The sequence below is a fragment of the Streptomyces sp. NPDC048484 genome (assembly GCF_040651415.1).
Lineage (GTDB): Bacteria > Actinomycetota > Actinomycetes > Streptomycetales > Streptomycetaceae > Streptomyces.
Window position 1 is genome coordinate 57,672 of sequence record NZ_JBEZJY010000018.1, and the last position, 57,671, is coordinate 115,342.

Genomic DNA, 57,671 nt, shown 5'->3' on the forward strand with positions numbered 1-57,671 from the left:
AGGTGACCAGCTTGACCGGGGCGTCGAGTTCGAACTCCGCCCAGCCGGTGCGTGCGAAGGTCAGCCACTTGGTGCCGGGTTCGACATCGGTGAGGTTCTCCTTCACCTCGCCGCCGCCGGTGTTCTCGGCACTCGCGCGGACGTCCGTGACGTGGTCCGTCACATTGCCGGGGATACCGGTGGTGTAGCCGCCGTCGACGCCCGACGAGCGTTTCGTACCGTCGGGCGAGCTGTCGACCGTGTTGAGCCAGTCGGGTGCGGGTTCACCCGTCTCGAAGGAGGAGCCGAACTCCCGCTCCGCGGCGGCCGCTTCACCTGGACGGGCTACGGCGGCACCCTGTGAGGCCACCACCAGTGCGAAAGCGGCCGCTCCGAGGACCGCCGTGGAACCCCACCCGGGCCGTGCTCCGAGCCGAGGTCTGTGCAGAGAATCTTGCCGAGATCTGTGGTGCATGCGCCAGCACCCTCCCTGTCACGTGCGCCTGGACAACGTTGTCAAACTTGCTGCGCAAGGTCCAGTAGGGAGTCAAGTGGTCAGCGCTGTCAAGGGTGTTGGATGCGGCGTACGGGGGGCGTGTCGGCAGCCGGCCCGACGGCCGGCCCGACGGGCCCGCACGGGTCCGTCGGTCGGCTGCCTGTTCGGGCGCTGATCGTTCCCTGATCGCCGGCTGTGCGGCGGGTCTGCGGGCAGCTCATATGTCCGTGAGGTCTCACTTAGGGAAAGACTGTCGGCCAACTGTGCATTCGATCTTGCTCCGCTGGCGGGAAGTGGACTATACCTGTCGGCGTCTGCCCAGTCGTTCGACCGGTCGTGGGCAGGCAGCTGACGGAGACGAGGTGGCGCGGCGATCAGCGACGTGCTGTGCATTCCCGCGGTTTCCGTTGTTCCAGGCACGATCCAGCTCTACTGACGTCCCTCGCGAAAGCGCCGGGCACACCGTCCGACCTGCTTTTTCTACCGGGGGACCGGGGGTTGTCCCCGGGTAATGCAGTACCAACCGCGGTGCCGGGGAGGGTCCGGTTCACCGCCTGAGTCCTGAATGAAGGCGAGGACTTGAGCATGGGATCCACTTCCGCCCACAACGACCGCGAGGGTGTCGGCCGCCGCGACCTGATCAAGCGGTCCGCCGCGCTCGGTCTGATTTCCGTACCCACGATGAGTTTCCTGTCCGCGTGTGCCAGCGGCGACAGCGGCGACGACGAAAAGGTCGACAAGGGCAAGAAGACCAAGAAGAATCCGCTCGCGGTCAACGAGAGCGCACCGCTGGAGATCGTGATCTTCGACGGCGGTTTCGGCACGAAGTACGCCGAGGACGCCAAGGCGGTCTACGAGGAGAACTTCCCCAAGGCGAAGGTCAAGTTCTCCTCGACCCAGAAGATCCAGTCGGTCCTGCAGCCGCGCTTCAACCAGGGCACCCCGCCGGACCTGATCGACAACTCGGGCGCCGAGCAGATGGACATGGGCGTCCTCGCCAGCAAGAAGCAGCTCGCGGACCTCACCCCGCTGCTCGACGCGCCGTCCTTCGACGACCCGGCCAAGAAGGTCCGCGACACCCTGCGCCCCGGCATCGTCGAGATGGGCCAGCTCGACGGCGACCCGGTCTGGATCATGTACTACGCGTACACGATCTACGGCGTGTGGTACTCGCAGAAGGCGCTGGACTCGCTCGACGCCACGTACCCGGAGACCTGGGACGACATGCTCGCGGTCTGCGCCAAGGCGAAGAAGAAGAACATGGCGGGCTGGACGTACGCGGGCAAGTACCCGTACTACCTCCCCTTCTCGCTCTACCCGATGATCGGCAAGGTCGGCGGCCGTGAGGTGCTCGACGCCATCGACAACCTGGAGCCGAACGCCTGGAAGCACCCCGCGGTCAAGGCCTGCTTCGAGGCGTACTACGAGCTCTACAAGAAGGGCTACATCCTCAAGGGCACCCCGGGCCTGGACCACATCCAGTCCCAGACGGCCTGGACCGAGGGCAAGGCGCTCTTCATCCCGAACGGCTCCTGGGTGGAGAACGAGGCGGCGAAGACCATGCCGAAGGACTTCAACCTCGCGGTGTCCGCGCCCAGCGGCATCGACAGCTCGGACAAGATGCCCTTCGGCACCATCTGGGCCTCCGGCGGCGAGCCGTTCATCGTCCCCGCCAAGGCCAAGAACACCGACGGCGGCATGGAGCAGCTGCGCATCATGCTCGGCGAGGCCTCGTCGAAGAACTTCACCTCGTCCGTCAAGTCGCTGTCCGCGTTCAACGGCGGCACCGACGGTATCGAGCTGACACCGGGTCTGAAGTCCGGTGTCGCGGCTCTGGACAAGGCCGGTGACAACGTGGTCAACCCGCGTCTCCAGGACTGGTACGTGGCGCTCCAGAAGGAGAAGATCGGCACCGGCGGTCTCGGCGAGATGATGGCGGGCCGGCTCACCCCGGTCGAGGCCATCAAGAAGATCCAGGGCTACGCCGACGAGGCGGCCAAGGACGACAGCATCCAGCACTACAAGCACCAGTGAGCGCGGCCGGGGCCCCGGGCAGTGACCGGGGCCCCGGCTCCAGGCCCTGTCTCCCCGATCTTCGCGGGCGCACGACGCCACAGCGACATCAGCCGCTCCGCGGCGGGCGGCACCTCGCCGCACGGCCGCATCACCCGAGTACGTCCAGTACGAGGGCGATGCGGCCGCACGCCGATGCACCGCACCGGACGCCGCGCGCTGATCCGCGAAGATCGGGGAGACAGGACCTGGGTGTGCGGCATCGACGGCAGCCCCCGCGGGAAGATCGGGTCGGTAGGAATGCAACACGGTAAATACCGTTTCATCGTGGGGTTCTTGACGGCCCCCCTGGCCATTTACGCTCTCTTCGTGATCTGGCCCTTCGTCCAGTCCATCTACTACTCGTTCACGGACTGGAGCGGTCTGAGCCCCGACTTCAAGATGGTGGGCTTCAAGAACTACACGAGGATTCTCGACGACGATGTTTTCTGGAAGTCGTTGCAGCACAGCGTGCAGTTCGTCGTGCTGCTGCCATTGGTGACCCTCGCCCTGGCGCTGTTCTTCGCCTTCATGCTCAATGTCGGCGGACGGCGCCGGAAGAATGCAGCGATCGCCGGTGTCCGCGGCTCGTCCTTCTACAAAGTGGTCTACTTCTTTCCGCAGGTGCTGTCGATCGCGATCGTGGCACTGCTGTTCCAGTTCGCCTACAACCCCAACAGCGGTGCGATCAACTCCGGTTTGCAGGCGGTGGGCCTGGACAATGTCCAGCCCGATTGGCTCGGTGACCCCGACCTCGCCCTGTGGTGCGTCTTCGCGGTGCTCGTCTGGTCCACCGTCGGCTTCTTCGTGGTGCTCTTCTCCGCGGCAATGGCCTCCATTCCCCGGGACTACTACGAGGCCGCGCTACTGGACGGCGCGAACCGCATCACGACCTTTTTCAAGATCACCCTGCCGCTGCTCTGGGACACCGTGCAGTCCGGCTGGGCCTACATGGGCATCCTGGCGCTCGGCGCCGAGTCCTTCGCGGTCGTGCAGATCATGACCGTGGGCCCCGGCGGCCCCGACTACTCGACGACCGTCCTGCCGCTGTACGTCTACCAGAAGGCGTTCCGCGACGGACAGGCCGCCTACGCGACGACGATCGGTGTCGCCCTGCTCCTCGTGACGCTGCTGTTCGTGGCCGTCGTGATGAGGCTGGGCCGGCGCGAGCGGCTGGAGTACTGATGCAGAACGAGTTGACCGAGCCGCGCGGAGGCCACGAGTGAAGACGACCGACACGCCTCCCGCCGACACCACGGGGGAGGGGGCGCCCGTCAGCAAGATGACGGCCGTGGCCGCGCCGGAGGAGAAGACCCCCGAGGGCAGGACCCTCAACATCTTCTCGCACGGCATGCTCGTCCTCTGGGCGTTCATGGTCGTGCTGCCGCTGCTCTGGGCAGTGATGACCTCGTTCAAGACGGACAAGGACATCTTCAGCTCGCCGTGGGCGCTGCCCGACAAGTTGCACTTCGACAACTGGTCGCGCGCCTGGACCTCGGCGAACATGAGCGACTACTTCCTCAACACGATCATCGTGGTGGGGTTCTCGCTCCTCGGCACCATGCTGCTGGGCTCCATGGCGGCGTACGTCCTCGCGCGCTTCGACTTCCCCGGGAACCGCTTCATCTACTTCCTCTTCATCGGAGGGATGAGCTTCCCGATCATCTTGGCGCTGGTCCCGCTGTTCTACGTCATGCAGAACCTCTCGCTGCTGAACACGCTGCCCGGCCTCGTCCTGGTCTACATCGCCTACTCGCTGCCGTTCACCGTGTTCTTCATGACGGCCTTCTTCCGGACGCTGCCGACCTCGGTGGCCGAGGCGGCCTTCGTGGACGGCGCCTCGCACACCAGGACGTTCTTCCAGGTGATGCTGCCGATGGCCAAGCCGGGTCTGATCAGCATCACCATCTTCAACTTCCTGGGGCAGTGGAACCAGTACCTGCTGCCGACGGTGCTCAACACCGAGCCGGACGACAAGGTGCTCACCCAGGGCCTCGTCCAACTGGCCGTCAGCCAGGGATACAAAGGTGACTGGTCCGGTCTCTTCGCCGGCCTCGTGATGGCGATGCTGCCGGTGCTCGCCGCGTACATCGTGTTCCAGCGCCAGGTCGTGCAGGGGCTGACGGCCGGCGCGCTCAAGTAACGGTTCGACCGTCGGTTCGGTTTGCGAGGGTGGTCCCGGAATGACTCCGGGGCCACGCTGGTGTGAACAGCTGCGCGGACGCACCCCCTTTGCTCAACCTCTTGACGGGAGGCAACCCCAACGGCTCAGCTTAGGGTTCACTAGTTGGACATAGACGGGGCCTCACCGAGGCGGCCCCGTACGCAGGAGGTCGTCGTGGAGACTCCGGGGTCGCAGTCGTCGCTGCACCGAGCCAATCTCGAACGGGTCGTACGTGCGGTGCGCCTGGCCGGGTCACTCACGCAGGCGGAGATCGCGAGGGCGACGGGACTGTCCGCGGCCACGGTCTCCAACATCGTCCGGGAGTTGAAGGACGGCGGAACGGTCGAGGTCACACCCACCTCGGCGGGCGGCCGAAGGGCCCGCAGCGTCAGTCTCAGCGGCGACGCCGGCATCGTCATCGGCGTCGACTTCGGCCATACGCATCTGCGCGTCGCGGTCGGCAACCTGGCGCACCAGGTGCTCGCCGAGGAGTCCGAGCCGCTCGATGTGGACGCCTCCGCCGCACAGGGCTTCGACCGCGCGGAACAGCTGGTCAACCGCCTGATCGCGGCCACCGGCGTGGACCGTACGAAGGTCGCGGGCCTGGGCCTGGGCGTGCCCGGACCGATCGACGTGGAGTCCGGAACGCTCGGCTCCACCGCGATCCTGCCGGGCTGGACCGGCACCAAACCCGCGGAGGAGCTGCAGGGGCGGCTCGGGGTGCCGGTGCACGTGGACAACGACGCCAACCTGGGAGCCCTCGGCGAACTGGTCTGGGGGAGCGGCCGGGGTGTGCGCGACCTGGCGTACATCAAGGTCGCGAGCGGTGTGGGCGCCGGACTCGTGATCGACAGCAAGATCTACCGCGGCCCAGGTGGCACGGCGGGAGAAATCGGGCATATTACCCTGGATGAGTCCGGCCCGGTCTGCCGCTGCGGCAACCGGGGCTGCCTGGAGACCTTCGCGGCGGCGCGCTACGTGCTGCCCCTCCTCCAGTCCAGTCACGGTACGGACCTGACCATGGAAGGTGTCGTGCGGCTGGCGCGGGACGGAGACCCTGGCTGCCGTCGGGTGATCGCCGACGTCGGCCGACATATCGGCAGTGGAGTCGCCAATCTGTGCAACCTGCTCAATCCCAGCCGGGTGGTGCTCGGCGGTGATCTCGCCGAGGCCGGAGAGCTCGTGCTGGGCCCCATCAGGGAGTCCGTCGGCCGCTATGCGATTCCCAGTGCGGCACGTCAGCTGACCGTTCTGCCGGGGGCACTCGGCGGGCGGGCGGAAGTCCTCGGGGCGCTCGCCCTCGCGCTCAGCGAGATGGGCGATTCAACCCTTTTGGACGGGTCGCTCACCGCTGGTACTCCTGCCTTCACTTAGAGAACGGATGGCACCGTTGCCATCTCGTTAAGGATTTACTTCTTGACGTCGCACCTGCGGCCGAGTTGACTTCCAGCCACCTCGGTCGCAACGTCGCGGCCTCGTCAGGGAGGTTTCTGAAGTGAATACGCGTATGCGTCGCGCCGCCTTTGCTGTTGCCGCTGGTGCGATGGCCGTCTCGCTGGCCGCCTGTGGCAGTGCCGACAAGGCCGACGACAGTGGTGACGACTCCAGCAAGACCGCCGCCAAGGGTGACAACATCAAGGTCGGCCTGCTCCTTCCGGAGAACCAGACCGCGCGGTACGAGAAGTTCGACAAGCCCCTGATCGAGAAGAAGGTCAAGGAGCTCACGAACGACAAGGGCGAGATCGTCTACGCCAACGCCAAGCAGGACGCCACCACGCAGTCCCAGCAGGTCGAGACGATGATCACCAACAAGGTGGACGTCCTGATCGTGGACGCGGTGGACTCCAAGGCCATCGCCAACGGCGTGACGAAGGCCAAGGACGCCGGCATTCCTGTCGTCGCGTACGACCGCCTCGCCGAGGGCCCGATCGACGCCTACACCTCCTTCGACAACGAAGAGGTCGGCCGTGTCCAGGGCAAGGCGCTCCTGGAGGCCCTGGGCGACAAGGCCAAGCCCTCCGCGAAGATCGTCATGATGAACGGCGCGGTCACCGACCCGAACGCCGCGCTCTTCAAGAAGGGCGCGCTCTCCGAGCTCGACGGCAAGGTCGACATCGCCAAGTCGTACGACACCAAGGAGTGGAAGGCGGAGAACGCCAACCTCAACATGGAAGGCGCGATCTCGGCGATCGGCAAGAACAAGATCGTCGGCGTCTACTCCGCCAACGACGGCATGGCGGGCGGCATCATCACCGCCCTGAAGGCCGCGGGCGTCTCCAAGCTCCCGCCGGTCACCGGCCAGGACGCCGAGCTCGCGGGCGTGCAGCGCATCGTCGCGGGCGAGCAGTTCATGAGCGTCTACAAGTCCTACCCGAAGGAGGCGGACGTCGCCGCGCAGATGGCCGTCGCTCTCGCCAAGGGCGAGAAGCTCGACTCCATCGCCAAGACCAAGGTCGACAGCCCCACCACCAAGGGTGTCCCGTCGGTACTCGTCCCGGTCGTCTCGCTGACCAAGGACAACATCAACGAGACGGTCATCAAGGAAGCCATCTACACGGTCGACGAGATCTGCACCCCCAAGTTCAAGACTGCCTGTGGCAAGGTCGGCCTGAACTAGGTGACGACAAGTCCCTTACCGCGTACGTGAATTCGCGCTACTGAATTCCCGTACGGGTTTTGTGGGCCACAGATGTGGCCCACAAGGGACGGTCGTATTCGAAGCCCGTCCGGCGCCCCGCAACCACCAGCCCCGCAGCTAGGGCGGGGCGCCGGACGGAACACTTCACTCCCCCCGAATTCTTCTGCACAACCTCCCGCCGGGTCAGGCGGCGAAGGAGATGGTCAACGTGTCCGCTACGCCTGTTCTGGCGTTGCGCGGGGTCTCGAAGCGGTTCGGTGCCGTTCAGGCGCTCACCGACGTAGAGCTCGAGGTCCACGCCGGCGAGGTGGTCGCCCTGGTCGGCGACAACGGCGCCGGAAAGTCCACGCTGGTGAAAACGATCGCCGGCGTGCACCCCATCGATGAGGGTGTCATCGAATGGGACGGCAAAACCGTCCAGATCAACAAGCCGCACGACGCCCAGCACCTGGGCATCGCGACCGTCTACCAGGACCTCGCGCTGTGCGACAACATCGACGTCGTCGGCAACCTCTACCTGGGCCGTGAGCTGAAGAAGCGCGGCATCCTGGACGAGGTCGAGATGGAGCGCCGCTCGCGCGAACTGCTCCAGACGCTGTCGATCCGCATCCCCAGCGTGCGCATCCCGATCGCCTCGCTCTCCGGCGGTCAGCGCCAGACCGTGGCCATCGCCCGCTCCATGCTCGGCGAGCCCAAACTGGTCATCCTCGACGAGCCCACCGCGGCTCTCGGTGTCGAGCAGACCGCCCAGGTCCTCGACCTGGTCGAGCGGCTGCGCGAGCGCGGCCACGCCGTCCTCCTCATCAGCCACAACATGGCCGATGTGAAGGCCGTCGCCGACAAGGTGGCCGTGCTCCGGCTCGGCCAGAACAACGGCGTCTTCGAGGTCAAGGCCACCTCGCAGGAAGAGATCATCTCCGCCATCACCGGCGCCACGGACAACGCCGTGACCCGTCGTGCGGCGCGCAGCAACGGGGAGGCTCAGAAGTGAGCATCGACAAGACCTCCGCCACCACGGACGACCACGTCGTCGCCAACCCCGAGGCCGCCGCCGACGCGGTGACCGTGGTCGACCCCCGGCTGCTCGTGCGCGAGCAGGGCCTGGCCGGCTACGTCGGTGAGTTCAAGCGCAAGATGCGGGCGGGCGACCTGGGCTCCGTCCCGGTCGTCATCGGCCTGATCGCCATCTGCGTCATCTTCCAGAGCCTGAACTCGGCCTTCCTCTCCGCCGAGAACCTCAACAACATCGCCGTCGCGATGGTCGCCACCGGCATGATGTCGGTGGGCATCATCTTCGTGCTGCTGCTCGGCGAGATCGACCTGTCGGTCGGCTCGGTCAGTGGTGTGGCGGGTGCCATCACCGCCGTACTGAGCGTCACCCACGGCGTGAACGAGTGGCTGGCCGTCCTCGTCGCCCTCGTGAGCGGTGCGGCCATCGGCGCGCTGCACGGCTTCTTCTTCGCCCGGATCGGCGCCCCCGCGTTCGCGGTCACCCTGGCAGGACTGCTGTTCTGGCTCGGCTTCATGCTCCAGATCCTGGGCGAGAACGGCACCATCAACATCGACGGCGACGGCGTGGTCGGCAAGCTGACCACGTACTACTTCTCGGATGTCGCGGCCGCCTACGGCCTCGCGCTCGTCGCTGTGGTGCTCTTCTTCGTCACCAGCTTCCTGGACAGCCGCCGCCGCGAGGCCGCGGGCATCCCGTCCCGGCCCCTGGGCGACCTGATCATGCGCACGGCCCTGCTCGCGATCGTGGCGTTCGCCGCCGCGATCATGTTCAACCAGTACAAGGGCCTTCCGCTGGCGCTGCTGCTGTTCGTCCTGGTCCTGGTCCTCAGCGACTTCGTACTGCGCCGCACGAGCTACGGCCGCAAGATCTTCGCACTCGGCGGCAGCGTCGAGGCGTCCCGTCGTGCCGGTATCAACGTCACGGCGGTCCGCGTCTCGGTCTTCGCCCTGGCGGGCTTCTTCGCCGCCGTCGGTGGTCTGTTCTGGGCCTCGAAGATCGCGGCGGCCAACCAGAGCGCCGGCGCGGGTGACCTCCTGATGAACGTCATCGCGGCGGCCGTCATCGGCGGCACCAGCCTCTTCGGCGGCCGCGGCCGTACGTGGAACGCGCTGCTCGGTGTCATGGTGATCACCTCGATCCAGTACGGGCTCGCGCTCGAAGGCATCGCCACGCCGGTCCAGTACATGATCACCGGTGGTGTGCTGCTGGCCACGGTCGTCATCGACTCGATCACGCGCAAGACGCAGAAGACGGCCGGCCGCGCATAACGCTGCGCGGTTGCGCGGCTGGACCGCAGGGTCTGGGGTGTGGGGCGGCTGCGGGCCTGTAGTGGCTGGTCGCGCAGTTCCCCGCGCCCCTTGAGGGGCGCGGCCCCTCTGGCACGAGTGCTCGGCACCCTTGGTGGTGTCGGGCACTTTCGTGTTGGTTGGGGCGTTTGGGAGGAGTCGGGTCGGGCGAGATGTTCTACGGCCGATCGCGTGACGTACGACGCACAGCCCGGGCGCCGCCGCCAGAGGCGGAACATTAGACTCGACAGGCCCGGCAACGCTCGAACGCTCTACTGCAAGGAGGCACGGGTGCCGCTGCTGACCCGCATCAAGGGACCGCGCGATCTGGACCGGCTCAGCCCGGAGCAGCTGGACCAGCTGGCCGACGAGATCAGGACCTTCCTCGTCGACGCGGTTTCCAAGACCGGCGGCCACCTCGGCCCCAACCTCGGCGTCGTCGAACTCACCATCGCCCTGCACCGGGTCTTCGAGTCCCCCAAGGACCGGATCCTGTGGGACACGGGACACCAGTCCTACGTCCACAAGCTGCTCACGGGCCGCCAGGACTTCTCGAAGCTGAAGATGAAGGGCGGCCTCTCCGGCTACCCCTCACAGGCCGAGTCCGAGCACGACGTCATCGAGAACTCGCACGCCTCCACGGTCCTCGGCTGGGCCGACGGCCTCGCGAAGGCCAACGAGGTCCTGCGCAGAGACGACCACGTGGTCGCCGTCATCGGCGACGGGGCCCTCACCGGCGGCATGGCCTGGGAGGCGCTCAACAACATCGCCGACGCCAAGGACCGCCCGCTCGTCATCGTCGTCAACGACAACGAGCGTTCGTACGCGCCCACCATCGGCGGCCTCGCGAACCACCTGGCGACCCTGCGCACCACCGACGGCTACGAGCGCTTCCTGGCCCGCGGCAAGGACCTCCTGGAGCGCACGCCCGTCGTCGGCAGACCGCTCTACGAGACCCTGCACGGTGCCAAGAAGGGCCTCAAGGACTTCATCGCCCCGCAGGGCATGTTCGAGGACCTGGGCCTGAAGTACGTCGGGCCCATCGACGGGCACGACATGGAGGCCCTGGAGTCCGCGCTCGCCCGTGCCAAGCGCTTCGGCGGCCCGGTCATCGTGCACTGCCTCACCGAGAAGGGCCGCGGCTACCAGCCCGCCCTCCAGGACGAGGCCGACCGCTTCCACGCCGTCGGCAAGATCCACCCCGACACGGGCCTGCCGATCGCCTCGTCCGGCGCCGACTGGACGTCCGTCTTCGGTGAGGAGATGGTCAAGCTCGGCCGGGAGCGTCAGGACGTCGTCGCCATCACGGCCGCCATGCTGCAGCCGGTCGGCCTCGACAAGTTCGCCAAGGCCTTCCCGGACCGGGTGTACGACGTCGGCATCGCCGAGCAGCACGCGGCCGTGTCGGCGGCCGGCCTCGCCACCGGCGGCCTGCACCCCGTCTTCGCGGTCTACGCGACCTTCCTCAACCGCGCCTTCGACCAGGTCCTGATGGACGTGGCCCTCCACAAGTGCGGGGTCACCTTCGTGCTCGACCGGGCCGGCGTCACCGGCACCGACGGCGCCTCCCACAACGGCATGTGGGACATGTCGATCCTCCAGGTCGTGCCGGGCCTGCGACTGGCCGCGCCGCGTGACGCCGACCAGGTCCGCGCCCAGCTGCGCGAGGCCGTCGAGGTCACGGACGCGCCGACCGTGGTCCGCTTCTCCAAGGGCGCGGTCGGCCCCGCCGTACCCGCCGTGGGCCGCGTCGGCGGCATGGACGTCCTGCGGGAGCCCGGCACCGACACCCCGGACGTGCTCCTCGTGTCGGTCGGCGCCCTGGCGCCCATGTGCCTGGAGATCGCCGGCCTCCTCGACCAGCAGGGCATCTCCACCACCGTCGTCGACCCCCGCTGGGTCAAGCCCGTCGACGAGGCCATGGCCCCGCTCGCCGAGCGCCACCGTGTGGTCGTCACCGTCGAGGACAACTCCCGTGTCGGCGGCGTCGGTTCAACCATCGCCCAGGCCCTGCGCGACGCGGGCGTGGACGTTCCCCTGCGCGACTTCGGCATCCCGCCGCGCTTCCTGGACCACGCCTCCCGCAAGGAGGTCATGGCCGAGATCGGACTGACCGCACCGGACATCGCCCGGCAGGTCACCGGACTCGTCTCCAGGCTCGACGGCAGGTTCGAACACGCGAACGCCACGGCGGAGGCCGCCCGCGACTGACCGACCCGAGTGGGCCGGTTCCAGCACCCTTTACGGTGGTGGAACCGGCCCATTCGCGTGAAATCCCACGCGCCGGGGCATACGGACTACGCCCCCTCTCGATCATGTCGAGGACGACAAGCGTGGGAGGTACGCCCGTGAGCAACACCCTCTTCAGGACGAAGAAGATCGAGCAGTCCATCCAGGACACGGAGGAACCGGAGCACGCGCTCAAGAAATCCCTGTCCGCCCTGGATCTGACGGTCTTCGGCGTCGGTGTCATCATCGGCACCGGCATCTTCGTCCTCACCGGCACGGTCGCCAAGAACAACGCCGGCCCCGCCGTCGCCCTGGCCTTCGTCGTGGCCGGGGTCGTCTGCGCGCTCGCCGCGCTCTGCTACGCCGAGTTCGCGTCCACCGTCCCGGTGGCCGGCTCCGCGTACACCTTCTCGTACGCCTCCCTCGGTGAGCTGCCCGCCTGGATCATCGGCTGGGACCTGGTGCTGGAGTTCGCGCTCGGCACCGCGGTGGTCGCGGTCGGCTGGTCCGGCTACATCGCCTCGCTGCTGGACAACGCGGGCTGGCAGTTGCCGGCGGCCCTCAGCGGGAGAGAGGGGGCCGACGGCTTCGGCTTCGACATCCTCGCCGCCGCCCTCGTGCTGGTGCTCACCGCCATCCTCGTGGTCGGCACGAAACTCTCCGCGCGGGTCACCGCCGTCGTGGTCGCCGTCAAGGTGACGGTCGTCCTGGTCGTGATCATCGCCGGTGCCTTCTTCATCAAGGGCGACAACTACGACCCGTTCATCCCGAAGGCGAAGCCCGTGGAGGCGGGCAGCGGCCTCGACTCCCCGCTCGTCCAGCTGATGTTCGGCTGGGCGCCCTCCAACTTCGGCGTGATGGGCGTCTTCACCGCCGCCTCCGTCGTCTTCTTCGCCTTCATCGGCTTCGACGTCGTGGCGACGGCCGCCGAGGAGACCAGGAACCCCCAGCGGGACATGCCCCGCGGCATCCTCGGCTCACTCATCATCTGCACGACCCTGTACGTCGCGGTGTCGATCGTCGTGACCGGCATGCAGCACTACACCAAGCTGTCCGTGGACGCCCCGCTCGCCGACGCGTTCAAGGCCACCGGCCACCCCTGGTACGCGGGCTTCATCAGTTTCGGCGCCGCCGTCGGCCTCACCACCGTCTGTATGATCCTGCTGCTCGGCCAGACCCGGGTCTTCTTCGCCATGAGCCGCGACGGACTGCTGCCCCGCTTCTTCTCGCACGTCCACCCGCGCTTCAGGACCCCGCACCGGCCGACCATCCTGCTCGGCGTCATCATCGCGATCGTCGCCGGCTTCACCAGCCTCAGCGAGCTCGCCGAACTGGTGAACATCGGCACGCTGTTCGCGTTCGTCGTCGTCGCGATCGGCGTGGTCATCCTGCGCCGCACGCGCCCGGAGCTGCCGCGCTCCTTCCGCACCCCGCTGGTCCCGTTGCTGCCGGTCGTGTCGGTCCTCGCCTCGCTGTGGCTGATGCTGAACCTGCCCGCCGAGACGTGGCTGCGGTTCGGCATCTGGATGGCGATCGGCTTCCTTGTGTACTTCGTGTACGGCCGCTCGCACAGCCGACTCGGGCGAGACCAGAAGGCAGCCGCAGGCCGGACCGCGAACCCGCCGGGCAAGGACGCCGGGTAGGTACGAGTCCATGTGGTTCCGTGTGGGTCCGTATGGGGTTACGGGGTTACGGGCGGACGGTCCGTGGGCCCGTAACCCCGGCGCCCAACTCGGTCACCCTGCGCCGCAGTTCGCGGTCCGCCGTGACCACCAGGCGCGAGCGGTCGGCGTGTTCGGCGACCAGCTCGACGATGCGGTCGTCACCGCTGCCGGGCGCCGCGTCGACACGTACACCGGGGACGGACGTCACTGCGCGGGCGCCTCCCTCGACCACGAGGATCAGCTCCAGCGGACCCGGGATGCCCGGCAGGCCGTCCGTGGCGTACGGGACGAGCTGGTCCCGTACGCGCTCCGCGGCGCCCCGGCGGTCGCGCCACCAGCCGTCGGGGACCGACCCGACCACGTTGGCGGCATCGACGATCACAAGAGGGGGAGCGTCCATACGGCCAGGGTCGCACGGAGGGGGATCACCCGGCCGATTAGAGTGGGGGAGTGTCAACGGTACGCACACTCAACGGCGTATGGCTCATACGCGGCCGGGACGGCAGACTCAGCGCCTACGCTCCGCTGGAGGAAGCGGTGTGGTGCTGGGCCGAGCAGCGTCCCGGCGGCCCCTGGACGACCCCCCGCACGGTCGGCGGCGACCAGCGTCTGAACCCGGTGCTCGCGGTCGGCCAGGGAGCCGACTCCTACGCCCACCTGGTCTCCTGGCGTCCCACCGAAACCGGCGAGGCCGGACTCGTCCACTCCACCCACTTCCGGCCACATCTCGCAGCGCTCGACTGGAACCGGCTCGGGCACCCCAACGCCAAGGGGAAGCAGACCGGCGTACCGGCGGTCGCCGTGGACGCCGAGGGCCGCGCGCATGTCTTCGTACGCAACAAGGGCGGCGGGGTCAGCATGCGCGGCCAGAAGGAACGCGGCGGCTGGGGCCCCTGGCGGGACATCAAGGGCCGTGAGGTCACGGGCGAACTCGCAGCCGTCACCCGGTCGTCCGGGCTCGTCGAGCTGTACGCGGCCACGCCGACCGGCATTCTGCGCTGGACCCAGGCCGGTCCGGGCCATGTTCCCGCGCTCGACGACGAGCCCCTGAAGGTGTCGGTCCGGCCGGGCACCCTGCGGGCGCTGGTCACCTCCGACGAGCACGTGACCCTGTTCTTCACGGACGAGAAGGACACCGTGTGGGCCTGGCGGGCCGGTGCGGAGCCCGTGGAACTTCTCGGCTGTGCCGGGCCCGGGGCGGTGTCCGCGATCCGCTGCACGCTCGACGACGTCGACTGCACGCTGCTCGCCCAGCGCTCCGCGAGCGGCCGGGTCGCCTTCGCCGCGTATCCCACCGAGCAGGAGTCCGCGGGGGCCTGGTGGACCGACTCGGGCCCGCAACTCCCCGCGGACGCCCAGGTGTCTCTGGCGGAGGACGCGGATGGGCGGGTGGTCGCGGCGAGCCTCGCCCCGACCACCGGCGCGCTCCTGCTCACCCGCCGCAAGGACGAGCCGGGCCTGGCCCTGGAGGCCTGGCGACCCGTTTGACCGCCCCCTCCGCCCCTTCCCGTCCCGTACCTGGGGGTTGCCGCCCCCAGACCCCCGCAATCGCGCTGAACGCGCTCGTCCTCAAACGCCGGACGGGCTGAAGATTCAGCCCGTCCGGCGGAACTACGCCGGTACGGAGGCCACACCCGTCGCCAGGAACGGCTTGCCGTTCACGCGGGCGGAGACACCCTCACGGTCCAGGTACGGCGTGATACCGCCCAGGTGGAAGGGCCAGCCCGCACCCGTGATCAGGCACAGGTCGATGTCCTGCGCCTCGGCGACGACACCCTCGTCGAGCATGAGCCCGATCTCCTGCGCGACGGCGTCCAGGACGCGGGCGCGGACCTGCTCCTCGGTCAGCACGACATCGCCCTGCTTCAGCAGCGCGGCGACCTCGGGGTCCAGCTCCGGCTTAGCAGGATTCTCGGTGGAGTACACGTAGAAGCCGCGCTTGCCCGCCTTGACGACGGCCGCGAGGTTCGGGGAGACCGTGAAGCGCTCCGGGAAGGCCCGGTTGAGGGTCTCCGAGACATGCAGACCGATCGCGGGGCCCACCAGTTCGAGCAGGACCAGCGGCGACATCGGCAGGCCCAGCGGCTCGACGCCCTTCTCGGCGACCTCGACCGGCGTGCCCTCGTCGATGACGTTCTGGATCTCGCCCATGAAGCGGGTGAGGATGCGGTTCACGACGAACGCCGGGGCGTCCTTCACCAGGACCGCGGTCTTCTTCAGCTTCTTGGCGACACCGAAGGCGGTCGCGAGCGCGGCGTCGTCCGTCGCCTCGCCCCGCACGATCTCAAGGAGCGGCAGGATCGCGACCGGGTTGAAGAAGTGGAAGCCCACGACCCGCTCGGGGTTCCTGAGCTTCGACGCCATCTCGGTGACGGACAGCGAGGAGGTGTTGGTGGCGAGGATCGCGTGGGCCGGGGCGACCGCCTCGACCTCCGCGAACACCTGCTGCTTGACGCCGATCTCCTCGAAGACGGCCTCAATGATGAAGTCCGCGTCCGCAAAACCCTCGGCCTTGTCCAGGACACCCGTCACCAGGGCCTTGAGGCGGTTGGCCTTGTCCTGGTTGATCCGGCCCTTGCCGAGCAGCTTGTCGATCTCCGCGTGGACGTAGCCCACACCCTTGTCGACGCGCTCCTGGTCGATGTCGGTCAGTACGACCGGCACCTCCAGGCGGCGCAGGAAGAGCAGGGCGAGCTGCGAGGCCATCAGGCCCGCGCCGACCACACCGACCTTGGTGACCGGACGTGCCAGGGACTTGTCCGGAGCACCCGCCGGACGCTTGGCGCGCTTCTGGACGAGGTTGAACGCGTAGATGCCGGAGCGCAGTTCACCGCCCATGATCAGGTCGGCCAGCGCCTTGTCCTCGGCGTCGTAGCCCTGCTGGAGGTCGCCGTTCTTGGCGGCGGCGATGATGTCCAGCGCGCGGTACGCGGCCGGAGCGGCCCCGTGCACCTTGCTGTCCGCGATGAAGCGGCCCTTGGCGACGGCCTGGTCCCAGGCCTCGCCGCGGTCGATGACCGGACGGTCGACGACGATCTCGCCCTTGAGGACGGACGCCGTCCAGATCAGCGACTGCTCCAGGAAGTCCGCACCCTCGAACAGGGCGTCGGCGATGCCCAGCTCGTAGACCTGGGCGCCCTTGAGCTGCTTGTTCTGGTTGAGCGAGTTCTCGATGATCACCGAGACGGCCTTGTCCGCACCGATCAGGTTCGGCAGCAGGGTGCAGCCGCCCCAGCCGGGCACCAGGCCGAGGAAGACCTCGGGCAACGAGAAGGCGGGGAGGGACGCGGACACCGTGCGGTAGGCGCAGTGCAGGCCGACCTCGACGCCGCCGCCCATGGCCGCGCCGTTGTAGTACGCGAAGGTCGGTACGGCCAGCGTCGCGAGGCGCTTGAAGACCTCGTGGCCGCCCTTGCCGATGGCGAGCGCGTCCTTGTGGTCCTTCAGGAGCTCGACGCCCTTGAGGTCCGCGCCGACGGCGAAGATGAACGGCTTGCCGGTGACGCCGACGCCGATGATCTCGCCGGCCGCCGCCTCCTTCTCGACCTGGTCGATCGCGAGGCTCAGGTTCGCCAGCGAGGCCGGGCCGAAGGTGGTCGGCTTGGTGTGGTCGAGGCCGTTGTCGAGCGTGATGAGCGCGAAACGCCCGGCGCCGAACGGCAGGTCGAGGTGGCGCACGTGCGCCGACGTCACGACCTCGTCGGGGAACAGCTCGGCTGCGCCCTTCAGGAGTTCAGTGGTGCTCACTTGTCGCCTCCGGCGTCCTTGTGGTGCGGGTTCTCCCAGATCACCGTGGCGCCCATGCCGAAGCCGACGCACATGGTGGTGAGGCCGTAACGGACCTCGGGGTGCTCTTCGAACTGTCGGGCGAGCTGCGTCATCAGCCGGACTCCCGAGGAGGCCAGCGGGTGGCCGTACGCGATGGCGCCGCCGTACTGGTTGACGCGCGTGTCGTCGTCGGCGATGCCGTAGTGCTCAAGGAAGGCGAGGACCTGGACGGCGAAGGCCTCGTTGATCTCGAAGAGGTTGATGTCCTCGATCGACAGGCCCGCCTTGGCGAGGGCCTTCTCGGTCGCCGGGATCGGGCCGTAGCCCATCACCTCGGGTTCGACGCCCGCGAAGGCGTACGAGACCAGGCGCATCCTGACCGGCAGGTCGTGCTCGCGGGCGAACTCCTCGGACGCGATGATCGAGGCGGTGGCGCCGTCGTTCAGACCGGCCGCGTTACCGGCGGTGACCCGGCCGTGCACCCGGAACGGCGTCTTGAGGCCGGCCAGGTTCTCCAGCGTGGTGCCCGGACGCATCGGCTCGTCGGCGGTGACCAGGCCCCAGCCCGTCTCACCGACCTCCGCGTTGGTGTTGCGCACCGAGACCGGCACCAGGTCCTGCTGGATCTTGCCGTTGGCGTACGCCTTGGCGGCCTTCTCCTGCGAGCGCACGGCGTACTCGTCGGCGCGCTGCTTGGTGATGCCCGGGTAGCGGTCGTGCAGGTTCTCCGCGGTCATGCCCATGAAGAGGGCCGACTCGTCGACCAGCTTGTCGCTGACGAACCGCGGGTTCGGGTCCACGCCCTCGCCCATCGGGTGGCGGCCCATGTGCTCGACACCGCCCGCGATGACGGCGTCGTACGCGCCGAACGCGACGGAGCCGGCGGCGGTCGTCACGGCGGTCAGCGCACCGGCGCACATACGGTCGATCGAGTAACCGGGCACGGACTGCGGCAGCCCGGCCAGGATCCCGGCCGTGCGGCCCAGCGTCAGACCCTGGTCGCCGATCTGCGTGGTCGCGGCGATGGCGACCTCGTCGATCTTCTTCGGGTCGAGTCCGGGGTTGCGGCGCAGCAGCTCCCGGATCGCCTTCACGACGAGATCGTCGGCACGGGTCTCGTGGTAGATGCCCTTCGGGCCCGCCTTGCCGAACGGGGTGCGGACGCCGTCGACGAAGACGACGTCCCTGACGGTACGAGGCACGATGGCTCTCCTCCAGATGCGGGATGGCACTACTGCGCGGCACACACGCCCTGAGCGCGCGCTCACCTGCCATGCTACTTGCGGGTAACCGACCTGCCCAGTCCCACGGGCTTGAGCGGCGAAGGTCACACGGCTTTCCGTGGCACCCGCGGGTGATCTGTGGCTGGTCGCGCAGTTCCTCGCGCCCTCCTCCCCGGTGGCCGGGTGCGTCAGCCGGCACAGCAAGGCGGGAAGTTCCGCGCGACCGTGTCGCCCGTGTTGCCCGAACCGCCGGCACGAGTTCCGGTACATCGTCGCGCCCGGTCCGAGGATCTTGGCCTGATCTCGACGCCCCTGTTCCTCCAGTGCTACATCTACAACGGATTCGCGAGGGGGGCCACGAAGTAGGTGATGAGCCGGCCAGGACCTACTCCTTGGTCTTGGCCTTCGCGGCCAGCGCGGCCACAAGCACCGGCGTAACCTGCTCGACCTGCCAGGCCCGGGCCCCGTACCCGGCCAGGGCAGCGGCCACGGACGCCGCGTCCGGAGCAGCCGGCGGCTCCCAGCAGACCCGCCGAACCGTGTCCGGAGTGATCAGGTTCTCCTGAGGCATGGTGAGGGTCTCCGCCAGAGCGGAGACGGCGGCCCGTGCCGCGGACAACCGCGCCGCGGCGGCCGGATCCTTCTCGGCCCAGGCCCGTGGCGGCGGGGGCCCGGTCAACGGCTGCCCCGGCTGCGGCAGCTCGGCGTCCGGCAGCACCTTCGCCCGGTCCACGCCCGCCTGCCACTGCTCCAGCTGACGCCGGCCCATGCGGTGCCCGAAGCCGTTCAGCGCGGCGAGCGCGTGCACATTGGCCGGCACGGACAGTGCGGCCTCGATGATCGCGCCGTCGCTGAGGACCTTGCCCGGCGAGATGTCACGGCGCTGCGCCGCACGGTCCCGGGTCTCCCACAGCTCCCGCACGATCGCCATCTGCCGGCGGCGGCGCACCTTGTGCATGCCCGAGGTACGGCGCCAGGGGTCCTTGCGGGGCTCCGGCGGGGGCGCCGAGGCGATCGCGTCGAACTCCTGGCGGGCCCACTCCAGCTTGCCCTGCCGGTCGAGTTCCTTCTCCAGCGCGTCCCGCAGGTCGACGAGCAGCTCCACGTCGAGCGCGGCGTAGCGCAGCCACGGCTCGGGCAGCGGACGGGTCGACCAGTCGACGGCCGAGTGCCCCTTCTCCAGTACGAAGCCGAGGACGCCCTCGACCATCGCACCGAGGCCGACCCGCGGGAACCCGGCGAGCCGGCCGGCCAGCTCGGTGTCGAACAGCCTGCTGGGGACCATACCTATCTCGCGCAGACACGGCAGATCCTGTGTGGCCGCGTGCAGCACCCACTCCACACCGGAGAGCGCCTCGCCGAGGCCCGACAGATCAGGGCAGGCGACGGGGTCGATCAGCGCGGTCCCGGCGCCCTCGCGCCGCAGCTGCACCAGATACGCGCGCTGGCCGTAGCGATAGCCGGACGCCCGCTCGGCGTCCACGGCGACGGGGCCGCTGCCGGCTCCGAACGCGGCGATCATCTCGGCGAGCGAGTCCTCGTCGGTGATCACCGGCGGAATTCCGTCGCGGGGCTCCAGCAGTGGGATCGGCGCCGGTTCGACGTCGTCCGGAGGAGCGCCTCCGGTGGTTCGCAGTGAACTGTCTGCTGCGGTCTCTTGGGCGTCGGTCACCTGTCAAGGGTATCTGTGTATGGCCGACGCCCGTCGACTGAACGTTCCGTCGACGGGCGTCTGAGGGGCGTAAACCAGTCAGGTCGGTGAATCCTGCACCAGCGGAGCGTCCTGGTTCATGCCGAAGGGATGGTTCTGTCGGTGGTCAGTGGATGATTCCGGTGCGCAGGGCCACCGCCACCATGCCGGCACGGTCGCCCGTGCCGAGCTTGCGGGCGATGCGGGCGAGGTGGCTCTTGACGGTCAGCGCGGACAGGCCCATCGAGACGCCGATGGCCTTGTTCGACTGGCCTTCCGCCACCAGCCGGAGTACCTCGACCTCGCGGCCGGACAGCTCGCGGTAGCCACCCGGGTGGCTCGGGGAACCCGGGGGGCGGCGGTGCATACGGGCGGCGGCCGAGCCGATGGGAGCGACGCCCGGCCGGGTGGGAAGCCCGATGTTCGTACGGGTGCCGGTGACTACGTAGCCCTTGACGCCGCCCGCGAGGGCGTTGCGTACGGCGCCGATGTCGTCGGCGGCGGACAGGGCCAGGCCGTTCGGCCAGCCCGCGGCTCGGGTTTCGGACAGGAGGGTGAGGCCGGAGCCGTCGGGGAGATGGACGTCTGCGACACAGATGTCGCGGGGGTTGCCGATGCGGGGACGAGCCTCCGCGACGGACGAAGCCTCGATCACGTCGCGAACACCGAGCGCCCAGAGGTGGCGGGTGACGGTGGAGCGCACGCGGGGGTCGGCCACGACCACCATCGCGGTCGGCTTGTTCGGGCGGTAGGCGACCAGGCTTGCGGGCTGCTCAAGGAGAACGGACACCAGGCCTCCTGGGGGTGTGGGACGGGGGGACCGGCTGTGGGGGATGAAGCCGGGACGAACCGTGCTTTCAAGGTCACAGAGGTCTTCGGCATCAAACCTGTCGGCCTTTAGAGAATGATCACGATTTGGTGAGTAACAATGCGTGCAATTCGGACGCGCGATCGATCATCCGAAGATCGAAACGAGTCCGCTCCGCTTCGATACGGGGCTGAAAGTGGTCGTATCGATAAAAGGGCAAACGTGTTTTCGTGCAGGCCGCAGTGGGTTCGGGGGTGGTCTCGCGGCTGCCCGCGCCCTCCGCGCACTCCGTGCTCCCCGGAGCCCCACGGCAGGGGGAGAGGCGGCGGAAGGTTGACCGCGGGCGGTGGGACCGAACACACGACTGGAGCCGCGCCTCTCATGAGGCGCGGCTCCAGGTCCGACGTGGGCTATGCGTCCAGCCGGTTCAGCCGGTCACGCGGGTTCAGCGGATCTGCGGGTCCAGCGGGTCTAGCGGGTCTGGGGACCCCGCCGTTGCGGGAGGGTGACGATCGAGGCGTCGCCGGGGGCCGCCGGGGGCAGGCCCGCGATCTGGGCGAGGAGGTCGCACCAGGAGGCCAGGTGGGAAGCCGTGTCGGGAACGCCGCCCAGACCTTCGCGCGGGGTCCAGGAAGCGCGGATCTCGATCTGGGACGCCGAGGGGCGCTCCGAGAGGCCGCCGAAGTAGTGGGAGCTGGCCCGGGTGACCGTGCCGCTGGGCTCGCCGCACGAGAGGCCGCGGGACTGGAGAGCGCCGGTCAGCCAGGACCAGCACACGTCGGGCAGCAGCGGATCGGCGGCCATCTCCGGCTCCAGTTCCGCGCGGACCAGCGTCACCATGCGGAACGAGCCCTGCCAGGCGTCGTGCCCTGCCGGGTCGTGGAGCAGGATGAGGCGGCCGTCCGCCAGATCCTCGTCACCGTCGACGACCGTGGCCTCCAGCGCGTACGCGAACGGCGCGAGCCGCCGCGGTGGCTTCGTCGTTTCGATCTCGATCTGCGGCCGCAACCGCGCGGCCTTCAGCGCATCGACGGCGGCTCGAAAAGGCAGCGGAGCCGCCTCCATCGCATCCCGCTCCCCCTCCTTCGGGTCGTCCATTCCGCCAGTGCCGTCCGACAGTCGTCCCTGAGCCGCAGCCATGCGGGGAAGATTAAGGGGAACGGGGCCTTCGTGCAGGGAGAGACACCCGTGCGCCGGACCACTGTCCGGATCGCGTTGCCGAAAAGCGCCCCTGTACGCGCCGGTTCGCGCAGTGCGGGCCGGGGCGCCCCCGCGCCGGACCCGGGCTCCGAGCGTCCCTGGGCCGTGCGAGACTTTTCGGCGTGAGTGCCATTGACCGCCCCAAGGGCCAGCAGCCGACCGCGACGCACGACTCCGCCTTCCTCAAGGCGTGCAGGCGTGAACCCGTGCCGCACACGCCCGTGTGGTTCATGCGGCAGGCCGGGCGCTCACTGCCCGAGTACCTGAAGGTGCGCGAGGGCATCCCCATGCTGGAGTCCTGCATGCGGCCCGAGCTGGTCGCCGAGATCACCCTCCAGCCGGTCCGCCGGCACCACGTGGACGCGGCGATCTACTTCAGCGACATCGTCGTACCGCTGAAGGCGATCGGCATCGACCTGGACATCAAGCCCGGGGTGGGCCCCGTCGTCGAGAAGCCGATCCGCACCCGCGCCGACCTCGACCAGCTGCGCGACCTGACGCCCGACGACGTCTGGTACGTCACCGAGGCCATCGGGCTGCTCACCCGTGAGCTGGGCCCGACGCCGCTCATCGGTTTCGCGGGTGCGCCCTTCACCCTCGCGAGCTACCTCGTGGAGGGCGGCCCCTCCCGCAACCACGAGCACACCAAGTCCCTCATGTACGGCGACCCGCAGCTCTGGGCCGACCTGCTCGACCGGCTCTCCGACATCACGACCGCCTTCCTGAAGGTGCAGATCGAGGCGGGCGCCTCCGCCGTCCAGCTCTTCGACTCCTGGGTCGGTGCCCTCGCCCCCGCCGACTACCGGCGCTCCGTGATGCCCGCCTCCGCGAAGGTCTTCCGGGCCATCGAGGAGTACGGCGTCCCGCGCATCCACTTCGGTGTCGGCACGGGTGAGCTGCTCGGCCCCATGGGCGAGGCGGGCGCGGATGTCGTCGGCGTCGACTGGCGTGTCCCGCTCGACGAGGCCGCCCGGCGGGTCGGCCCCGGCAAGGCGCTCCAGGGCAACCTCGACCCGGCGGTGATCTTCGCTCCGACCGGGGTCGTCGAGGAGAAGGCCCAGGAGGTTCTCGACGCGGCCGCAGGTCTGGAGGGCCACGTCTTCAACCTCGGGCACGGTGTGCTGCCGAGCATGGACCCGGACGCCCTGACCCGGCTCGTGGAGTACGTGCACACGCGCACCGCCTCCTAGGCCCCGTCGTCAAATTCCCGTAGGCCCTGTCGCGCGTCGGCCCGTACGGCGTTTCCTTCGGCCTCGCGTTCTCCCTGTTCACTCCTCGTTTCCCGGTTGCCCGCCCGGTGGGCAACGGGAAACCCGTCGACCCCTGTGAGTGGTGGGGCGACTCTGAGTGCGTCAGCACAGCAGAACCCGTGACTGTGGGAAACGGGGGAACCGGCGTCGGTGCCGCACGGAGAGCAGGGGCGGCAACGGGGCACGGACCCACGAGGCTGGAGGGGGACTCGGATCCATGGGACGTGCGCTCATGTCTTTGTGCGCGGTCGTGGCGGTTGCCGCGGCCACCATGACGGGATGCGCCGACGATGCCGACGGCGGTGGCGGTGGCGGTCAGGAGCAGCGGGATCCGGCCGGGCGGCCTCGGGCGCTGACCTGGCAGCAGGAGTTGCGCGTCGCCGACGCGATGCAGCGCCTGACCAAGCAGTGCATGAAGCGTCAGGGTTTCACCTACTGGGAGGACCGCGGCCTGACGCTGCGGGAGAGCCGTCCGATGCGCTACGTCCAGGACGACGTGACGTGGGCCCGCGCGTACGGGTACGGCAGCCGGATCGAAGCGAAGAGTGCGCGGGTGCGGGAGCGCAACCCCATCGGCACCTACCGGCAAGGACTTTCCGCCTCCCGGCGCGCCGCCTTCGACACCGCGCTGGACGGCGGCGACAGCGCCCGCATGCTCAGCGCGGCTCTGCCGGGCCGCCGCGGCGGTGAGATCCGCAAACGTATCGGCGGCTGCACCCAGGAGACCGAGCGCACGCTCTACGGCGATCCGGCCGAGTGGTTCCGCGCGAGCAAGACCGCCATGGGCCTCAACTCCCTCTACGGGGAGCAGCTCATGAAGGACCGCCGGTTCACCGCGGCGGTGAAGGCGTGGTCCGGCTGCATGAAGAAGGCGGACCAGCCCTACAAGGACCCCCAGGCGGCTCGCGACGCTGTGCGGGCCGACACCCGCCGACTGGGCGCGGCCCGCGCCGACGAGGCGTTCGCCGCCGAGCGCGAGACCGCCGTCGCGGACGCCACCTGCGCCCGCCGGACCTCCCTGCGGGCGGTGGCCACGGCCCGCGAGACGTACTACCTGGACCGCCTGCGTGACCGGTTCGGCGAGGACATCGACACCTACCGCCGGCTCGGTCAGCGGGCCTACGACCGGGCGGTGCGCATCGTCGCGGAGCGCGACTGACCGCCGCGCGCCACGGACGCACACCGCCCACGGGTATCGGCACACCGGGCCACAGCCCGGCACACCGGTACCTGCGTACCACTGATCCGCACCACCAACCGAACGAGGGGAATCACCATGCGCAAATTCGCCGTCACGGCAGCGCTTCTCGGGCTCACCGCCCTGGGCGTCGTCGCACCCGCCGCCACGTCGCAGGCCGCCGAGAGCGGCGCCACCGGCCCTGTGTGTGACAGCAAATGGGGTGCACGCAACGGGAACATGTACGCCTGGGACGCCGGCGACTGCAACGGCAACCCTTTGATCGTCGCCTCCGGGGACAGCACCAACTGGGGTGGCGCCAACGACAAGGCCTCGTCCGTCATGAACCGCGGCTTCACCGGCAACCTGTCGATCGTCAAGTTCTACTTCTGGGAGAACTACGGCCAGGACGCGGGCCACGACGCCCGTAACACCTGCCTGTATCCGGGCGAGTTGTACGCCGACAACCTCACCGACAACACGTTCAGCCTTGGATCGACGGTGGACAACAACATCAGGTCGCACCAGTGGGTGAACGGCGGCTGCGGAGCCACCCTCACCTGATCCGTGCTTCCCGGAGCAACGGGGGGACGTACGTCCGGAACCGCCGGCACGCGGTTCCGGACGTACGTGTTTCCGCTTCACGGCATGTCGACGAAAGGCTCGGCCGTCCCACTGTCCTGAACGTAACCTGGGCATCCGCCGTCTCACGGCGGTACTGCCATGGGGGGACATTGTGGTAGACCCGCAGCACGGAGATGCAGACCACCACAACGGACAGGGCCGGGACGCGCCGATCACGCACTCCTTTCCCGCACAGCTGCGACGACTGAGACAGGAACGCGGCCTGTCGCTCTCCGACCTGGCACGGCAGACGCACTACAGCAAGGGCTACCTCAGCAAGATCGAGAACGGCATGAAGCGCGCGAGCGTCGATGTCGCCCGCCTCTGCGATCGAGCGCTGCGTGCCGAGGGGCAGTTGCTCAGACTCGTACGACAGGAATCGTCCACGGACGGCGGGGCCGGGGACGGAACCGCAGCCCCGGAGCGGCAGTCCGACGCGGCGTGTCCCTACCGCGGCCTGTCGGCGTTCACCCCGCAGGACGCGGAATGGTTCTTCGGCCGGGAGCGTGCGACGGCCGCCCTGGTGGAAAGGCTCTTCGAACGGGTCGGAAGCGGGCCGCTGATGCTGGTCGCCCCGTCGGGCGCCGGCAAGTCGTCCGTACTCAACGCCGGTCTCATACCTGCCCTACGGCGCGGCGACTTCCCGATGCCGGGCGCCGACCGGTGGCCGCTGGTGACGCTCACCCCCACCTCGCGGCCCCTGGAGGAACTGCTGGAACGCACCGCGAAAGCGGTGGGCGGAGACCTCGGCATCACCGCCGAGGAGGCAGGGCGGAACCCCGACGCGGTGCTCGCCGCCGTGCGCGCGATGGCGGAGGATTTACCGTCGGCCCCCGGGAACCGGCGCCCCCCGCCCTGTCGGCCGGTGGTGATCGTCGACCAGTTCGAGGAGCTGTTCACCCTCTGCTCCGACGAGGACGAGCGGCGTACCTTCGTCCGGGTGCTCTGCGCCCTGGCGGCCTCCCGGCCGGCGGAGGAAACGCACGGCGCCGCGGTCGTCGTGCTCGGCGTACGCGCCGACTTCACCGGCAACTGCCTGGACCTTCCCGAGCTGGCCCCGGTCTTCACCGACGGCTTGTTCGTTCTGCCCCCGATGTCCGTGGCGGAGCTGCGCGAGTCGATCACGCGCCCCGCGGAACTCGCCGGGCTCACCCTTCAGCCGGGTCTTGTCCCCCTCCTCCTGCGCGACGCCGGTCCGCACGGGAAACCGGGTCCGGCACCACGGGAAACCGCGCACGAAGCCGGCACCGGAGCCGACGAGACACCCTCCCGCGCGCTGCCTCTCGTCTCCCACGCCCTGCTCGCCACCTGGCAGCAGCGCGAGGACTCCGCACTGACCGTCGCCGGATACGAGCGGGCCGGCGGGATCCAGGGTGCGATCGCGCGGACGGCAGAGAACGTGTTCGCCCGGTTGTATCCGGCCGAACAGCAGACGATCCGCCGCATCCTGTCCCGGCTGGTGTTCGTCACGGACGAGGCCGGGGCGACCCGCCGCCGGATGGGCCGGGCCGCCCTGACGGAGCAGTTGGCCGACGCGGACGGCGCGGCCGCCGCACTCGATACCTTCGTACGGGCCCGGCTCATCACCCTGGACAGGGACACCGTGGAGATCACCCACGAGGCTCTGCTCCACGCCTGGCCACGGCTGCGCGACTGGATACACGCCGACCGCGCCGGACTGCTGCTGCACCAGCAACTGGCCCACGCCGCCTCCGAGTGGGAGCGTGAGGACCGCGATCCGTCCGCCCTGTACCGCGGCACCCGCCTCGACGTCGTACGCTCCTGGGCCGACGAGCTGGACGGCTGGAGCCGGCTCGGCCCCGGCGAGAAGGAATTCCTGCGGGCGAGCAGGGCCGAGGAGGACGGCCACCGGAGGCAGGCGAGACGCCAGGCCAGGCTGAGGCAGTGGATGCTCGCCACCCTCGTCGCCCTGCTGGGGCTCGCCGTCACCGCCGGAGGCCTCGCCTACCAGCAGCGTGAGAGCGCCCGCGACCAGGAACGCGTCGCGCACTCCCAGGCGCTCGCCGTGCGGTCCGCGTCCCTCGCCGGGGGCCGGCCGGAAGCGTCGATGCTGCTGGCCGAAGAGGCCTACCGGACCCACGCCACCGCCGAGGCGCGCGGCGCCCTGCTCAGTACCCAGTCCCAGCCCTTCTCCGTCCGGCTCGACGGCCACCGGGGCCCCGTCAACGCGGTGGCCTTCGCACCGGACAACAGGTCCCTGGCGACGGCCAGTTCCGACGGAACGGTCATCCTGCGCCGGATGCCCGGCCACCGGAGGACCGCCACGTTCACTGTCCACGGGATCGTCCGGTCGATCGCCTTCAGCCCCGACGGCCGCACCCTCGCGACGACGTCGTCGGACGGGCCCGTACGACTGTGGGACGTCGTCGGCGACCGCGGGCCGGTGGTGCTCGCAGACAGCACGAAGGGCGCCCGGGCGGTCGCCTTCGCCCCCCGCGGGCGCGCACTGGCGATCGCGGCCGCGGACGGAACGATCGAGTTGTGGGACACCGCGCCCACGCACCGGATCACCGCCTTTCTCAAGGGACACGAGGGGGCTGTCAACGCGCTCGGGTACGCCCCCGACGGCCGGACCCTGGTCTCCGCCGGCGCCGACCGGACCGTACGACTGTGGGACACCCGCCGGGCCCGGCCGCTCGGCGTGCTCAGGGGGCACACCGACGGGGTGCTGGGCGTGGCGTTCTCCCCCGACGGCCGCAAGGTGGCCTCCGGAGGCATCGACCGGACCGTACGGCTGTGGGACGTGCGCACCCGCCGGCTGAGTTCGACGCTGTCCGGGAGCAGCGACGACATCAACGCCGTCACGTACACGTCCGACGGCGCGACGGTCGTCGGCGCGGGAGGCGACGGGACGACCAGGCTGTGGGACGTACGCAGCGGCCGCCAGACCACCGTGCTGGCGGGCCACACCGACTACGTCATGGGGGTGGCCGTGACCTCCGACGGCACCCTGCTCGCCACGGCCGGCTTCGACCAGTCCGTCGTCCTGTGGAACCTCGGCGGCCCGGTGCTCACGGCACGTCCGTTCACGGAGGTGTGGCAGACCCGCTACAGCCCCGACGGGAAGCTGCTGGCCACCGCCGACACCGACCACACGGTACGGCTCTGGGACGTGGGTCGGCGCCGGCTCCTGGCGACCTTCAGGGGTCACACCGAGACGGTCTTCTCGGTGGCTTTCGCCCCTGACGGCCGAACTCTGGCGTCGGCGGGCTCCGACGGTACGGTGCGCCTGTGGGACGTGGCCGGACACAGACCCCTGGCGGTCATGACCGGCCACACCGGGCAGGTCTTCTCCGTCGCCTTCGCCCCTGACGGACGCACCCTGGCGTCGGCCGGCGCCGACCGCACGGTCCGCCTGTGGGACGTGGCGAAGCGCATGCCGCTGGCCACGCTGCACGGCCACGACGACTACGCCAACGATGTCACCTTCAGCCCCGACGGCCGGACCCTGGCGAGCGCGGGCGACGATCTGACCGTACGGCTCTGGAGCGTCTCCTCGCACCGCGGGCTCGGCACGCTCCACGGCCACACGGGCGCGGTACGGAGCGTGACCTTCGCACCCGACGGCCGCACCCTGGCCAGCAGCGGCAACGACGGCACGGTCCGCCTGTGGAACGTCCGCGAGCGCCGCTCCGAGGCGACCCTGACCGGTCACGCCGGTTCCGTCCGGGGCACCGCCTTCTCCCCGGACGGCCGCACGCTCGTCAGCAGTGGCACCGACCGCACGGTGCGTCTGTGGGACATCGCCCGACGGCGGCCGTGGGCAACGCTGACGGGCCACACCAACTCGGTGTGGAGCGTGGCCTTCGCCCCCGACGGGCGCACGGTCGCCAGCAGCAGCACCGACGGCACCGTACGCCTGTGGGACCTCGATCTCGGGGCCCAGCTGGCCGACATCTGCCGGCTGCGCAAGGGCATCGGCTCCGAGGAGCTCGAAACGCTCCTGCCAGGCGTCCCGCTCTCGCACGGGACGAACTGCGCCGACCGGGAGTGACCGCCGGTCGGGAGTGACCGCCGGTCGGGAGTGGTGACCGACCGCCCTGCTCGGAGAGGGTTTCCCAGGTGTTTCCCGTTGCCCACCGAAGTGGGCGACACGCGGACCTCGACGGGCCGGGGCCACGGCCCGCAGGCTGCTGTGCGACCACTCATCCACGGCACTCTCCGAGTGCCGCGACCGCTTCGTCAACGTCAACGGGAAACGGGGGTCTTGGCATGGTCCGCCGGACCGGTTCCATCTGCACACTGCTCGCGTTGCTGGCCTTTCTCCTCTGGGCGCCGGTGTCCACCGCCGCCGCGAACACATCCGGCTCCCCGGAGCGGGAGGCCGCCGCATGCGGTGTCCTCGCACCGGGAGCCTCGGCGGCCGCCGAGCGCGCGATCGCCGCCGCCTGTGCCGAGGTCGCAGCGGGCACCTGGTACACGTGGGGCGGCGGCCACGGCGCCCGGCCGGGCGCCACCTATGGTCAGGTCGACCCGACCGACCCGGACAGTGAGCACGACCCCGAGCGGCTGGGCTTCGACTGCTCGGGTCTGGTCCGCCACGCCTACGCCGTGGCCGCGGGCTCGGACATCCTCAACGGCGACGCCAGCTCGCAGTACTACACGCACCGCGCCGCCGGACGCTTCACCGCCGCCCAGGGCCTCGCGACACTGGTTCCCGGCGACCTGCTCGCCTGGGGCACCTCGCGCGACCTGCACCACATCGCCATCTACCTCGGCGCGGGCAAGATGGTCGAGGCCAAGGAGTCCGGCACCAGGCTCATGGTCAGTGACGTCCGGTTGAACGGTGACTACTTCGGCGCGCTCCGCGTCAACACCGGCCAGGTCACCGGCCACATTCACCAGACCTGGGGCACCGGTGTCTGGACCAAGGCCGAACCCTCCACCGCGGCCACCCGCGTCTACGCCTTCCCCGGCTCCACCACCATCCGCGTCCAGTGCCAGAAGCACGCGGAACTGGTCACCGCCGAGGGCTACACCAACGACGCGTGGTCGTACCTGCCGGACTACAAGGCGTGGATGACCAACATCTACATCAAGGGACCCGCGTGGCTCGAAGGGGTCCCTGAGTGCACGACGCAGACACCGACACAGAAACAGGCACAGGCACAGGCACGGACGCAGGCACAGGCACTGCAACCGGCGTTGATGCGGAGCCTGTGACGCTGCTGCAGGACGGCCCCTGGCCCGGCCCCCACCGGTCCCGGGGCCGGGCGCATGTCACCGGCCGCGCCGCGCCCGCCTGCCCCACAGCAGGCCGCGCGGCTCGGGCGGTGGCGGAGTGCCCCGGCGCAGCGGCCAGGCCAGGAGCATGCCTGTCAGGAAGCCGACCACGTGGGCCACGTAGGCGACGGTGCCGGCCCCGGAGACGCCGGTGCCGGACGAGTACACCGCCTGGAGGCCGAACCAGAAACCCAGCACGATCCAGGCGGGCAGCCGCAGCGGCAGGAAGACCAGGAACGGGACCAGGACCCAGACCCTGGCCTTCGGGTAGAGCACCAGATACGCGCCCAGGACGCCCGCGATCGCACCCGACGCGCCGATCAGCGGGTCACCTGAGTCGGCGTTGACGAAAGCGAAGCCGTAGGCCGACGCGTAGCCGCAGGCCACGTAGAACAGCAGGTAGCGGAGGTGGCCGAGACGGTCCTCGATGTTGTTGCCGAAGATCAGCAGGAAGAGCATGTTGCCGAGCAGGTGCACCCAGCCGCCGTGCAGGAACATCGCCGTGAGGACCGACAGCCGGGGCGACTTGTCGTAGCCGGGCGGGCCGACCACACAGCCAGGGCCGCCGGGGCCCACGCCCACGTCCCCGGTGGGGACCGTCGTAGGAGTCTGCCCGTGGATCAGTTCCCGCGGCACCGCCGCCCAGTGGTCCAGGAACGCCTGAAGGTGGCACAGCTGGGCCGGACCACTGTCGCCGGTGAGTGAACTCGCCACACCCGGAGTGGCCAGGAAGACCGCGAGGCTGGCGGCGATCAGCGCGTACGTCACGTACGGCGTGCGGCGTGCCGGGTTCACGTCGTGCACGGGTATGACCACGGGGAAATCCTGCCCCGGTACGGGGAGTCTGAACGGGGACGCGGCTGTCTGCGTATGTTTCGGCAACCGCCCGTGATCCCAGCAATACGTGAGGAACAGGTCATGAACGACCGAGTCACTCAGCCGTTGACCGCCACGCCGGACGGCGAGGCGGAACTCGCCGTGGTACTCAGGCTGTCCTGGGAGGACGTGGCCGCGCTCGGCCAGGAGGCCGGCCGGCTGGCCGCGAGCATGCAGCGTCCTGTGACGCTGGACGAGGCCGCGAGCCATCGGCTGCGGGTGCGGCAGGCAGGGTCGCACGCGCGACAGCAGGCCGCGGGCCAGGGCCAGGGCCAGGGTTCGGGCCAGGGTGCGGGCGGGCCGATGCCCGCGTCCGCGGTGTCCGGGCCTGGCATGTCCGGGCCCGCGCTGGGCGCGTCCGGGGTCTCCCCGGTCTCGTCGTTGTCGCGGACGCCGGGGGAGCAGGCCCGGCAGGCCATAGAGAAGATCAACGGGCATACGCCGGGGACGGCGCAGGGGGCCTGAGGGCGTCGGTCCCGGGTGTCGGTGTGTCGGTGTCGGCCGGTGGGGCGGGGGCCTACGGGGTGGTGGCCTACGGGGCGGTGTTCCGCAGCGCTGCCACCGCCTTCCTGGCCGCTACCAGGATGGGGTCCCAGACCGGGGAGAACGGTGGGGCGTAGCCGAGGTCCAGAGAGGTCATCTGTTCCACCGTCATGCCTGCTGTGAGGGCCACGGCGGCGATGTCCACGCGTTTGCCCGCGCCCTCGCCGCCGACGATCTGGACGCCGAGGAGGCGGCCGGTGCGGAGTTCGGCGAGCATCTTCACCGTCATGAGGTCGGCGCCCGGGTAGTAGCCCGCGCGGCTCGTCGCCTCGATGGTGACCGACTCGAACCGCAGGCCCGCACGGTGCGCGTCCTTCTCCCGCAGGCCGGTCCGGGCGATCTCCAGGTCGCAGACCTTGCTCACCGCCGTGCCGACGACACCGGGGAACGTGGCGTAGCCGCCGGCGACGTTCGAGCCGATCACCTGACCGTGCTTGTTGGCGTGGGTGCCCAGCGCGATGTGGCGTTCGCGGCCCGAGACCAGGTCGAGGACCTCGACACAGTCGCCGCCCGCCCAGATGTTCTCGTGACCGCGCACCCGCATGGCCAGGTCCGTCAGCAGCCCGCCGTGGTCGCCGAGCGGCAGCCCCGCGGCCTCGGCGAGGGTGGTCTCCGGCTGGACGCCGACGCCGAGGACCACCACGTCCGCCGGGTACTCGGCGTCCTCCGTGGCGACCGCGCGGACCCGGCCGTCCTCCCCGGTCAGGATCTTGGTGACCTCGGCGTCGTTCACCATCGTGATGCCCAGGCCCTCCATGGCGTCGTGCACCAGACGGCCCATGTCCGGGTCGAGTGTGGCCATGGGCTCCCGGCCGCGGTTGACGACCGTCACCTCGTACCCGCGGTTGATCAGCGCCTCGGCCATCTCCACGCCGATGTAGCCCGCGCCCATCACGACCGCGCGGCGGCCCGCCGTACGGCTCAGCGTGTCGATGAGGGCCTGTCCGTCGTCGAGGGTCTGCACCCCGTGCACCCCGGGGGCGTCGATGCCGGGCAGCGGCGGCCGCACCGGGCGGGCCCCTGTCGCGATCACGAGCTTGTCGTACGGCGTCCACGCCTCGGCCCCGGACTCCAGGTCGCGGGAGCGCACGCGGCCGCCCGGGACGTCGAGCTCCGTGACCTCCGTACGCATCCGCAGGTCGATCCCGCGTTCCCGGTGCTCCTTGGGCGACCGCGCGATCAGTTGCTCCCGGTCGGCGACCTCACCGCCCACCCAGTACGGGATGCCGCACGCCGAGAAGGAGCTGAAGTGTCCCCGCTCGAAGGCGATGATCTCCAGGTCGTCGGAGTTCTTCAGCCGGCGCGCCCGGGACGCGGCGGACATGCCCGCCGCGTCCCCTCCGACGACCACCAGACGCTCTTTCGTACGGTTCTCGCGGCTCATGCTCATGTGAACACGCTACGGGGGCCGCGCATTTCAGTCCTGCTCGGACTCGGTCAGTCCCGGCCGTCGCGCTCCGGCCGGGCGGCCCGGCGTCCGGCCACGCAGGAAACGCACCCAGAGGAACAGCAGCAGAGCCGCGCCCACCAGGAAGGGCAGCACCGCGCCCAGCGCCAGCGCGATCCAGCGGAACATGGTGACGAACGCGTCCCAGCCGCCCCCGAGCGCGTCCGCGAAACCGGGGTCGTCGTCCTGCTCGGCGGCCTTCTTCACCGGCGGCTGGGACAGCGACAGCGTGATCGTGGCGAGGCTCGTGCGGTCCTTCAGGGAGGCCCGCTGGGCCAGCAGCGACTCCAGGTCGGCCTGACGCGTGCTCAACTCGCCCTCAAGGGCGACCACATCGCTCAGCTTGGAGGCCCGGTCCATCAGCTCACGGATGCGCGCCACGCTGGCCTGCTGCGACTTGACGCGGCTCTCCACGTCGACGACCTGCTCCGTGACGTCCTCCGCCTTGGCCTTGAGGTCGATGAGCTTGCCCGAGCCCTCCAGCTCCGTGCGCACCTCCTCGTACTTGTCCGCCGGGATCCGAAGGACGACCCGGGAGCGCTCGCGGCCCTTGGAGTCGCGGTCCGTCGTCTCGTTTCCGACCATGCCGCCCGCGTTCTCGACCACGGTGCGGGCCTCGGCGAGGGACTTCGACACGTCCTTGACCTGCACGGTCAGGGAGGCGGTGTGGATGATGTGGGAGGTCAGCTCCGTGGGTGCGGTGGCCTGCTCGCCCTTGGCGCCGCCCGAGCCGCTGTCGGCCACACCCGTTCCCGCCTCCTGGGCCGCGTCCGGGGCGGCCGCCTTGTCGGCCGAGCCGGAATCTCCGTCGCCGCTCGCGCCGGAGCACCCCGTGAGGGCGAGTGCGCCGGCCAGCAGCAACGCCGAAAGGAGCTGGACAGGCCGGGCGGATCGATACCGGGTCGTGCTACTGCCACTGCTGCGTGTCTGCATGTCGGTGTACCCCCGAGGGTGTCGTGATGACTGACGCTCCTTCGACGCCCGAGCCTCGCCGGACGTTGGCCGAATCCGGTCCCGAAGAGGTCACGGTCCGGCCTCGTCATGGACACCCCGCCCGCCGCAGGGGTCCAGGGGGACGCCGAGCGGGGTCTGGGACAGTGGAGGCATGCACGCAGACACACGTACGGGCACGGATACGGGCACACGTGCGGGCACGCAAACGGGCACGGGCCACGTCGTCGTCATCGGGGGCGGCATCGCCGGTCTGGCCGCCGCTCACCGGCTGCTGAGCGCCGGTGCGCGCGTCACCGTCCTGGAGGCCTCGGACCGGCTCGGCGGCAAGCTGCTGCCGGGCGAGATCGCGGGCGCGCGGGTGGACCTCGGTGCCGAGTCGGTGCTCGCGCGACGGCCCGAGGCGGTGGCACTCGCCCACGAGGTGGGCCTCGCGGACCGGCTCCGGCCGCCGGCGACGGCGGGCGCCTCGATCTGGACGCGCGGCGCGCTCAGGCCCATGCCCAAGGGGCACGTCATGGGGGTCCCCGCGGACGCCGCCGCCCTCTCCGGAGTCCTCTCCGACGAAGGCCTGCGCCGGATCGAACGCGAACGCGACCTGCCGCGCACGGAGGTCGGCGACGACGTCGCGGTGGGCGCCTTCGTCGCGGAGCGCCTCGGCCGCGAGGTCGTCGACCGGCTCGTCGAGCCGCTCCTCGGTGGCGTGTACGCGGGCGACGCGTACCGCATCTCGATGCGCTCGGCCGTCCCCCAGCTCTTCGAGGCGGTCCGTACGCACACCTCGCTCACGGAGGCGGTCCGCGACATCCAGGCGAAGACCGCGCGCCATCAGCAGCGGGATCAGCAGCGGGATCAGCCGGCGGGCCCGGTCTTCATGGGCATCGAGGGCGGCATCGGCCAACTGCCGCTCGCCGTCGCCGAGTCGGTGCGCGCCCGGGGTGGCGAGATCGTCACGGGAGCGCCCGTGACGGAGCTGCGACGGGTCATGGACGACGCGGCCGGCGCCGGGCCGCGCGGGTACTGGCGGGTCGTCGCGGGCGGCCGCGCACTGCGGGCCGACGCCGTCGTCGTGGCGGTTCCCGCCGGCGCCGCGGCCACGCTGCTGGGCGCCGAGGCTCCCGCCGCCGCGGCCGAGCTGGCGGCCGTCGAGTACGCGTCCATGGCGTTGGTCACCCTCGCCTACCGCCGCGGCGAGACCGCCCTCCCCGAGGGCAGCGGTTTCCTGGTGCCGCCCGTGGACGGGCGGACCATCAAGGCGTCGACGTTCGCGTCCCAGAAATGGGGCTGGATCGCCGAGGAGAACCCGGACGTGGTGGTTCTGCGGACGTCCGTCGGCCGGTACGGGGAGACGGAGATCCTCGGCCGCGAGGACGCGGACCTCGTCGACGTGTCACGGCACGACCTGCGCGAGGCCACCGGCCTGGCCGCGGAGCCCCTGGAGACCCGGGTGACACGCTGGAACGACGGACTGCCCCAGTACCCGGTCGGGCACCACGCGCGCGTGGCCCGCATCCGCGAACACGTCGGCAGGCTGCCGGGCCTCGCCGTGTGCGGAGCGGCGTACGACGGCGTGGGGATCCCGGCCTGCGTCGCGAGCGCGAACGCCGCCGTGGACAAGCTGCGGGGCGACGACCGGCTGACGGACGCGCTGATCGCGAACCCGGTGCGGAGCCCGCACGGGGGAGCGGGAGAATAGCCCCATGAGTGACGACGCCCCCACCACCGGCCAGGCCAGAACTCCGAACGCCGGCAAGAAGGCCAAGGACCTCAACGAGGTCATCCGCTACACCCTCTGGTCCGTGTTCAAGCTGCGTGACGTGCTTCCCGACGGCGCCGCGCGCGCCGGCTACGCGGACGAGGTGCAGGAGCTGTTCGACCAGCTCGCCGCCAAGGACGTCACGGTCCGCGGTACGTACGACGTCTCGGGGCTGCGTGCCGACGCCGACCTCATGGTCTGGTGGCACGCCGAGACCGCCGACCAGCTCCAGGAGGCGTACAACCTCTTCCGCCGTACGAAGCTGGGCCGCGCGCTGGAGCCGGTCTGGTCGAACATGGCGCTGCACCGGCCGGCCGAGTTCAACCGCAGCCACGTTCCGGCGTTCCTCGCCGACGAGACGCCGCGCGACTACATCAGCGTCTACCCGTTCGTACGCTCCTACGACTGGTACCTGCTGCCGGACGAGGACCGCCGCCGGATGCTCGCCGAGCACGGCAAGATGGCTCGCGGCTACCCGGACGTGCGTGCCAACACGGTCGCCTCGTTCTCCCTCGGCGACTACGAGTGGATCCTCGCCTTCGAGGCGGACGAGCTGTACCGCATCGTCGACCTCATGCGGCATCTGCGTGCGTCCGAGACGCGGCTGCATGTCCGTGAAGAGGTCCCGTTCTACACCGGCCGCCGCAAGTCCGTGGCAGAGCTGGTCGAGGGCCTCGCGTAGCAGGCCCCCGCGCCTTCAGGGGCGCGGGGAACTGCGCGACAAGCCCCCACCGGGCCGTGGTCGACGTACAACCCCTGCGGGGCCCGCCCCTGAAGGGGGCCCTTCTAGCGGCGAGGCGCGGCCGGGGCCGGTTCTTTGTGCGGGGCGCAGGATGCGTGGCCTGCGGGGAGTCGGCCCTGCAGCAAGTAGGCGTCGAGGTGGGCGTTGACGCACGCGCTGGCGCCCCCGCCGATGCCGTGCGTGCCGGCCCCCCGCTCGGTGACCAACACCGAGCCGGACAGGCGCCGGTGCGTCTCCAGCGCGCCGGTGTACGGCGTCGCCGCGTCCCGCTCGGCGGCCAGGATCAGCGTCGGCGGCAGCTCGCCGGGTGAGGTGCGGATGTCGAGCGGCCGGCTGCGCGGCAGCCGCCAGTAGGCGCACGGCAGGTTCATCCAGGTGTTGTCCCAGGTCTCGAAGGGCGCCACGCGGGCGAGGCGCGTGGCGTCGCGGTCCCAGGTGTGCCAGGCCCGTGGCCAGGGCGCGTCGTTGCACTCGACGGCCGTGTAGACGGCCTTGGCGTTCTCCTTCTCCTTCGCCGCCTCCGGCCGCGGTCCCGCCGCCTGCCGGACCAGCGGCTTCGGGTCGCCCTTCAGATACGCGGAGAGCGCCGGCGCGAGCCGCGGCCAGTAGTCGTCGTAGTACCCGGCCTGCAGGAACGCGCTCCGCAGCTGTTCCGGCCCGACCACGCCGCCTGCGGGCTCGGCCGCGAGCCGTGCCCTGGCCCGCTCGTAACTGCGCAGGACCTCCTCCGGTGTGCGGCCCAGCCCGTACACCTTGTGGTGCTTGGCCACCCAGGTGCGGAAGTCGGCCCAGCGGCCCTCGAAGGCGGCCGACTGGTCGAGGTTGTTCCGGTACCAGATCTTCGCCGGGTCCGGGTTCACGGCCGAGTCGAGGACCATCCGGCGTACGTGCGAGGGGAACAGCTCCGCGTACAGGGATCCGAAGTACGTGCCGTAGGACGCCCCCATGAAGGTCAGTTTGCGCTCGCCCAGGGCGGCGCGCAGGACATCCAGGTCGCGGGCGTTGTTGACCGAGGAGAAGTGCCTGATCGCGCGGCCCGAACGCTGGACGCAGCCGCGTGCGTACGCCTTCGCCTGTGCGATGCGCTCCTCCTTGTACGACTCCGAGGGGTGCGTCGGTGACTGGGAGGGTCCCTTGAGGAGCCGCTTCGGGTCCTGGCAGGACAGCGGCGCCGAGCGGCCCACTCCGCGCGGGGCGTAACCGACGAGGTCGTACGCCGACGCGATGCGCTTCCACTCCGGAATCATGCCGACCAGGGGGAAGTGCATGCCGGACGCGCCGGGGCCGCCCGGGTTGAAGACGAGCGCACCCTGTCGCGGCACGGACCGCTTCCCGTCCTTGCCGGTCGCCCGCACCCGGCTGACGGTCAGCTTGATCATCTTGCCGTCGGGGTGCGCGTAGTCGAGCGGGACCGTCACCGTGCCGCACTGCCGGGTGCCAGGGCCGTCCTGGTCCTTGGAACACGTCCCGAAGCGGATACCTTCGGCGGCGGCGCGTGCGGCGGCGATCGCCGTGCCGTGCTGTTCGGCCAGGCCGGACGAGGCCAGGCCGGACGAGGCCTGGATGTACGAGGTCTGGGTGTACGAGGCCCGGGCGCTGCCCGCGGGTACGGCGACGACAGCGGTCAGGACCAAAGATCCGGCAGTTCCGTAGAGGGTGGCAGCTCTCATCGCTTTTCCCTTCAGTGCGCGGCAGCTTCATGGCCGCAACAAAAGGGATATTTCGTTTGGGACTTGACGAAGTAAAGCACCGGCCCGCAGGTGTCGGCGCAATGACCCCGATGCGCGCCCGATTCGCTCCCTGCCCGCGCCGGTGGCGCCCCCAGACAGGCCCTAGAGGTGCGGTCCGCGGTGGCCGAAGGCCGCCCGCAGATTCGGTTCGCCGACCGCGCGGATGCCGCGTACGGCCACGGTGGTGAGGTAGGTACGGTCGTCGCTGTCGGTGGCCGCGCGGCGGGTCAGGGCGCTGAGCAGGCGCTGTCCGGCCGGGGACGCCCAGCGGGTGTAGGGGTGGACCTCGATCCGTGCGATGGCGAGACAGCTCATGGTGAGGATGAGGGGGAGCGCGAACCAGACGGCCACCAGCGCCCGCTCGTACTGGGCCTGGGAGGGCATCAGCAGGGCCGTGGCGGCCAGCACCAGTACGGCGGCCGCCGCCGACCGCACCTGGCGCACGGCGCCCGCGACGGTGGTGCGCGCGCCGTCCGGCACTGCGAGGCCCGCCGCGACGAGACGGTCGGCGAGGGCGCGTACGGACTCCGCGGCGGCAGCGCTCGTACGGACCGGCGCTATCCGCGACTGTCCGTCCGGGCCTATCGCGCCCGGTACCGACCGCTCCATCTCGTCCCGGCCACGCGGGTCCACGACGGTCGCCCAGCCGGTGTGGGCGAGCAGCAGCCGGCGTTGGCGGGCCATCGACACGAGTGTCAGATCGGCGACCCGGGCGGGGCCGCCCGACAGGAACGCGGCCTCGTAGAGCGTCAGGCCGCGTCCGTGGAGCGTGTGCGTGTCGTCCGCGGCGGCGGCGCGGACGGAGGCCAGGCACAGACGCGTACAGGCCGTGCCGGCCGCGGCCCAGGCCAGGAGGAGGAGAAGGACCCAGAGCATGCGGGATTTCTATGCGAAGGGGGCCCGGCCGCGCCATGGCTTGTGCACAATTTGGGCGATGCATCACCACTGTGTGACGTTTCGGGTCAGCGCCCCTCCGATTTCCGGGGCTTCTTGTCCGCGCCCTCCGGCTGCTCCTCGGGCGGCGGGCTGCTCGCGGCCGGTGGCAGGGAGTAGGTCGGCGAGGGAGGGCGCGCGGTGGGCGAGGGCCTGGCGGGGACGGGCGGACTGGGCGAGGCCCGCGGACCGGGCGGCGCGGGGGAGTTGGTGAGCGGGGGCGCGCTCGCGGAGGCCGCCTCCTGCGCCAGGGCGTCGAAGTCGACGAGACCGGTGTCCTCCAGGACGGTGATGTGGTCCAGCACCGTGGTGTTCGCGTCGTCGGCGAGGTCGCGGACGAGCGAGTTGCGGGTGTTCGCGCGGATCTGGGCGACCAGACCGAACACCTTGCCGTGCGCGCTGCGGAGGATGTTCGCGAACTGCCTGTCGTACTCCCCGCTCCGTGTTGTGTTCAGCGTGTCGAGCCAGGCCCGTTGCTGATCGTTGGGCTGGTTGGGCAGTTCGAGGCCGAGCCGCGCCGCCACGTCGCGTACGCGCGCGTCCAGGAACGTGTGGCCCTCGACGAGGTGCTCGCCTGCCGTCCTCACGGCCTTGGTGGTGCCGCGCTCCTCGGCCTGCTGGCCGGCGGGCAGCTCCCACAGGCCCGCGAGCCGGACCTTCGTGACGAACTCGCGGTCCAGCGCGGACAGTGGGCCGAACCTCGTCGACACGGTCGTGGCGTTCAGCGTGTCCGCACCCGTGCCCGACCGGTCCGCGTACGACCAGATCGGAAAGACCAGCGCCGCGAGGGTCGCCGTCAGAGCCGCAATGATGAGCCCGGTGCCGCTGAACAGCCGGCGGCTGTTGATGGATCGCATGGTGCCTCCTGTTGCGGCACCGCACGTTAGTGCGCTTCTGGTGTGAGTTGGAATATTACTTCGCCGAGTACGCCAACTGCGGTACGGGTTTGGACGAATGCGGTGCACGACCCGGACGGACCTGTGAAGGCGGTGTTCCCGCAGGCGGGGACGGTGCTGTGGGCGGCTCGTCGGCGATCGGTGGGGCCTTGCCCGCCCCGGCGCGTGCCCTGTGCGTACGGGCCGTTGTGCGCCGACTGGGTGCGCGCCCGCGCGGCCCGGCCGTCGCGGGACGGCGCTGAACAGCCACGGAACCCGCGTCCCTGTACGCGTGCGGGCACTCCTGTCGCCCAGTGAGCGACATCACGGGTGACGAAGGCCTTCTACGCTCCCCGTCGACCGGATCTCAACGCCTCAGCAGGACCCGCCGGGTGGCGCGTGCGAGCCGGGCCGCAGGGTGCTTCGACAGCGGTGCGGGGCCCGACCGCTCCAGCCACCAGTCGCTCAGCCTCCGCCGCACGTCCGCGCCCGTGTCCGCGCCTGTGTCTGCGTCCGTTTCTGTGTCCGTGTTCGGGGTGGTTTCCGCGAGGCGTCCGTCGAACAGCAAGTACTCGGCGAAGTCCAGCGCGTCCCGCCGGTAGCCGTCGGTCATCGGGTGGCCTTGCGCGTACGCCAGGAAGGTCTTCCGGTAGGACCCGGTCAGGATCTCGGGCAGTTCCGGGGCGACCTTGGCCACCACGTCGGCCCGCTTTCCGGCCAGCGCCCGGGCCTGCACGGCCAGCCGGTTCCGGTCGAACCCCTCGGGCACGGGCGTTCCGGCGACGAGGGCGGACAGCAGGGCGGCCTGAGCCAGTGCGAGGCGCTGGCGGGCGGGGTCGGTGGGCGGCTGCGCCGGCGGGCCCTCACCGGGGGCCGGAGCGCTGTCGGTCTTCGGGGCGCCACCGTTCTTCGGGGTGCTGCCGGTCCTCGGGGCGCCACCGGTACCCGTGGTGCCGCCGGTCTTCGCGGGCGCGGCTGCTCGGGGCGTGGCTGCTCCGGACGCGGCCGCCTTCTCCACCGTCTCGCGGATCGCCGTCAGTTCGCGCTCCAGCTCGGCCGGCGCGGGGAAGTTCTCGTCGCGCTCCAGGAGCACGCCCGGCGGGCGGACCCGGGAGGCCAGTTCGGCGAGAACGTCCAGGACCGCCTCGGGTACGGCGTGCCCGTGGCTGTCGTGCCAGACGCCGTCGCGCTCGAAACCACCGGCGACATGGACGTACGCGATGGCCTCAACGGGCAGTTCGTCGAGCGCCTCGGCGGGGTCCTCGCCGCGGTTGACGCGGTTGGTGTGGAGGTTGGCCACGTCGATGAGGAGGCGTACGCCGGTGCGGTCGACCAGGTCGTACAGGAACTGGCCCTCGGTCATCTCCTCGCCGGGCCAGGAGATCAGCGCCGCGATGTTCTCCACCGCGAGCGGCACGGGCAGCGCGTCCTGGGCGATACGGATGTTCTCGCACAGGACGTCGAGGGCGTCCCGGGTGCGGGGGACGGGCAGCAGATGCCCGGCCTCCAGAAGCGGCGAGGCGGTCAGCGCCCCGCCCGCCCGGACGAACGCGATGTGCTCGGTGACCAGCGGGGAGCCGAGGGCCTCGGCACGGGCCGCCAGGTCGGCGAGCTTCTCCCCGGCGGGGCGGTCCGCGCCGCCGAGCCCGAGCGACACCCCGTGCGGAACCACCGTGACGCCGCGCTCACGCAGCCGCAGCAGCGATTCGGGGAGATGCCCAGGGCAGATGTTCTCGGCGACGGCCTCGACCCAGTCGATACCCGGCATGCTCTCCACGGCATCGGCGATCTCCGGCCGCCACCCGATTCCCGTACCCAGGTGCTTCATCGTCCCCTCCTTCACCACGGCTTCACCAGGACCTGTGTGTCGTCTCCTTCGACGGACGTGTCTTCCGGCGGATGTGTCTTCCGGTGTGACCGGGTCATGGCCCCGGCGAGCGGGGCCGAACCCATCGGCGGGGACGTTCAGAGCAACATTTGAGGTTCGGAGCTTCACTGCGAAGAGGCGGAGACTTCCGGGTCCTCGGGGTCGGGCCGGTTCGTGCCGACCGTGCCGGGCTCGCCCGGGAAGGGTCGCGTAGCTGCACTGGTGCCTCCGGGGATCTCCCAACTTGTCGTCGGGAACCTGTACTTGGCCGGCGCCAGAGGATACGTACGGGACGGCGGAGCCGTTCAACGGTTCATGTCTGCTCCGTCATCGCCCGTCCTCCCGCGAGCCGTCCTCCTGCGGGCCGTCCTCCCGCGGGCCGTCCACGGTCCGCCTACCGCCGGCCGAGGCGCAGCGCCGGATGGTCGGCGACCACCGTGCACGAGCCCGGTGCGATCTCCGTGAAGCCGGCGTCGCGAACCAACGGCAGTCCGCTCGTGGTGAGTTGCTCCCACCGTTCGGGACCGGCCGTGCGGACGGCGAGCGGGAAGCCCGCCTCGCGCCAGGCCGAGCGGTCCTCGCCCGACAGCTCCCACCAGGCCAGCTGGGCGCCGTGGCCCGCCTGTGCCATCGCCTTGCCGGCCGACATGTCCAGGTCCGGGCTCAGCCACAGCACGGGCGTGGCCGCGTCGGTGTCCGCCGGCGGCTCCGGGTCGTCGAGGTCCGTGCCGGAGACCTGGAGACGGGCCAGGTCCTTGGGCCACCCGTCCAGCGGGACCGGCGGGAAGACGCGGACCTCTGCCGACTTGCCGGTGACGGTGATGCCGGGCAGCGACTCCGCCCGACGCCACTCGGCGCCGCGGGCCCGCCGGACGACCTTGCGGATCCGGGCGTCCTGCCAGTCCCGGACGGCCTGCGCCCACTCGCCCTCGCCGAGCGACCGCTCGTCGCCGAGGAGGACCAGGACGGCACGGGCCGCGGTCTCCAGCGCGTCCGTACGCGCCGGCGGTTCGTTCCGTTCGATACGGACGACCAGCGGCAGCACGAACTGCGGTGCCTCGTCGCGGGCGGTCCGCTCGTCACGGAAGGGGCTCTCCTGGGTTTCGGCCCCGGAAGCGGCCGTGCTCTCGTCGCTGCTCACGGCCCCAGTCTGCCAGGCGGAAGATCGGCGGCTCCGGGAGGTTCCGTGCGCGGACGTGCTGTTGCGGGGCGTCGGGCGCAGCTCCCGTCGCCCCGCAGGGGGCGCCAGGAGCTGCAGGGGCCGCCAGGGCTGCGGGGGCTATGCCGCGTCGAGGCGGGACAGTTCCTCGTCCGACAGCTTCAGGTTCGCGGCGGCTGCCGAGTCGCGGGTCGTCTCCGGGCGGGAGGAGCCCGGGATCGGGATGGTCACCGGGGCCTTCGCCAGGATCCATGCCAGGCACACCTGCTGCGGGCTCACTCCGTGTTCGGTCGCCACGTCGGCGAACACGGCGTAACGCGACCCCAGTTCGGCGGCCTTCGAGATGCCGCCCAGCGGGCTCCACGGCAGGAACGCGATGCCCAGTTCCGCGCACAGCTCCAGTTCCGGCTCGCTGGAGCGGAAGGCGGGCGAGAACTGGTTCTGCACGCTGACCAGCCGGCCGCCGAGAATCTCGTTGGCCTGCCGGATCTGGTCGGGATCGGCGTTGGAGATGCCGGCGAAGCGGATCTTGCCCGCGTCCAGCAGGTCGCGGATCGCGCCGACCGACTCCGCGTACGGGACCTTGGGGTCCGGCCGGTGGAACTGGTAGAGGCCGATGGCCTCGACGCCGAGCCGCCCGAGCGAGGCGTCGCAGGCCTGCTTCAGGTACTCGGGCGAGCCGTTCAACGTCCAGGAGCCGTCGCCCGGACGCAGATGGCCGCCCTTCGTCGCGATGAGCACGTCCGAGGTGTCACCGCCGTACGCGGCCACCGCGCGGGCGATCAGGGACTCGTTGTGGCCGACCTCGTTCGCGTCCCGGTGGTAGGCGTCAGCGGTGTCGATGAGCGTGACGCCCGCGTCCAGCGCCGCGTGGACGGCCGCGACCGACCGTTCCTCGTCCGGGCGGCCCTCGATGGACATGGGCATCCCGCCCAGACCGATCGCTCCGACCCGGACGTCACCGATGGTGCGTGTCTGCATGGAGATCCTTCCTGGGAACTTGTTCGTTACGCCCCAGCGTCCACCGTGACGTTTTTGCCGTCCAACAAGAGAAACCGATCGCTTTGAGCGGCCCCGGTGATGAATCGGAGCACGGAGTCAGAGCAGCTCCGACACCTTCACGAACCGGTACCCGCGCTTCCGCAGCTCGGGAACGATCGTCCGCAGGGCCTTCTCGGTCACCGGGGCCGCGCTGCGCGTGCAGTGCATGACGACCACGGAACCGGGCCGCACGCCGTCCAGCACCTCGTGCGCCACGGCCCCCGCGTCCGTCGCGAAGGCGTCCCCGCTCACCACGTCCCACTGCACGGCCGTCACACCGGTGGCGCTCAGCGCCTTGAGGGCCCGGCGGTCGTAACATCCGCCCGGGAACCGGAAGTACGGCATCGGGTGCGCGATCCCCGCCTTGCGGAAGGCGGCGAAGGCCCGCTCCACGTCCGCCCGCATCCGTGCCGCGGGGACGGTCGGCAGTCCGTAGCAGTCCTCGGTGAAGGCGTGGTGACTGTAGGAGTGGTTCGCGACCTCGAAGAGGGAGTCACGCCCGATGGCACGCGCCTGCCGGGGATACTCCTCGGCCCAGCGCCCCGTCATGAACACGGTCGCCGACACCTTCAGCCGGCGCAGTGTCCGGATCAGCCGAGGGTTGTCGAAACGCTCCCCGGCAGCCGCCCGAGCCCCTTGGTCGGCCGTCATGTCGGCGTCGAAGGTCAGCGCGACGGTCTTGTCGCGCTTGTCATGCTTATTGTACTTTACGTGCTTTCCGTGCTTGTCGTGCCTGTCGTGCGCCCGGGGCGCACGCGTGAAGACCGGGGTCAGCCCGCCCGGGCCCGGGGCGAGGGTGGGTGGCCGGGAGGGGGCGCCGGCGGCGGACGTGGGGACCGTCGCGGCGCGGGGGCCTTCGGGAGCGCCGCAGGCCGCCGTGAGAGCGGCGGCACCCAGTACGCAGGCCGTGGTGACTCTCCGTGTGAAGGTGTTCACAGCCGTGACAATAATCGGACCAATGCGAAAAGCCGGTCATATCGCTTTCGGTGTCGAGCGCGGGACCGAGCTCCTCAGTCCTCTTCAGCCCTCCTCCTGCAGGCGCCTCCGGCAGGCCTCCACGTCGAAGTCCGGCTCCGGGTACTGCGGATCCATGGCCTTCAGGTGTTCCAGCAGCAGACGGCTGATCGCCCAGTTCCGGTACCACTTGCGGTCGGCGGGGACGAGGTACCAAGGGGCGGCGTCCGTGGCGCAGCGTTCGAGGGCGATCTCGTACGCCTCCTGGTAGGCGGGCCACAGGGCGCGTTCCTCGATGTCCGCGGGGCTGAACTTCCAGAGCTTGCGCGGGTTCGCGAGGCGGCGCAGGAGACGGCGGCGCTGCTCCTCGTACGAGATGTGCAGGAAGCACTTCACGACCGTCACGCCGTCGTCGGTGAGGGACCGCTCGAACTCGTTGATCCGGTCGTAGCGGGACTCGATCTCGGAGCGCGGGGCCAGCTCGCGGACGCGCCCGATGAGGACGTCCTCGTAGTGCGAGCGGTCGAAGATGCCGAGCTCACCGTGGTGGGGGAGCCGCTTCCTGACCCGCCACAGGAAGTCGTGCTCCAACTCCTCAGGAGTCGGCGCCGTGAACGGCCGGACCCGGCAGCCGACGGGATTGAAGAGGCTGGCGACGTGCTTGACCGTGCCGCCCTTCCCGCTGGTGTCCATGCCCTGGAGCACCAGGAGGACCCGGCGACGGTCACCGGCGGTGCTCGCCGCCCAGAGCCGTTCCTGGAGGCCGGCGAGGGGCACGCCCATCCGGGCGACGGCCTCCAGACCGTCGGTCTTGGATCTCGGGGCCGTGGCGCCGCCGGGGGTCGCCGAGGCGTCGTACGAGGAGAGGGAGACACGTGCGCCGACGGGGACACGCAGCAGGTCGCGCATCACGGTGTCCTCGACCTGGTGTTTCCGGCCGCTGCCGGCCCGCTCGGCCATCGCGTGTCCCTTCGGGGTTTCGGGGTGGTTCGGTCGCGGACGGACCACGGAGGGGACTCTCGGGAGAGCCCCCTCCGTGGCGGGGCGGCTACCTCTGCCAGGGCCCTGTCACCGCGAACGTCGTCCCCGGCGTGTAGCAGTTCACATACATCGTCCTGCCGTCCGGGGAGAAGGTGACGCCCGCGAACTCGCCCCACTCCGGGGCGTCCGGGGTGCCGATGTTCTGCCGGTTGCGGGCCATCGGGTACACCTCGCCGCGCCGGGTCACGCCGTACACGTGCTGCGCCCCACCGCCGTCCTCGCAGACCATGAGGCCGCCGCTGGGGGCGAGGCAGATGTTGTCGGGGGACTCGCCGGGCAGCTGTACGTCGGTGTCGGGGCCGAAGACGATCACCAGGGTGAGCCGGCGGGCACCGGGTTCGTAGCGCCAGATCTGGCCGTAGTGGTCGGCCGCCGAGCCCTCGCTGCTGTGCGCGAAGGAGGAGACGAAGTACACCGATGAGCCGCCCCAGTAGCAGCCCTCCAGCTTCTGCGCGTGGGTGATGCCCTTCGGGCCGAAGTCCTGGTCGCGGATGGGAGTTCCGGCCGCCAGCGGGTCCGGCACATCCACCCACTCGATACGGTCGAAGGTCGCGCCCGTCTCCTGGATCGAGGAGAGGTCCGGTACGCCCGGTACGCGCATCGCCTGCAGCCGGCCGCCCGCGCGGAGCGAACCGCGGCCGCCCTCAGGCTTGTTGGGCAGGAAGCGGTAGAAGAGGCCGAAGGGCTTGAGGAAGGCGTCCTCGGTCTCGTAGACGACGCCGCGCTTCGGGTCGACGGCGATCGCCTCGTGCTGGAAGCGGCCCATCGCGGTGAGGGGCACCGCGCCGGTGCGGTGCGGGTCCACCGGGTCGACCTCGAAGATGAAGCCGTGGTCCTTGGTGTAGCCGTTCGTGCCGGCCTTGTCCTCCGTCTCCTCGCAGGTCAGCCAGGTACCCCAAGGGGTGTGCCCACCGGCGCAGTTGACGGCCGTACCGGCGATCGCAACCCGCTCGCCGACCACGTTCCCGTGGGGGTCGAGGGTCAGCGCCGTACAGCCGCCCTTGCCCATCGAGTCGTAGGTGAGACCGTCGACCGTCGGGACCGGGATCTTGCCGGTGACGCGGTTCTCGTGGTTGCGGACCAGGTGGACGCGGCCGTTTCTGCCACCGAAGGCGGCCATGCCGTCATGGTTGCTGGGCACCTGGCCCTCGCCGGAGCGGAGCTGGTCGCCCTCGCGGGACAGGACCCGGTATCGGAAGCCTTTCGGCAGATCGAGCAGGCCTTCCGGATCGGGGAGCAGAGGGCCGTATCCGGAGTGGCCCAGAGCGGCGGCCGTACCCGTGAAGAGCTCCGAAACGGCTCCGGTGAAGGCGATGCCCACCCCCAGAGCTCCGGAGCGGGCCAGCACTTCGCGTCGTGTTGCGGACATGGGGCAACCTTCCTGTTGGCGGACAGGAGAACGTGACCCGCCTGTGTGTATCACGCGGTCGTAATCACGTGAACCACGCGCGTAGCAGTGGCGTCCCCACGGGCCGTCAGATGACCCGGACAGCCCGAACGGCCCGTTGGGGGACTCCTGACGAGTCCCCCAACGGGCCATGGGTCACGGGGTGCCTACGAGGAGGCGCCTACCGAGGCGGTGACCTTCACCGGCTCGGTCCCGGTCGCGCTGTGCCGCTGCGCCCAGTTCTCCAGCGCCGTCCGGCACGCGTGGTCCAGGTGGTGGAGCCCGGACAGGTCCAGCTCCACGGGACGGTCCTGGGGCAGCGCCTCCAGGCTGTCGAGGATCTTCGGCAGCCGCAGGAAGGTGGCGTTGCCCGACAGGTACGCCTGCACCGGTCCTGCCCCCTTGTCGATGATCTCCAGCTTGAGGTGCGAGGCCTCCCAGGCGGTCTTGGCGACGGCGAGCGCGAGCCCGATCAGCACGCCCTCGAACATGCTCACCGCGACGATCGACACGGCGGTGACCACCAGGATCAGCGCCTCGCCCCGGTGCTCACGCCACAGCGCCACGATCCCGCGCAGCGGGATCAGCTTCCAGCCCGCGTGCACCAGGATGCCCGCGAGCGCGGGCAGCGGGATGTAGGCGAGTACGGCCGGCAGCAGCGCCGCGAACAGCAGCAGCCACACACCGTGCAGCACCCGGGACGCCTTCGTCCGGGCGCCCGCGCTCACGTTCGCCGAGCTGCGGACGATCACGGCGGTCATCGGCAGCGCGCCGAGCAGCCCGCAGACCGTGTTGCCCGCGCCCTGCGCCATCAGTTCCTTGTCGTACTCGGTGCGCGGCCCGTCGTGCAGCCGGTCCACGGCGGCGGCGCTGAACAGCGACTCCGCCGAGGCGATCAGCACGAAGGCCAGGACCGTGCCGAGCATGCCCACACTCGCCAGTCCGCCGAGGGCTTCCAGTCCCGGCAGCTGGATCGAGTCGAGCAGCCCCGTCACCTTCACCGTCGCCACGGGCAGGTCGAACGCCAGGGTCGCCAGCGTGGCGAGCGCCACCGCGGCGAGCGCCCCCGGCACCGTACGGACCTTCTGCGGCAGGTGCTTCCACAGCACGAGTACGGCGATGGTGGCGGCGCCGAGCCCGAAGGACGTCATCGCCGTGGTGGACCCGGCGGAGTCGGCGACAAGACCCGGCAGTCCGGCGAGCTTGCCCAGGCCCGAGGCAGGGGCCTCCATGCCGGCCACCGAGTAGAGCTGGCCCGCGATCAGGACCAGCCCGATGCCCGCCAGCATGCCCTCGACGACGGCCACCGAGATGGCCCGGAAGTAGCGCCCCAGCTTGAGCGCGCCCATGCCGAGCTGGATGAGTCCGGTGGCCAGGACGATGACACCGAGCGCGGCCAGTCCGTACTCGCGCACCGCCTCGAAGACCAGCACGGTCAGACCCGCGGCCGGGCCCGAGACCTGCAGGCTGCTGCCGGGCAGGAACCCGGTGACAAGACCGCCCACGATGCCGGTGATCAGGCCGAGTTCGGCGGGCACGCCCGACGCCACGGCGACGCCCACGCACAGCGGCAGAGCCACCAGGAAGACGACGAGCGAGGCGGCGAAGTCCTGCTGCCAGTGAGGGAACTTCATTCGCTTGCCCGGGCCCGTCCGGCCGGTGGTCGCGGCCGTGCCCGCCGCGGCGCTCACAGCGCCTCGAAGGAGTCGGAGCGGACGTCGTGCGTGAGGACGGAGCCGGTGTGGACCTCGTAGAACCATCCGTGCAGGCGGAGCAGACCGGTTGACAGGCGTCGTTCCACGCAGGGGTACGAGCGCAGCCGCAGGAGCTGCGTCAGGACGTGGTTCTGCACGGCCTCGGTGACGGTCGGGTCCTCGACGGCGCCTTCGGGCCGAGGGGTCGAGTGCGTGAGCCAGTCGCGTACGGCGGGTACGGCCGTCAGGTCGTCGCCGCGTACCAGCGCGCCGACGGCGCCGCAGTGGGAGTGGCCGCAGACGACGATGTCCGAGACTCCGAGCACCTCCACCGCGTACTCGACGGTGGCGGCCTCGCTGGTGGGCTGCGAGGAGGTGTGCGGGGGGACGATGTTGCCCGCCGTACGCAGTTCGAAGAGTTCACCGGGCCGGGCTCCGGTGATCAGGGCCGGGACGACCCGCGAGTCGGAGCAGGTGATGAACAGAACCTGCGGGGACTGGCCTTCGGCGAGGCGGGCGAACTCCTCCGGGCGGTCCACGGACTGCCGGCGGAAGGAGCGTGCGTGATCGATGAGGGGCTGCATGTGTCAGTTCCTCCTGGCGCGCGTGAGGGCGCGTCGGCTTACAAAAAGGGAGCGGATGCGGGTACGGCGAGATGACCCCACGTCGACGCGCTCGGCGGACGTGGCGTGGTGAGGGGTGGGTCAGGTCGGAGTCGCTTCGTGCCCGGTGGCCGTCTCTCAGCAGCGGAAAACTTGCAGTACCGCTGTGGAGTGCGCTGTCGAGGATCTCGTCGTACGGTGATGCGCCGCGGGGGCCGCGGTGTGCGACGGGTCCTCGTGACCGACCGTGACGACCTTCCAGAGCAGGGGACGCACGGAGGTCGGGACGACGTGGTCCGTGGCACGGATCCGGTCGCGGGTGCGCAGAGGGCCGGTCGGGCCGTGCGAGTGCATGGTGTCGGCACAGGTGACGAACTCGGACTCGGCCTCAGGACCGATGAGCTGCGTCGTATGCGCGGATGCGAACGCTGTGGCGGGGGCGGAGAGCTGCAGGGCCAGCAGGACGGCGGCGAGAAGGGCGAACAGCGTCCGGGCCGTCGTACCTCGTCGCATGGTCCCCCTCTCGGCCGGTTTCAGGTCACGTACTCCCGCATCGACATCAACGCTAACGCGGGAAGTTGTTTGCTTGGTTAACTTAACGTTTCACCCTGAAGAGAGCCTGAAGAGGGCTGAAGAGCATCGGTGGCAGGCCGAAAAGGGTGGGTGGCGGGCCGGGTGGTCAGGCTCTTACGAGCCCTTTGCCGTCCCGCGCCAGTGCCGTGAGCCGGGAGATCGCGCGGAAGTACTTCTTGCGGTAGCCGCCGCCCAGCATCTCCTCGCTGAACAGCCGGTCGAAGGGCTGCCCCGAGGCGAGTACCGGCACTTCCCGGTCGTAGAGACGGTCGGCGAGGACCACGAGACGCAGCGCGGTGGACTGGTCCGGAACCGGCTGTACGTCCGTGAGGCAGACCGCCTCGATCCCGTCCGTCAGCGCGCCGTACCGGCTGGGGTGCACCCGGGCCAGATGGTCGAGCAGATGCGGGAAGTCGTCGAGCGAGGCGCCCGGCGTCGCGTACGCGGCCTGCGTGACCTGCTCGTCCGAGTACGGGGCCGGGGCCTCGGGCAGCCCGCGGTGGCGGTAGTCCTCACCGTCGATGCGCAGCGACCGGAAGTGGGCCGACAGGCCCTGGATCTCGCGCAGGAAGTCGACCGACGCGAACCGGCCCTCACCGAGCTTGCCCGGCAGCGTGTTGGAGGTCGCGGCGAGCGCCACACCCGACTCGACCAGCCGGCCGAGCAGGCTGGAGACGAGGACGGTGTCGCCCGGGTCGTCGAGCTCGAACTCGTCGATGCACAGGAGCCGGTGTCCGCTCAGCGTCCGCACGGTCTGCTGGAAGCCGAGCGCGCCGACCAGGTTCGTCAGCTCCACGAACGTGCCGAAGGCCTTGAGCGAGGGCTCCGCCGGGGTCGCGTGCCAGAGGGAGGCGAGCAGGTGCGTCTTGCCGACGCCGTAGCCACCGTCGAGGTAGACACCACGGGGGCCGGCCGGGGCTTTCACCGGCTTCCTGCCGAAGCCGAGGAAACCGCGCTTGCCCGCGGCGGTGGGGTGTGTCCCGCCGAGACCCGCCGCGAAGCTGTCCAGGACACGGACGGCCTCGGTCTGGCTCGGCTGGTTCGGATCCGGGATGTACGTGGAGAAACGCACCGAGTCGAAGCGCGGTGGCGGCACCATCTCGGCGACCAGCCGGTCCGCGGGAACGCGCGGCTCGCGGGCGCACAGGGACGACGGGGTCGCGTCGGCTATCGGGCCGGAACCGGAACCGGAGGCGGTGGTGGAGGTTGACACGGTTGCCCACTCTACGTCTCGTGCCAGACTGCACGACATGCGACGCCTGTTCCCTGTGACCGACGAGACAGCATCCCCGGCCTCGGGCGGGGCACCGGGTACGGAGACGCCGGACCACGAGACGGCGGACCGGGAGAGGGTGGACAGGGAGTGGGGGCTCGACGAACTGGCCGAGGCGTACGCCTACCCTCCGGCCGCCGCGGGGCCCGCGGGACCTCAGCCCTGGCTGCGGGCCAACATGGTCTCCACGCTCGACGGAGCCGCCCAGCACGACGGGCGTTCGCAGCCGATCTCCAGCGCCGCCGACATGCGGATCTTCGGCACGTTGCGGGGGCTCGCGGACCTCGTGGTGGTCGGTGCGGAAACGGTACGCCAGGAGGGTTACCGGCCCGCGCGGGCACGAGAGGACTTCGCCGCGCTCCGTCGGGCGGCGGGGCAGGGTCCGGCGCCCGCGATCGCCGTGGTGAGCGCGAGTCTCGACCTGGACTTCTCGCTTCCGCTCTTCACCTCGCCGCTGCTTCCCACGCTCGTGCTGACGGGGGCCGCGGCGGCGCCCGACCGGATCGCGGCCGCCGAGAAGGCGGGCGCGCGGGTCGTGATCGCGGGCGACGGTATGGGGGTGGATCCTGCACGGGCCGTCCGCGCACTCGCCGACCTGGGCATGCTGCGGCTCCTGACCGAGGGCGGGCCCCGGCTGCTCGGCCAGCTGGTCGCGGCCGGGGTCCTCGACGAGCTCTGTCTGGCGATGTCCCCGATGCTCACCGCGGGGGACGCCCAGCGCATCGCCGGCGGCCCCCCGGTGGCAGTGCCGAAGCGATTCGAACTGACGTCTCTACTGGAGGAGGCCGGGTTCCTCTTCAGCCGTTACCGTCGGACCTGATCGAACGAGATGGAATCACGCGTTCCGTTTCGCTTTCGCCGGGCACACTGAAAGTCGCAGTCTCCGGACAACCGGACAAGAAGGGCGTTTATCGTGTTCACGAGCGTATTGATGATCGAGAAGGCGCTTACGTCCGAGGACGTGGAGTTCGTCACCACGTTGCACGGCGACGAGGACGTCGCCTTCCACGTACTGCTCCAGCCCCGGGGCGACCAGGCGGACCGGCTGCTGCGGGCGATCGACGACGTGGCGCTCGGCGAGCTGGACGAGGCGGCCCGCGAGCATGAGACGCCCGAGGGCGAGGAGGCCGCAGGGCAGGGGCAGCGCGCCCTCGACGTGTCGCTGGTGGCGCTGCGGGCGACCGGCAGCGAGGCGAAGGGGCGGTTGATCGAGGACCATCCGCTGGACGCGCTGAAGGGTCTGGTCGGCGAGATCGGCGCGGACGAGGTCATCGTGCTGACCGATCCCCATTACGTGGAGGAGTTCTTCCACCGTGACTGGGCCTCGCGGGCGCGGCACAAGGTGGGGGTGCCCGTGCTGAAGCTCTTCTCCCACAGCAAGGCGTGACGCTGTGGCCCTTGAGGGACCGCTGTCGCCGCACCCAATAAGCTGGGGCCGCTCACCGTCGTAGCCGAACCCTGGGAGAAACACGTATGGCACCCGGCCTTCCTACCGCCATGGACCGACCGCACTTCATCGGCATCGGCGGCGCCGGGATGTCGGGCATCGCGAAGATCCTCGCGCAGCGCGGGGCCGCGGTGGCGGGCAGTGACGCGAAGGAGTCCGCGACCGCCGAGGCGCTGCGCGCGCTGGGTGCCACGGTCCACATCGGGCACGCCGCCGGCCACCTGGCGTCCGACGCCACCTGCGTGGTCGTCTCCTCGGCGATCCGCGCGGACAACCCGGAGCTGGCCCGCGCCGCCGAACTGGGCATCCCGGTCGTCCACCGCTCGGACGCCCTCGCCCGCCTGATGGACGGCCTGCGTCCGATCGCGGTCGCCGGCACGCACGGCAAGACCACCACGACGTCGATGCTGGCGGTCTCCCTGTCGACCCTGGGCCTGGACCCCTCGTACGCGATCGGCGGCGACCTCGACGCCCCCGGGTCCAACGCCCTGCACGGCGACGGCGAGATCTTCGTGGCAGAGGCGGACGAATCGGACCGCAGCTTCCACAAGTACGCGCCCGAGGTGGCGATCGTGCTGAACGTGGAGCTGGACCACCACGCCAACTACGCGTCCATGGACGAGATCTACGAGTCCTTCGAGACGTTCGCCGGCCGGATCGTGCCCGGCGGCACCCTGGTGATCGCCGCGGACCAGCAGGGCGCGCGCGAGCTGACGCGGCGGCTGCCGGACGGCCTCCGGGTGGTGACGTACGGCGAGTCCGAGGACGCGGACGTGCGGGTGCTGTCCGTGGTCCCACAGGGTCTGAAGAGCGAGGTGACCGTCGAGCTGGACGGTTCCCGTCTCACCTTCACGGTCTCGGTGCCCGGCCGCCACTACGCGCACAACGCGGTCGCGGCGCTCGCGTCGGGCGCGGCCCTGGGTATCCCCGCGCAGGAGCTGGCCCCCGCTCTCGCCTCGTACACGGGCGTGAAGCGGCGCCTGCAGCTCAAGGGCGAGGAGGCGGGCGTGCAGGTCATCGACTCGTACGCGCACCACCCGACGGAGATGGCGGCCGACCTTGAGGCGATGAAGGCGGCCGCCGGTGACTCCCGCATCCTGGTCGTCTTCCAGCCCCACCTCTTCTCGCGCACCCAGGAACTGGGCAAGGAGATGGGCCAGGCCCTGTCCCTGGCGGACGCCTCGCTGGTCCTGGACATCTACCCGGCCCGCGAGGACCCGATCCCGGGCGTCACGAGCGAGCTGATCATCGAGGCGGCCCGGGCGGCGGGCGCGGACGTGACGCCGGTGCACGACACGTCACAGGTACCCGCGCTGGTGGCGGGAATGGCGAAGCCCGGTGATCTCGTTCTCACCATGGGCGCGGGAGACGTGACGGACCTCGGACCCGAGATCCTGACCCGCCTGTCGAAGCAGTCGCACCTGTAGTGATCTGTAGCGAGGGGTTGAACAACATGTCGTACGACATCGAGAAGCCGGACGAGCAGTGGCGTGCGGAGCTGAGCCCGGCCGAGTACGCCGTCCTGCGCCAGGCCGGCACGGAGCCGGCGTTCCGCGGCGAGTACACCGACACCAGGACGAAGGGCGTGTACTCCTGCCGGGCCTGCGGCGCCGAGCTCTTCACCTCCACGGAGAAGTTCGAGTCGCACTGCGGCTGGCCCTCCTTCTACGACCCGAAGGACTCCGACGCCGTCGAGCTGATCGAGGACCGCTCGCACGGGATGGCGCGGACCGAGGTGCGGTGTTCCCGCTGCGGATCGCACCTGGGCCACGTCTTCGAGGGCGAGGGCTACGCGACCCCGACCGACCAGCGGTACTGCATCAACTCGATCTCGCTGACGCTGACCTCGGCCGAGGACTGACGCGGACTTAGGGCCTGTCGGCGCTGCTCAACCACTTGTTGACCCACCCTGGATGCCGGCATGTGGTCGATTGAAGTATTCTTCAATTGACCACATGCCACATCGCATGTCGGAAGGGTCAGGCGTCTGCGGAGTGAGTGGAGGCGTGCGGTGAGTGGGAGCGAGGGCTGGAACAAGCGCGGGGTGGTGTTCCGGTTCTTGGTCCATCCGTTCGGAACTCATCTTTTCGCCGGGTTTGTCTGGGCGCTCTTCTCTGTGGGGCAGCACGCGCATCAGTGAGTTGTTCGGCGGGAGAAGCGGGGCCGGGGGCTGCCCGTTCGGGGTGGGCCAGGTCGGGACTGAGTGGGAGAGGGGCTGATGGCGGTGCCGATTCCGCTGTATCAGGCGAAGGCGGAGTTTTTCCGGATGCTGGGTCATCCGGTGCGGATCCGGGTGCTGGAGCTGTTGCAGGACGGGCCGATGCCGGTGCGTGATCTGCTGACGCAGATCGAGGTGGAGCGTTCGAATCTGTCCCAACAGCTGGCCGTGCTGCGGCGCTCGGGCATCGTAACGGCAACGCGGGAGGGCGACACGGTGATCTATGCCCTGGCAGGGGGGGATGTCGCGGAGCTGATGCGTGCCGCGCGGCGCATCCTGACCGAGTTGCTGTCGGGGCAGCAGGGCCTGCTGGCCGAACTGCGCGAGGCCGATCGTGACGTGACGGTGAAGAGCGCGTGAGTACTCCCGGTGCGACCGGGAAGGCCGCTCGGCTGGTGCGTGAGCGGCTGCTGGGTGTGCTGCCCGACCGGCGGATCCTGGCGACCATGGGCCGTTCTCCGCGCAAGGACCTCCTCGCGGGGCTGACGGTCGCCGTGGTGGCGTTGCCGCTGGCTCTGGGGTTCGGGATCTCCTCGGGGGCCGGCGCTCAGGCGGGGCTGGTCACGGCAGTGATCGCCGGTGCGCTCGCGGCGGTCTTCGGCGGATCCCACCTGCAGGTGTCGGGCCCCACCGGCGCGATGACCGTGGTCCTGGTACCCATCGTGCACCAGTACGGCGTCAACGGGGTGCTGACGGTCGGTCTGCTGGCCGGAGTGGCCCTGGTGGTGCTGGCCCTGCTGCGTGCGGGCCGTTTCATGGCGTATGTTCCGGTGCCGGTGGTGGAGGGCTTCACTCTGGGCATCGCCGCCGTGATCGCTCTCCAGCAGATTCCCGGCGCGCTCGGCGTCAAGACACCGCCGGGTGACAATCCGGCCGTGGTCGCGTTCGCCGCGGCCGGTGACTTCGCCGCCCACCCGAACACTGCGGCGCTCGCGATCACGGTCGCCGTGGTGACGGTGCTGCTGGTGGGCGCGCGCCGCTGGCCCGCGGTCCCTTTCTCTCTGCTCGCGGTGGCCGCCGCCACTGTCGTTGTCCCGCTGCTGCATCTGCACGTGGCCACGATCGGGCATCTGCCCGCGGGGATCCCGGCGCCTTCCCTGGGATTCCTGGCTCCCTCGACGGTTCCCTCGCTGCTGCCCTCGGCGCTGGCCGTGGCGGCGCTCGCCGCGCTGGAGTCGCTGATGGCGGCGACCGCCGCCGATGCCATGAGCGTCTCGGAGCGGCACGACTCGGACCGGGAACTGTTCGGCCAGGGTCTGGCCAACCTCGTCGTGCCCCTGTTCGGCGGTGTCGCGGCGACCGGAGCCATCGCGCGGACGGCTGTCAACGTCCGCTCCGGAGCGGCCTCGCGCCTTGCCTCACTGACCCACGCAGGCGTACTCGCAGTGATCATCTTCGCTGCCGCACCGCTCGTCGGGGGGATCCCGCTCGCGGCGCTGGCCGGTGTGCTGATCGCCACCGCGTTCCGCATGGTCGAGGTCGGCTCCCTGCGGGCACTGTCCCGCAGCGGCCGGGGCGAGGCCCTGATCCTGACCCTGACCGCGGTCGCCACCCTGGCATTCAACCTGGTCACCGCGGTGATCGCGGGGCTGGTCGTGTCCGGCGTGCTGGCGCTGCGCGCGGTGTCACAGGCCGCCCGGATCGAGGAAGTGGCCCTGCACGAGGGTCTGGCACCGGCCGACCACCACCGGGAGGAGCAGGAGCTGCTGGCCGAGCACATTGTGGCCTACCGTCTGGACGGGCCGCTGCTGTTCGCCGTCGCCCACCGCTTCCTGCTGGAGCTGACCGAGAGCACACAGCTCAAGGTGGTGATCCTGCGGATGTCGCGGGTCAGCGCCATGGACGCCTCCGGCGCCCGGGTACTCGGCGACGCGATCGACAAACTCACCCGGCACGGTGCGCTGGTCCTCGTCTCCGGGATCCGCGACGTACACCGCCCCCGCCTGGACGCCCTGGGCATCCTGGACGCCCTGCATACCGACGGCAGGGTCTTCCCCTCCACCCCGCAGGCCATCGCCTACGCCCGCGCCCACCTGCACGGCGTGGGACTGCTGCCCC

At 70.3% G+C, this 57,671-nt stretch carries 48 protein-coding genes (2 of these 48 cut by a window edge); 25 read left to right on the top strand and 23 right to left on the bottom strand.

From position 1 onward, the window contains the following. A protein-coding gene (locus AB0D14_RS19515; RefSeq protein WP_362780750.1) for a GH92 family glycosyl hydrolase crosses the window boundary here: on the bottom strand, nucleotides 1–355 show its 5' end (the start). Its footprint begins 3,386 nt before the window's first position; the window shows 355 of its 3,741 coding nt (coding positions 1–355); it begins with the start codon at nucleotides 353–355; the stop codon falls past the left edge of the window. A gap of 705 nt (nucleotides 356–1,060) precedes the next feature. Between AB0D14_RS19515 and ngcE the strand changes: the two genes are divergently transcribed. The 9 genes from ngcE to AB0D14_RS19560 all read left to right on the top strand — a co-directional run bounded on the left by ngcE (nucleotide 1,061) and on the right by AB0D14_RS19560 (nucleotide 13,499). Further along, on the top strand, nucleotides 1,061–2,509 hold the full coding sequence (gene ngcE / locus AB0D14_RS19520; RefSeq protein ID WP_362780531.1) for an N-acetylglucosamine/diacetylchitobiose ABC transporter substrate-binding protein: 1,449 nt from the start codon (nucleotides 1,061–1,063) through the stop codon (nucleotides 2,507–2,509). Nucleotides 2,510–2,788: 279 nt separating this feature from the next. Next, nucleotides 2,789–3,712, top strand: coding sequence for a sugar ABC transporter permease (locus AB0D14_RS19525; RefSeq protein WP_362780752.1), 924 nt, complete (start codon nucleotides 2,789–2,791; stop codon nucleotides 3,710–3,712). Nucleotides 3,713–3,809: 97 nt separating this feature from the next. Continuing rightward, entirely contained in the window at nucleotides 3,810–4,670 is an 861-nt protein-coding gene (locus tag AB0D14_RS19530) for a carbohydrate ABC transporter permease (protein ID WP_362780755.1), read from the top strand. Between the two features lie 195 nt (nucleotides 4,671–4,865). After that, entirely contained in the window at nucleotides 4,866–6,065 is a 1,200-nt protein-coding gene (locus tag AB0D14_RS19535) for an ROK family transcriptional regulator (RefSeq protein WP_362780534.1), read from the top strand. A gap of 133 nt (nucleotides 6,066–6,198) precedes the next feature. Further along, the gene (locus tag AB0D14_RS19540) at nucleotides 6,199–7,308 is read left to right on the top strand and encodes a substrate-binding domain-containing protein (RefSeq protein WP_362780757.1); all 1,110 of its coding nucleotides are present in this window, start codon (nucleotides 6,199–6,201) and stop codon (nucleotides 7,306–7,308) included. Between the two features lie 220 nt (nucleotides 7,309–7,528). Beyond that, entirely contained in the window at nucleotides 7,529–8,320 is a 792-nt protein-coding gene (locus AB0D14_RS19545; RefSeq protein WP_362780536.1) for an ATP-binding cassette domain-containing protein, read from the top strand. Next, on the top strand, nucleotides 8,317–9,609 hold the full coding sequence (locus AB0D14_RS19550) for a sugar ABC transporter permease (protein ID WP_362780538.1): 1,293 nt from the start codon (nucleotides 8,317–8,319) through the stop codon (nucleotides 9,607–9,609). The genes AB0D14_RS19545 and AB0D14_RS19550 overlap by 4 nt, the downstream gene beginning before the upstream one ends. 309 nt (nucleotides 9,610–9,918) lie before the next feature. Continuing rightward, nucleotides 9,919–11,838: a 1-deoxy-D-xylulose-5-phosphate synthase gene (gene dxs, locus AB0D14_RS19555; protein ID WP_362780541.1), complete on the top strand. Its 1,920-nt coding sequence runs from the start codon at nucleotides 9,919–9,921 to the stop codon at nucleotides 11,836–11,838. Between the two features lie 137 nt (nucleotides 11,839–11,975). Then, on the top strand, nucleotides 11,976–13,499 hold the full coding sequence (locus tag AB0D14_RS19560) for an amino acid permease (RefSeq protein WP_362780544.1): 1,524 nt from the start codon (nucleotides 11,976–11,978) through the stop codon (nucleotides 13,497–13,499). Nucleotides 13,500–13,545: 46 nt separating this feature from the next. Here the strand turns inward: AB0D14_RS19560 and AB0D14_RS19565 are convergent, their stop codons facing one another. Beyond that, nucleotides 13,546–13,920: an NTP pyrophosphohydrolase gene (locus tag AB0D14_RS19565; protein ID WP_362780547.1), complete on the bottom strand. Its 375-nt coding sequence runs from the start codon at nucleotides 13,918–13,920 to the stop codon at nucleotides 13,546–13,548. A gap of 50 nt (nucleotides 13,921–13,970) precedes the next feature. On the opposite strand from AB0D14_RS19565, the gene AB0D14_RS19570 reads away from it, so the two are divergent. Continuing rightward, the gene (locus tag AB0D14_RS19570; protein WP_362780550.1) at nucleotides 13,971–15,008 is read left to right on the top strand and encodes a hypothetical protein; all 1,038 of its coding nucleotides are present in this window, start codon (nucleotides 13,971–13,973) and stop codon (nucleotides 15,006–15,008) included. Between the two features lie 123 nt (nucleotides 15,009–15,131). Here the strand turns inward: AB0D14_RS19570 and AB0D14_RS19575 are convergent, their stop codons facing one another. From AB0D14_RS19575 to AB0D14_RS19595, 5 genes are all read right to left on the bottom strand, one after another. Continuing rightward, nucleotides 15,132–17,267: a 3-hydroxyacyl-CoA dehydrogenase NAD-binding domain-containing protein gene (locus AB0D14_RS19575; protein ID WP_362780552.1), complete on the bottom strand. Its 2,136-nt coding sequence runs from the start codon at nucleotides 17,265–17,267 to the stop codon at nucleotides 15,132–15,134. Then, on the bottom strand, nucleotides 17,264–18,490 hold the full coding sequence (locus tag AB0D14_RS19580) for an acetyl-CoA C-acyltransferase (protein WP_362780554.1): 1,227 nt from the start codon (nucleotides 18,488–18,490) through the stop codon (nucleotides 17,264–17,266). The genes AB0D14_RS19575 and AB0D14_RS19580 overlap by 4 nt, the downstream gene beginning before the upstream one ends. Before the next feature lie 406 nt (nucleotides 18,491–18,896). Then, nucleotides 18,897–20,183, bottom strand: a complete 1,287-nt coding sequence (locus tag AB0D14_RS19585; RefSeq protein WP_362780556.1) for a ribonuclease D — start codon at nucleotides 20,181–20,183, stop codon at nucleotides 18,897–18,899. 145 nt (nucleotides 20,184–20,328) lie between these two features. After that, nucleotides 20,329–20,991, bottom strand: coding sequence for a response regulator transcription factor (locus AB0D14_RS19590; RefSeq protein ID WP_362780558.1), 663 nt, complete (start codon nucleotides 20,989–20,991; stop codon nucleotides 20,329–20,331). Between the two features lie 489 nt (nucleotides 20,992–21,480). Next, nucleotides 21,481–22,107, bottom strand: a complete 627-nt coding sequence (locus tag AB0D14_RS19595; RefSeq protein WP_362780759.1) for a DUF3000 domain-containing protein — start codon at nucleotides 22,105–22,107, stop codon at nucleotides 21,481–21,483. A 224-nt stretch (nucleotides 22,108–22,331) separates the two neighbouring features. On the opposite strand from AB0D14_RS19595, the gene hemE reads away from it, so the two are divergent. From hemE to AB0D14_RS19620, 5 genes are all read left to right on the top strand, one after another. Beyond that, a complete protein-coding gene (gene hemE / locus AB0D14_RS19600; RefSeq protein ID WP_362780561.1) occupies nucleotides 22,332–23,399 on the top strand; it encodes a uroporphyrinogen decarboxylase in 1,068 nt (355 codons plus the stop codon). Nucleotides 23,400–23,676: 277 nt separating this feature from the next. Continuing rightward, nucleotides 23,677–24,618, top strand: a complete 942-nt coding sequence (locus AB0D14_RS19605; RefSeq protein WP_362780562.1) for a hypothetical protein — start codon at nucleotides 23,677–23,679, stop codon at nucleotides 24,616–24,618. Nucleotides 24,619–24,735: 117 nt separating this feature from the next. Beyond that, nucleotides 24,736–25,200 carry a hypothetical protein gene (locus AB0D14_RS19610; protein WP_362780565.1) on the top strand — a complete coding sequence of 155 codons (465 nt, stop codon included), beginning with the start codon at nucleotides 24,736–24,738 and terminating at the stop codon, nucleotides 25,198–25,200. A 172-nt stretch (nucleotides 25,201–25,372) separates the two neighbouring features. Continuing rightward, nucleotides 25,373–29,275, top strand: coding sequence for a helix-turn-helix domain-containing protein (locus AB0D14_RS19615; protein WP_362780567.1), 3,903 nt, complete (start codon nucleotides 25,373–25,375; stop codon nucleotides 29,273–29,275). A 218-nt stretch (nucleotides 29,276–29,493) separates the two neighbouring features. Next, entirely contained in the window at nucleotides 29,494–30,444 is a 951-nt protein-coding gene (locus tag AB0D14_RS19620; RefSeq protein ID WP_362780569.1) for an NlpC/P60 family protein, read from the top strand. Nucleotides 30,445–30,501: 57 nt separating this feature from the next. On the opposite strand, the gene AB0D14_RS19625 is transcribed toward AB0D14_RS19620, so the two are convergent. After that, nucleotides 30,502–31,320 (bottom strand): rhomboid family intramembrane serine protease, encoded by an 819-nt coding sequence (locus tag AB0D14_RS19625; RefSeq protein ID WP_362780571.1) that lies wholly within the window; start codon nucleotides 31,318–31,320, stop codon nucleotides 30,502–30,504. A gap of 102 nt (nucleotides 31,321–31,422) precedes the next feature. On the opposite strand from AB0D14_RS19625, the gene AB0D14_RS19630 reads away from it, so the two are divergent. Then, nucleotides 31,423–31,845, top strand: a complete 423-nt coding sequence (locus tag AB0D14_RS19630; protein ID WP_362780574.1) for a hypothetical protein — start codon at nucleotides 31,423–31,425, stop codon at nucleotides 31,843–31,845. 67 nt (nucleotides 31,846–31,912) lie between these two features. Here AB0D14_RS19630 and AB0D14_RS19635 read toward each other — a convergent pair whose 3' ends face one another. Beyond that, complete coding sequence (locus AB0D14_RS19635; protein WP_362780576.1) at nucleotides 31,913–33,313, bottom strand: FAD-dependent oxidoreductase; 1,401 nt, start codon at nucleotides 33,311–33,313, stop codon at nucleotides 31,913–31,915. 27 nt (nucleotides 33,314–33,340) lie between these two features. Next, nucleotides 33,341–34,303 (bottom strand): DUF4349 domain-containing protein, encoded by a 963-nt coding sequence (locus AB0D14_RS19640; protein ID WP_362780578.1) that lies wholly within the window; start codon nucleotides 34,301–34,303, stop codon nucleotides 33,341–33,343. A 172-nt stretch (nucleotides 34,304–34,475) separates the two neighbouring features. On the opposite strand from AB0D14_RS19640, the gene hemG reads away from it, so the two are divergent. Beyond that, nucleotides 34,476–36,017, top strand: a complete 1,542-nt coding sequence (gene hemG, locus AB0D14_RS19645) for a protoporphyrinogen oxidase (RefSeq protein ID WP_362780581.1) — start codon at nucleotides 34,476–34,478, stop codon at nucleotides 36,015–36,017. Between the two features lie 4 nt (nucleotides 36,018–36,021). Beyond that, on the top strand, nucleotides 36,022–36,759 hold the full coding sequence (gene hemQ, locus AB0D14_RS19650; RefSeq protein WP_362780583.1) for a hydrogen peroxide-dependent heme synthase: 738 nt from the start codon (nucleotides 36,022–36,024) through the stop codon (nucleotides 36,757–36,759). 104 nt (nucleotides 36,760–36,863) lie between these two features. Here the strand turns inward: hemQ and AB0D14_RS19655 are convergent, their stop codons facing one another. The 13 genes from AB0D14_RS19655 to zapE all read right to left on the bottom strand — a co-directional run bounded on the left by AB0D14_RS19655 (nucleotide 36,864) and on the right by zapE (nucleotide 51,927). Further along, on the bottom strand, nucleotides 36,864–38,489 hold the full coding sequence (locus AB0D14_RS19655; RefSeq protein ID WP_362780586.1) for an alpha/beta hydrolase: 1,626 nt from the start codon (nucleotides 38,487–38,489) through the stop codon (nucleotides 36,864–36,866). Between the two features lie 162 nt (nucleotides 38,490–38,651). Then, on the bottom strand, nucleotides 38,652–39,425 hold the full coding sequence (locus AB0D14_RS19660; RefSeq protein WP_362780588.1) for a TIGR04222 domain-containing membrane protein: 774 nt from the start codon (nucleotides 39,423–39,425) through the stop codon (nucleotides 38,652–38,654). Nucleotides 39,426–39,511: 86 nt separating this feature from the next. Continuing rightward, complete coding sequence (locus AB0D14_RS19665) at nucleotides 39,512–40,339, bottom strand: DUF4142 domain-containing protein (protein ID WP_362780589.1); 828 nt, start codon at nucleotides 40,337–40,339, stop codon at nucleotides 39,512–39,514. 385 nt (nucleotides 40,340–40,724) lie between these two features. Beyond that, nucleotides 40,725–42,185, bottom strand: a complete 1,461-nt coding sequence (locus AB0D14_RS19670; protein ID WP_362780591.1) for a DUF692 domain-containing protein — start codon at nucleotides 42,183–42,185, stop codon at nucleotides 40,725–40,727. A 433-nt stretch (nucleotides 42,186–42,618) separates the two neighbouring features. Then, a complete protein-coding gene (locus AB0D14_RS19675; protein ID WP_362780594.1) occupies nucleotides 42,619–43,365 on the bottom strand; it encodes a peptidyl-tRNA hydrolase in 747 nt (248 codons plus the stop codon). Between the two features lie 138 nt (nucleotides 43,366–43,503). Beyond that, nucleotides 43,504–44,364: an aldo/keto reductase gene (locus AB0D14_RS19680; RefSeq protein ID WP_362780595.1), complete on the bottom strand. Its 861-nt coding sequence runs from the start codon at nucleotides 44,362–44,364 to the stop codon at nucleotides 43,504–43,506. Between the two features lie 117 nt (nucleotides 44,365–44,481). Next, a complete protein-coding gene (locus tag AB0D14_RS19685; protein ID WP_362780598.1) occupies nucleotides 44,482–45,360 on the bottom strand; it encodes a polysaccharide deacetylase family protein in 879 nt (292 codons plus the stop codon). Between the two features lie 84 nt (nucleotides 45,361–45,444). Beyond that, nucleotides 45,445–46,338, bottom strand: coding sequence for a PPK2 family polyphosphate kinase (locus AB0D14_RS19690; RefSeq protein WP_362780760.1), 894 nt, complete (start codon nucleotides 46,336–46,338; stop codon nucleotides 45,445–45,447). 88 nt (nucleotides 46,339–46,426) lie between these two features. Next, the gene (locus AB0D14_RS19695) at nucleotides 46,427–47,788 is read right to left on the bottom strand and encodes a PhoX family protein (protein ID WP_362780600.1); all 1,362 of its coding nucleotides are present in this window, start codon (nucleotides 47,786–47,788) and stop codon (nucleotides 46,427–46,429) included. A 185-nt stretch (nucleotides 47,789–47,973) separates the two neighbouring features. Further along, on the bottom strand, nucleotides 47,974–49,440 hold the full coding sequence (locus AB0D14_RS19700) for a SulP family inorganic anion transporter (protein ID WP_362780762.1): 1,467 nt from the start codon (nucleotides 49,438–49,440) through the stop codon (nucleotides 47,974–47,976). A 53-nt stretch (nucleotides 49,441–49,493) separates the two neighbouring features. After that, on the bottom strand, nucleotides 49,494–50,084 hold the full coding sequence (locus tag AB0D14_RS19705) for a carbonic anhydrase (protein WP_362780602.1): 591 nt from the start codon (nucleotides 50,082–50,084) through the stop codon (nucleotides 49,494–49,496). 156 nt (nucleotides 50,085–50,240) lie between these two features. Then, the gene (locus AB0D14_RS19710; RefSeq protein WP_362780605.1) at nucleotides 50,241–50,615 is read right to left on the bottom strand and encodes a hypothetical protein; all 375 of its coding nucleotides are present in this window, start codon (nucleotides 50,613–50,615) and stop codon (nucleotides 50,241–50,243) included. 166 nt (nucleotides 50,616–50,781) lie between these two features. Continuing rightward, nucleotides 50,782–51,927, bottom strand: a complete 1,146-nt coding sequence (zapE, locus tag AB0D14_RS19715) for a cell division protein ZapE (protein ID WP_362780606.1) — start codon at nucleotides 51,925–51,927, stop codon at nucleotides 50,782–50,784. Here zapE and AB0D14_RS19720 point away from each other — a divergent pair. The 7 genes from AB0D14_RS19720 to AB0D14_RS19750 form a co-directional block, all read left to right on the top strand. Next, on the top strand, nucleotides 51,926–52,768 hold the full coding sequence (locus AB0D14_RS19720; RefSeq protein WP_362780608.1) for a pyrimidine reductase family protein: 843 nt from the start codon (nucleotides 51,926–51,928) through the stop codon (nucleotides 52,766–52,768). The two genes, zapE and AB0D14_RS19720, sit on opposite strands and share 2 nt — an antisense overlap. A gap of 93 nt (nucleotides 52,769–52,861) precedes the next feature. Continuing rightward, nucleotides 52,862–53,335 carry an indole-3-glycerol phosphate synthase gene (locus AB0D14_RS19725; RefSeq protein WP_362780611.1) on the top strand — a complete coding sequence of 158 codons (474 nt, stop codon included), beginning with the start codon at nucleotides 52,862–52,864 and terminating at the stop codon, nucleotides 53,333–53,335. 86 nt (nucleotides 53,336–53,421) lie between these two features. Then, nucleotides 53,422–54,822: a UDP-N-acetylmuramate--L-alanine ligase gene (gene murC, locus AB0D14_RS19730; protein ID WP_362780612.1), complete on the top strand. Its 1,401-nt coding sequence runs from the start codon at nucleotides 53,422–53,424 to the stop codon at nucleotides 54,820–54,822. A 26-nt stretch (nucleotides 54,823–54,848) separates the two neighbouring features. Then, on the top strand, nucleotides 54,849–55,256 hold the full coding sequence (gene msrB / locus AB0D14_RS19735; RefSeq protein ID WP_362780614.1) for a peptide-methionine (R)-S-oxide reductase MsrB: 408 nt from the start codon (nucleotides 54,849–54,851) through the stop codon (nucleotides 55,254–55,256). Between the two features lie 150 nt (nucleotides 55,257–55,406). After that, entirely contained in the window at nucleotides 55,407–55,535 is a 129-nt protein-coding gene (locus tag AB0D14_RS19740) for a DUF6126 family protein (RefSeq protein WP_362780616.1), read from the top strand. An 84-nt stretch (nucleotides 55,536–55,619) separates the two neighbouring features. Further along, nucleotides 55,620–55,973, top strand: coding sequence for a metalloregulator ArsR/SmtB family transcription factor (locus tag AB0D14_RS19745; RefSeq protein WP_362780763.1), 354 nt, complete (start codon nucleotides 55,620–55,622; stop codon nucleotides 55,971–55,973). An 86-nt stretch (nucleotides 55,974–56,059) separates the two neighbouring features. Next, nucleotides 56,060–57,671 carry the 5' portion of a SulP family inorganic anion transporter gene (locus AB0D14_RS19750; protein ID WP_362780766.1) on the top strand. It continues 47 nt past the right edge of the window, so the window shows 1,612 of its 1,659 coding nt (coding positions 1–1,612); it begins with the start codon at nucleotides 56,060–56,062; its stop codon lies off the right edge, out of view.

Excerpts from the sequence above, each read along its gene's own strand:
- ngcE (WP_362780531.1), top strand. The coding sequence starts at position 1,061 with ATGGGATCCACTTCCGCCCACAACGACCGCGAGGGTGTCGGCCGCCGC.
- AB0D14_RS19530 (WP_362780755.1), top strand. The coding sequence starts at position 3,810 with ATGACGGCCGTGGCCGCGCCGGAGGAGAAGACCCCCGAGGGCAGGACC.
- hemQ (WP_362780583.1), top strand. The coding sequence starts at position 36,022 with ATGAGTGACGACGCCCCCACCACCGGCCAGGCCAGAACTCCGAACGCC.
- AB0D14_RS19660 (WP_362780588.1), bottom strand. The coding sequence starts at position 39,425 with ATGCTCTGGGTCCTTCTCCTCCTCCTGGCCTGGGCCGCGGCCGGCACG.
- AB0D14_RS19565 (WP_362780547.1), bottom strand. The coding sequence starts at position 13,920 with ATGGACGCTCCCCCTCTTGTGATCGTCGATGCCGCCAACGTGGTCGGG.
- AB0D14_RS19680 (WP_362780595.1), bottom strand. The coding sequence starts at position 44,364 with ATGCAGACACGCACCATCGGTGACGTCCGGGTCGGAGCGATCGGTCTG.
- AB0D14_RS19595 (WP_362780759.1), bottom strand. The coding sequence starts at position 22,107 with ATGGACGACCCGAAGGAGGGGGAGCGGGATGCGATGGAGGCGGCTCCG.
- AB0D14_RS19710 (WP_362780605.1), bottom strand. The coding sequence starts at position 50,615 with ATGCGACGAGGTACGACGGCCCGGACGCTGTTCGCCCTTCTCGCCGCC.
- AB0D14_RS19695 (WP_362780600.1), bottom strand. The coding sequence starts at position 47,788 with ATGTCCGCAACACGACGCGAAGTGCTGGCCCGCTCCGGAGCTCTGGGG.
- zapE (WP_362780606.1), bottom strand. The coding sequence starts at position 51,927 with ATGTCGTGCAGTCTGGCACGAGACGTAGAGTGGGCAACCGTGTCAACC.
- AB0D14_RS19630 (WP_362780574.1), top strand. The coding sequence starts at position 31,423 with ATGAACGACCGAGTCACTCAGCCGTTGACCGCCACGCCGGACGGCGAG.
- AB0D14_RS19545 (WP_362780536.1), top strand. The coding sequence starts at position 7,529 with ATGGTCAACGTGTCCGCTACGCCTGTTCTGGCGTTGCGCGGGGTCTCG.
- AB0D14_RS19665 (WP_362780589.1), bottom strand. The coding sequence starts at position 40,339 with ATGCGATCCATCAACAGCCGCCGGCTGTTCAGCGGCACCGGGCTCATC.
- AB0D14_RS19605 (WP_362780562.1), top strand. The coding sequence starts at position 23,677 with ATGGGACGTGCGCTCATGTCTTTGTGCGCGGTCGTGGCGGTTGCCGCG.
- msrB (WP_362780614.1), top strand. The coding sequence starts at position 54,849 with ATGTCGTACGACATCGAGAAGCCGGACGAGCAGTGGCGTGCGGAGCTG.
- AB0D14_RS19640 (WP_362780578.1), bottom strand. The coding sequence starts at position 34,303 with ATGCAGACACGCAGCAGTGGCAGTAGCACGACCCGGTATCGATCCGCC.
- AB0D14_RS19720 (WP_362780608.1), top strand. The coding sequence starts at position 51,926 with ATGCGACGCCTGTTCCCTGTGACCGACGAGACAGCATCCCCGGCCTCG.
- AB0D14_RS19670 (WP_362780591.1), bottom strand. The coding sequence starts at position 42,185 with ATGAAGCACCTGGGTACGGGAATCGGGTGGCGGCCGGAGATCGCCGAT.
- AB0D14_RS19635 (WP_362780576.1), bottom strand. The coding sequence starts at position 33,313 with ATGAGCATGAGCCGCGAGAACCGTACGAAAGAGCGTCTGGTGGTCGTC.
- AB0D14_RS19705 (WP_362780602.1), bottom strand. The coding sequence starts at position 50,084 with ATGCAGCCCCTCATCGATCACGCACGCTCCTTCCGCCGGCAGTCCGTG.
- AB0D14_RS19655 (WP_362780586.1), bottom strand. The coding sequence starts at position 38,489 with ATGAGAGCTGCCACCCTCTACGGAACTGCCGGATCTTTGGTCCTGACC.
- AB0D14_RS19540 (WP_362780757.1), top strand. The coding sequence starts at position 6,199 with ATGCGTCGCGCCGCCTTTGCTGTTGCCGCTGGTGCGATGGCCGTCTCG.
- AB0D14_RS19610 (WP_362780565.1), top strand. The coding sequence starts at position 24,736 with ATGCGCAAATTCGCCGTCACGGCAGCGCTTCTCGGGCTCACCGCCCTG.
- AB0D14_RS19700 (WP_362780762.1), bottom strand. The coding sequence starts at position 49,440 with ATGAAGTTCCCTCACTGGCAGCAGGACTTCGCCGCCTCGCTCGTCGTC.
- AB0D14_RS19620 (WP_362780569.1), top strand. The coding sequence starts at position 29,494 with ATGGTCCGCCGGACCGGTTCCATCTGCACACTGCTCGCGTTGCTGGCC.
- murC (WP_362780612.1), top strand. The coding sequence starts at position 53,422 with ATGGCACCCGGCCTTCCTACCGCCATGGACCGACCGCACTTCATCGGC.
- AB0D14_RS19690 (WP_362780760.1), bottom strand. The coding sequence starts at position 46,338 with ATGGCCGAGCGGGCCGGCAGCGGCCGGAAACACCAGGTCGAGGACACC.
- hemG (WP_362780581.1), top strand. The coding sequence starts at position 34,476 with ATGCACGCAGACACACGTACGGGCACGGATACGGGCACACGTGCGGGC.
- AB0D14_RS19525 (WP_362780752.1), top strand. The coding sequence starts at position 2,789 with ATGCAACACGGTAAATACCGTTTCATCGTGGGGTTCTTGACGGCCCCC.